Annotated in this window: 56 protein-coding genes and 5 tRNA genes (1 of these 61 running past the window's edge); 43 read left to right on the forward strand and 18 right to left on the reverse strand. The window is 40.5% G+C overall.

From position 1 onward, the window contains the following. Positions 1 to 118 precede the first annotated feature (118 nt). The 17 genes from OFN91_RS05820 (at position 119) to OFN91_RS05900 (ending at position 14,571) form a co-directional block, all read left to right on the forward strand. Entirely contained in the window at positions 119 to 268 is a 150-nt protein-coding gene (locus OFN91_RS05820; RefSeq protein ID WP_270873589.1) for a hypothetical protein, read from the forward strand. An 85-nt stretch (positions 269 to 353) separates the two neighbouring features. Continuing rightward, a tRNA-Thr gene (locus tag OFN91_RS05825) sits at positions 354 to 429 on the forward strand. A 35-nt stretch (positions 430 to 464) separates the two neighbouring features. After that, positions 465 to 549 (forward strand) — tRNA-Tyr (locus tag OFN91_RS05830). Positions 550 to 558: 9 nt separating this feature from the next. Beyond that, positions 559 to 635: transfer RNA gene (locus OFN91_RS05835), tRNA-Gly, on the forward strand. Positions 636 to 747: 112 nt separating this feature from the next. After that, positions 748 to 822: transfer RNA gene (locus tag OFN91_RS05840), tRNA-Thr, on the forward strand. Between the two features lie 57 nt (positions 823 to 879). Next, positions 880 to 2,079 carry an elongation factor Tu gene (gene tuf / locus OFN91_RS05845; protein WP_270859319.1) on the forward strand — a complete coding sequence of 400 codons (1,200 nt, stop codon included), beginning with the start codon at positions 880 to 882 and terminating at the stop codon, positions 2,077 to 2,079. Positions 2,080 to 2,135: 56 nt separating this feature from the next. Next, positions 2,136 to 2,306 carry a 50S ribosomal protein L33 gene (gene rpmG / locus OFN91_RS05850; RefSeq protein WP_270859320.1) on the forward strand — a complete coding sequence of 57 codons (171 nt, stop codon included), beginning with the start codon at positions 2,136 to 2,138 and terminating at the stop codon, positions 2,304 to 2,306. Positions 2,307 to 2,312: 6 nt separating this feature from the next. Beyond that, positions 2,313 to 2,388, forward strand: a tRNA-Trp gene (locus OFN91_RS05855). Positions 2,389 to 2,402: 14 nt separating this feature from the next. Beyond that, positions 2,403 to 2,576, forward strand: coding sequence for a preprotein translocase subunit SecE (gene secE, locus OFN91_RS05860; protein ID WP_270859321.1), 174 nt, complete (start codon positions 2,403 to 2,405; stop codon positions 2,574 to 2,576). A 12-nt stretch (positions 2,577 to 2,588) separates the two neighbouring features. Beyond that, positions 2,589 to 3,119, forward strand: coding sequence for a transcription termination/antitermination protein NusG (gene nusG, locus OFN91_RS05865; RefSeq protein ID WP_270859322.1), 531 nt, complete (start codon positions 2,589 to 2,591; stop codon positions 3,117 to 3,119). A gap of 23 nt (positions 3,120 to 3,142) precedes the next feature. After that, positions 3,143 to 3,568: a 50S ribosomal protein L11 gene (gene rplK / locus OFN91_RS05870; protein WP_270859323.1), complete on the forward strand. Its 426-nt coding sequence runs from the start codon at positions 3,143 to 3,145 to the stop codon at positions 3,566 to 3,568. Between the two features lie 59 nt (positions 3,569 to 3,627). Further along, positions 3,628 to 4,329: a 50S ribosomal protein L1 gene (gene rplA, locus OFN91_RS05875; RefSeq protein WP_270859324.1), complete on the forward strand. Its 702-nt coding sequence runs from the start codon at positions 3,628 to 3,630 to the stop codon at positions 4,327 to 4,329. A gap of 125 nt (positions 4,330 to 4,454) precedes the next feature. Continuing rightward, on the forward strand, positions 4,455 to 4,934 hold the full coding sequence (gene rplJ, locus OFN91_RS05880; RefSeq protein WP_270859325.1) for a 50S ribosomal protein L10: 480 nt from the start codon (positions 4,455 to 4,457) through the stop codon (positions 4,932 to 4,934). Between the two features lie 23 nt (positions 4,935 to 4,957). Continuing rightward, positions 4,958 to 5,335 carry a 50S ribosomal protein L7/L12 gene (gene rplL, locus OFN91_RS05885; RefSeq protein WP_270862320.1) on the forward strand — a complete coding sequence of 126 codons (378 nt, stop codon included), beginning with the start codon at positions 4,958 to 4,960 and terminating at the stop codon, positions 5,333 to 5,335. 93 nt (positions 5,336 to 5,428) lie between these two features. After that, positions 5,429 to 9,565, forward strand: a complete 4,137-nt coding sequence (gene rpoB, locus OFN91_RS05890) for a DNA-directed RNA polymerase subunit beta (protein WP_270873590.1) — start codon at positions 5,429 to 5,431, stop codon at positions 9,563 to 9,565. Next, positions 9,562 to 14,076 carry a DNA-directed RNA polymerase subunit beta' gene (gene rpoC / locus OFN91_RS05895; RefSeq protein WP_270862322.1) on the forward strand — a complete coding sequence of 1,505 codons (4,515 nt, stop codon included), beginning with the start codon at positions 9,562 to 9,564 and terminating at the stop codon, positions 14,074 to 14,076. The genes rpoB and rpoC overlap by 4 nt, the downstream gene beginning before the upstream one ends. A 105-nt stretch (positions 14,077 to 14,181) precedes the next feature. Then, positions 14,182 to 14,571, forward strand: a complete 390-nt coding sequence (locus tag OFN91_RS05900; RefSeq protein WP_270873591.1) for a DoxX family protein — start codon at positions 14,182 to 14,184, stop codon at positions 14,569 to 14,571. A 4-nt stretch (positions 14,572 to 14,575) separates the two neighbouring features. Here OFN91_RS05900 and OFN91_RS05905 read toward each other — a convergent pair whose 3' ends face one another. The 7 genes from OFN91_RS05905 to OFN91_RS05935 are packed head-to-tail and all read right to left on the reverse strand — an operon-like array spanning position 14,576 to position 19,846. Continuing rightward, positions 14,576 to 15,529, reverse strand: coding sequence for a PstS family phosphate ABC transporter substrate-binding protein (locus tag OFN91_RS05905; RefSeq protein ID WP_270873592.1), 954 nt, complete (start codon positions 15,527 to 15,529; stop codon positions 14,576 to 14,578). Positions 15,530 to 15,532: 3 nt separating this feature from the next. After that, on the reverse strand, positions 15,533 to 15,670 hold the full coding sequence (locus OFN91_RS05910) for a hypothetical protein (RefSeq protein ID WP_270873593.1): 138 nt from the start codon (positions 15,668 to 15,670) through the stop codon (positions 15,533 to 15,535). A gap of 9 nt (positions 15,671 to 15,679) precedes the next feature. After that, a complete protein-coding gene (locus OFN91_RS05915; protein ID WP_270873594.1) occupies positions 15,680 to 15,910 on the reverse strand; it encodes a hypothetical protein in 231 nt (76 codons plus the stop codon). Positions 15,911 to 15,928: 18 nt separating this feature from the next. After that, positions 15,929 to 16,192, reverse strand: coding sequence for a hypothetical protein (locus OFN91_RS05920; RefSeq protein WP_270859333.1), 264 nt, complete (start codon positions 16,190 to 16,192; stop codon positions 15,929 to 15,931). 2 nt (positions 16,193 to 16,194) lie between these two features. Next, positions 16,195 to 16,767 (reverse strand): imidazoleglycerol-phosphate dehydratase HisB, encoded by a 573-nt coding sequence (gene hisB, locus OFN91_RS05925; protein WP_270873595.1) that lies wholly within the window; start codon positions 16,765 to 16,767, stop codon positions 16,195 to 16,197. Positions 16,768 to 16,791: 24 nt separating this feature from the next. Further along, positions 16,792 to 19,188, reverse strand: a complete 2,397-nt coding sequence (gene lon / locus OFN91_RS05930; RefSeq protein WP_270873596.1) for an endopeptidase La — start codon at positions 19,186 to 19,188, stop codon at positions 16,792 to 16,794. 10 nt (positions 19,189 to 19,198) lie between these two features. Continuing rightward, entirely contained in the window at positions 19,199 to 19,846 is a 648-nt protein-coding gene (locus OFN91_RS05935) for an outer membrane protein assembly factor BamD (protein WP_270859336.1), read from the reverse strand. Between the two features lie 190 nt (positions 19,847 to 20,036). On the opposite strand from OFN91_RS05935, the gene OFN91_RS05940 reads away from it, so the two are divergent. From OFN91_RS05940 to OFN91_RS05965, 6 genes are all read left to right on the forward strand, one after another. After that, positions 20,037 to 20,735, forward strand: coding sequence for a type II secretion system protein (locus tag OFN91_RS05940; protein WP_270873597.1), 699 nt, complete (start codon positions 20,037 to 20,039; stop codon positions 20,733 to 20,735). Position 20,736: 1 nt separating this feature from the next. Next, on the forward strand, positions 20,737 to 21,711 hold the full coding sequence (locus tag OFN91_RS05945) for a type II secretion system protein (RefSeq protein ID WP_270873598.1): 975 nt from the start codon (positions 20,737 to 20,739) through the stop codon (positions 21,709 to 21,711). 8 nt (positions 21,712 to 21,719) lie between these two features. Beyond that, complete coding sequence (locus OFN91_RS05950) at positions 21,720 to 22,157, forward strand: type II secretion system protein (protein WP_270873599.1); 438 nt, start codon at positions 21,720 to 21,722, stop codon at positions 22,155 to 22,157. Positions 22,158 to 22,174: 17 nt separating this feature from the next. Continuing rightward, positions 22,175 to 22,717: a ribosome hibernation-promoting factor, HPF/YfiA family gene (gene hpf / locus OFN91_RS05955; RefSeq protein ID WP_270873600.1), complete on the forward strand. Its 543-nt coding sequence runs from the start codon at positions 22,175 to 22,177 to the stop codon at positions 22,715 to 22,717. 236 nt (positions 22,718 to 22,953) lie between these two features. Next, positions 22,954 to 23,778, forward strand: a complete 825-nt coding sequence (locus OFN91_RS05960; protein WP_270873601.1) for a YihY family inner membrane protein — start codon at positions 22,954 to 22,956, stop codon at positions 23,776 to 23,778. A gap of 76 nt (positions 23,779 to 23,854) precedes the next feature. Further along, on the forward strand, positions 23,855 to 25,936 hold the full coding sequence (locus OFN91_RS05965; RefSeq protein ID WP_270861962.1) for an RNA degradosome polyphosphate kinase: 2,082 nt from the start codon (positions 23,855 to 23,857) through the stop codon (positions 25,934 to 25,936). Between the two features lie 60 nt (positions 25,937 to 25,996). Here the strand turns inward: OFN91_RS05965 and OFN91_RS05970 are convergent, their stop codons facing one another. Continuing rightward, on the reverse strand, positions 25,997 to 27,100 hold the full coding sequence (locus tag OFN91_RS05970) for an FtsW/RodA/SpoVE family cell cycle protein (protein WP_270861961.1): 1,104 nt from the start codon (positions 27,098 to 27,100) through the stop codon (positions 25,997 to 25,999). 49 nt (positions 27,101 to 27,149) lie between these two features. Here OFN91_RS05970 and OFN91_RS05975 point away from each other — a divergent pair, with 49 nt between their 5' ends. Genes OFN91_RS05975 through OFN91_RS06000 form a run of 6 tightly spaced genes read left to right on the forward strand, consistent with a single transcriptional unit; the run spans position 27,150 to position 32,814 of the window. Further along, entirely contained in the window at positions 27,150 to 28,172 is a 1,023-nt protein-coding gene (locus OFN91_RS05975) for an RluA family pseudouridine synthase (RefSeq protein WP_270873602.1), read from the forward strand. Further along, positions 28,102 to 28,767: a hypothetical protein gene (locus OFN91_RS05980; protein ID WP_270859344.1), complete on the forward strand. Its 666-nt coding sequence runs from the start codon at positions 28,102 to 28,104 to the stop codon at positions 28,765 to 28,767. Before OFN91_RS05975 ends, OFN91_RS05980 begins: the two co-directional genes overlap by 71 nt. Before the next feature lies 1 nt (position 28,768). Then, positions 28,769 to 29,953: a tRNA (guanosine(46)-N7)-methyltransferase TrmB gene (trmB, locus tag OFN91_RS05985; protein WP_270873603.1), complete on the forward strand. Its 1,185-nt coding sequence runs from the start codon at positions 28,769 to 28,771 to the stop codon at positions 29,951 to 29,953. Further along, positions 29,941 to 30,627, forward strand: a complete 687-nt coding sequence (locus OFN91_RS05990) for a cell division ATP-binding protein FtsE (protein WP_270864617.1) — start codon at positions 29,941 to 29,943, stop codon at positions 30,625 to 30,627. The genes trmB and OFN91_RS05990 overlap by 13 nt, the downstream gene beginning before the upstream one ends. After that, positions 30,608 to 31,432, forward strand: a complete 825-nt coding sequence (locus OFN91_RS05995; RefSeq protein ID WP_270864616.1) for a cell division protein FtsX — start codon at positions 30,608 to 30,610, stop codon at positions 31,430 to 31,432. Before OFN91_RS05990 ends, OFN91_RS05995 begins: the two co-directional genes overlap by 20 nt. Further along, positions 31,429 to 32,814, forward strand: coding sequence for a murein hydrolase activator EnvC family protein (locus OFN91_RS06000; RefSeq protein ID WP_270861956.1), 1,386 nt, complete (start codon positions 31,429 to 31,431; stop codon positions 32,812 to 32,814). Before OFN91_RS05995 ends, OFN91_RS06000 begins: the two co-directional genes overlap by 4 nt. A gap of 112 nt (positions 32,815 to 32,926) precedes the next feature. On the opposite strand, the gene OFN91_RS06005 is transcribed toward OFN91_RS06000, so the two are convergent. From OFN91_RS06005 to mraY, 3 genes are all read right to left on the reverse strand, one after another. Next, entirely contained in the window at positions 32,927 to 33,697 is a 771-nt protein-coding gene (locus OFN91_RS06005) for a hypothetical protein (RefSeq protein WP_270873604.1), read from the reverse strand. A 435-nt stretch (positions 33,698 to 34,132) separates the two neighbouring features. After that, on the reverse strand, positions 34,133 to 35,353 hold the full coding sequence (gene murD / locus OFN91_RS06010) for a UDP-N-acetylmuramoyl-L-alanine--D-glutamate ligase (RefSeq protein ID WP_270873605.1): 1,221 nt from the start codon (positions 35,351 to 35,353) through the stop codon (positions 34,133 to 34,135). Between the two features lie 9 nt (positions 35,354 to 35,362). Continuing rightward, positions 35,363 to 36,424 carry a phospho-N-acetylmuramoyl-pentapeptide-transferase gene (gene mraY / locus OFN91_RS06015; RefSeq protein ID WP_270873606.1) on the reverse strand — a complete coding sequence of 354 codons (1,062 nt, stop codon included), beginning with the start codon at positions 36,422 to 36,424 and terminating at the stop codon, positions 35,363 to 35,365. Positions 36,425 to 36,571: 147 nt separating this feature from the next. Between mraY and gpmI the strand changes: the two genes are divergently transcribed. From gpmI to OFN91_RS06030, 3 genes are all read left to right on the forward strand, one after another. Continuing rightward, positions 36,572 to 38,038: a 2,3-bisphosphoglycerate-independent phosphoglycerate mutase gene (gene gpmI, locus OFN91_RS06020; RefSeq protein ID WP_270873607.1), complete on the forward strand. Its 1,467-nt coding sequence runs from the start codon at positions 36,572 to 36,574 to the stop codon at positions 38,036 to 38,038. A 28-nt stretch (positions 38,039 to 38,066) separates the two neighbouring features. Further along, positions 38,067 to 38,810: a 3-oxoacyl-ACP reductase FabG gene (fabG, locus tag OFN91_RS06025; RefSeq protein ID WP_270864612.1), complete on the forward strand. Its 744-nt coding sequence runs from the start codon at positions 38,067 to 38,069 to the stop codon at positions 38,808 to 38,810. 127 nt (positions 38,811 to 38,937) lie between these two features. Further along, positions 38,938 to 39,552, forward strand: coding sequence for a hypothetical protein (locus OFN91_RS06030; protein ID WP_270873608.1), 615 nt, complete (start codon positions 38,938 to 38,940; stop codon positions 39,550 to 39,552). Between the two features lie 471 nt (positions 39,553 to 40,023). On the opposite strand, the gene OFN91_RS06035 is transcribed toward OFN91_RS06030, so the two are convergent. Next, positions 40,024 to 41,004, reverse strand: a complete 981-nt coding sequence (locus tag OFN91_RS06035; RefSeq protein ID WP_270873609.1) for a helix-turn-helix transcriptional regulator — start codon at positions 41,002 to 41,004, stop codon at positions 40,024 to 40,026. Between the two features lie 117 nt (positions 41,005 to 41,121). Here OFN91_RS06035 and acpP point away from each other — a divergent pair, with 117 nt between their 5' ends. The 4 genes from acpP to rho all read left to right on the forward strand — a co-directional run bounded on the left by acpP (position 41,122) and on the right by rho (position 44,954). Beyond that, complete coding sequence (gene acpP / locus OFN91_RS06040; RefSeq protein WP_270859356.1) at positions 41,122 to 41,355, forward strand: acyl carrier protein; 234 nt, start codon at positions 41,122 to 41,124, stop codon at positions 41,353 to 41,355. Positions 41,356 to 41,384: 29 nt separating this feature from the next. Continuing rightward, positions 41,385 to 42,599 carry a beta-ketoacyl-ACP synthase II gene (locus tag OFN91_RS06045; protein ID WP_270873610.1) on the forward strand — a complete coding sequence of 405 codons (1,215 nt, stop codon included), beginning with the start codon at positions 41,385 to 41,387 and terminating at the stop codon, positions 42,597 to 42,599. Further along, positions 42,599 to 43,534 (forward strand): acetyl-CoA carboxylase carboxyl transferase subunit alpha, encoded by a 936-nt coding sequence (gene accA / locus OFN91_RS06050; protein WP_270870577.1) that lies wholly within the window; start codon positions 42,599 to 42,601, stop codon positions 43,532 to 43,534. The genes OFN91_RS06045 and accA overlap by 1 nt, the downstream gene beginning before the upstream one ends. A 64-nt stretch (positions 43,535 to 43,598) precedes the next feature. After that, positions 43,599 to 44,954: a transcription termination factor Rho gene (rho, locus tag OFN91_RS06055; protein WP_270859359.1), complete on the forward strand. Its 1,356-nt coding sequence runs from the start codon at positions 43,599 to 43,601 to the stop codon at positions 44,952 to 44,954. A gap of 13 nt (positions 44,955 to 44,967) precedes the next feature. Here rho and OFN91_RS06060 read toward each other — a convergent pair whose 3' ends face one another. The 6 genes from OFN91_RS06060 to OFN91_RS06085 all read right to left on the reverse strand — a co-directional run bounded on the left by OFN91_RS06060 (position 44,968) and on the right by OFN91_RS06085 (position 52,517). Further along, a complete protein-coding gene (locus tag OFN91_RS06060; protein ID WP_270873611.1) occupies positions 44,968 to 47,259 on the reverse strand; it encodes a tetratricopeptide repeat protein in 2,292 nt (763 codons plus the stop codon). A 15-nt stretch (positions 47,260 to 47,274) separates the two neighbouring features. Continuing rightward, complete coding sequence (locus tag OFN91_RS06065; protein ID WP_270873612.1) at positions 47,275 to 49,224, reverse strand: tetratricopeptide repeat protein; 1,950 nt, start codon at positions 49,222 to 49,224, stop codon at positions 47,275 to 47,277. Next, the gene (locus OFN91_RS06070; RefSeq protein ID WP_270873613.1) at positions 49,221 to 50,144 is read right to left on the reverse strand and encodes an ABC transporter permease; all 924 of its coding nucleotides are present in this window, start codon (positions 50,142 to 50,144) and stop codon (positions 49,221 to 49,223) included. The genes OFN91_RS06065 and OFN91_RS06070 overlap by 4 nt, the downstream gene beginning before the upstream one ends. Continuing rightward, complete coding sequence (locus OFN91_RS06075; protein WP_270866086.1) at positions 50,144 to 50,932, reverse strand: ATP-binding cassette domain-containing protein; 789 nt, start codon at positions 50,930 to 50,932, stop codon at positions 50,144 to 50,146. Before OFN91_RS06075 ends, OFN91_RS06070 begins: the two co-directional genes overlap by 1 nt. A 140-nt stretch (positions 50,933 to 51,072) precedes the next feature. Beyond that, positions 51,073 to 51,936, reverse strand: coding sequence for a signal recognition particle-docking protein FtsY (gene ftsY / locus OFN91_RS06080; protein ID WP_270873614.1), 864 nt, complete (start codon positions 51,934 to 51,936; stop codon positions 51,073 to 51,075). Continuing rightward, positions 51,936 to 52,517: a TlpA family protein disulfide reductase gene (locus OFN91_RS06085; protein WP_270873615.1), complete on the reverse strand. Its 582-nt coding sequence runs from the start codon at positions 52,515 to 52,517 to the stop codon at positions 51,936 to 51,938. Before OFN91_RS06085 ends, ftsY begins: the two co-directional genes overlap by 1 nt. 81 nt (positions 52,518 to 52,598) lie before the next feature. On the opposite strand from OFN91_RS06085, the gene OFN91_RS06090 reads away from it, so the two are divergent. From OFN91_RS06090 to gap, 7 genes are all read left to right on the forward strand, one after another. Further along, a complete protein-coding gene (locus OFN91_RS06090) occupies positions 52,599 to 53,216 on the forward strand; it encodes a 5-formyltetrahydrofolate cyclo-ligase (protein WP_270873616.1) in 618 nt (205 codons plus the stop codon). Continuing rightward, positions 53,149 to 54,702 (forward strand): ribonuclease Y, encoded by a 1,554-nt coding sequence (gene rny / locus OFN91_RS06095; protein WP_270859364.1) that lies wholly within the window; start codon positions 53,149 to 53,151, stop codon positions 54,700 to 54,702. Before OFN91_RS06090 ends, rny begins: the two co-directional genes overlap by 68 nt. A gap of 19 nt (positions 54,703 to 54,721) precedes the next feature. Further along, complete coding sequence (locus OFN91_RS06100; RefSeq protein ID WP_270861941.1) at positions 54,722 to 55,294, forward strand: lipid-binding SYLF domain-containing protein; 573 nt, start codon at positions 54,722 to 54,724, stop codon at positions 55,292 to 55,294. 32 nt (positions 55,295 to 55,326) lie between these two features. Continuing rightward, a complete protein-coding gene (locus OFN91_RS06105; protein WP_333720469.1) occupies positions 55,327 to 55,890 on the forward strand; it encodes a DedA family protein in 564 nt (187 codons plus the stop codon). Beyond that, positions 55,883 to 56,332 (forward strand): ribonuclease domain-containing protein, encoded by a 450-nt coding sequence (locus OFN91_RS06110; protein ID WP_270873618.1) that lies wholly within the window; start codon positions 55,883 to 55,885, stop codon positions 56,330 to 56,332. The genes OFN91_RS06105 and OFN91_RS06110 overlap by 8 nt, the downstream gene beginning before the upstream one ends. Continuing rightward, complete coding sequence (locus OFN91_RS06115; RefSeq protein ID WP_270873619.1) at positions 56,332 to 56,589, forward strand: barstar family protein; 258 nt, start codon at positions 56,332 to 56,334, stop codon at positions 56,587 to 56,589. The genes OFN91_RS06110 and OFN91_RS06115 overlap by 1 nt, the downstream gene beginning before the upstream one ends. Before the next feature lie 81 nt (positions 56,590 to 56,670). Further along, positions 56,671 to 57,671: the 5' portion of a type I glyceraldehyde-3-phosphate dehydrogenase gene (gene gap / locus OFN91_RS06120; RefSeq protein WP_270859369.1), read on the forward strand. It continues 4 nt past the right edge of the window; only the first 1,001 of its 1,005 coding nucleotides appear in the window; the start codon lies at positions 56,671 to 56,673; its stop codon lies beyond the right edge, outside the window.

Here is a 57,671-nt window from a genome sequence, read left to right on the forward strand (position 1 = left end):
AAAGGCGAGCCTGCGTGAGATAAATTTGCTAAGAAGCAGAATTTTAGGCATAGGGCGAGACGGCGCGATACCTGCGCTTTTGCGAGAAAAACAAAAAATCGATTATAAAGGATAAAAAATGAAAATCAACGGCATAATTCCTGGAAAACCAAAGTTGGTAAAATGCCCAAAATGTGGAAATTTGCAAATTTTTGTATTTAGTTGCACGAAGCCGTTTGCAGTGTGTAAAAAATGCGGAAACATAATACCGCAGCAAAAAGGGGAGTAAAATTTGAAATTTTGACTTAAAATTTTCAAAAAAACCTTGACAAAGATTTTTTTTTCAGATATAATCCAAACTTCAATTTCAAAATGCTGGTGTAGCTCAGTTGGTAGAGCTACTGCCTTGTAAGCAGTGGGTCGGCGGTTCAAGTCCGTTCACCAGCTCCATTTTTTTGTAACAGTGTTTGACCAGATTTTCATTAGGTGAGATACTCAAGTGGCCAACGAGGGCAGACTGTAAATCTGCTGACTATGTCTTCCGTGGTTCGAATCCACGTCTCACCACCATGAATCTATGCGGGAGTAGCTCAGTTGGCTAGAGCATCAGCCTTCCAAGCTGAGGGTCGCGGGTTCGAGCCCCGTTTCCCGCTCCATTTGGGTTTTACTGGGAGCTGTAAAAACTTAATGCTTTTATACGCTTTTATATCCAAATTTCGTCTTACATTGTCAGATAGTAGGTAGCGATTTCTCTTGGCCAGGGGTAATGCTCATATGGCTCAGAGGTAGAGCACTTCCTTGGTAAGGAAGAGGTCGCGGGTTCAAGTCCCGCTATGAGCTCCATTTAGAAAATTGCTTAGTTTTTTATTGTGTAACCACAAATTAATAACGGAGGATATGATGGCTAAAGAAAAATTTACTCGTAACAAGCCACACGTAAACATTGGTACTATTGGTCACGTCGATCATGGTAAAACTACTTTGACAGCTGCTATTTCTGCTGTTCTTTCTAGAAGAGGTCTTGCTGAGCTTAAAGATTACGACAATATCGATAATGCTCCTGAGGAAAAAGAGCGCGGTATCACTATCGCTACATCTCACATTGAGTATGAAACAGAGTCTCGCCACTATGCTCACGTTGATTGCCCAGGCCACGCTGACTATGTTAAAAACATGATTACTGGTGCTGCTCAAATGGACGGCGCTATCCTAGTTGTTTCAGCAGCTGATGGTCCTATGCCACAAACAAGAGAGCACATCTTGCTATCTCGCCAAGTTGGTGTTCCATACATCGTTGTTTTCCTAAACAAAACTGATATGGTTGATGATCCTGAGCTCCTAGAACTAGTTGAAATGGAAGTTAGAGAGCTTCTAAATGAATACAACTTCCCAGGTGATGATACTCCAATCGTAGCTGGTTCAGCGCTTCAAGCTCTTGAAGAGGCAAAAGCTGGTAACGACGGCGAGTGGTCAGCAAAAATCATGGATCTTATGAACGCTGTTGATAGCTATATCCCAACTCCAACTCGCGACACTGATAAAGATTTCTTGATGCCAATCGAAGATATTTTCTCAATCTCAGGTCGTGGTACAGTTGTAACTGGTAGAATCGAAAAAGGTGTTGTTAAAGTAGGCGACACAATCGAAATCGTTGGTCTTAAACCAACTCAAACAACAACAGTTACTGGCGTTGAGATGTTTAGAAAAGAGATGGATCAAGGCGAAGCTGGCGATAATGTCGGTGTATTGCTAAGAGGAACTAAAAAAGAAGAAGTTGAAAGAGGTATGGTTCTATGCAAACCAAAATCAATCACTCCTCACACAAAATTCGAAGGTGAAGTTTATATTCTAACAAAAGAGGAAGGTGGACGCCACACTCCTTTCTTTAACAATTATAGACCACAATTCTATGTTAGAACAACAGATGTTACTGGCTCAATCACTCTACCTGCTGGCACAGAGATGGTTATGCCTGGTGATAATGTTAAAATCACAGTTGAGCTTATCGCTCCTGTTGCTCTTGAACAAGGAACAAGATTCGCTATCCGTGAGGGTGGTAGAACTGTTGGTTCAGGTGTTGTTTCAAACATCATTGCATAATTTTTATACAGACGGATTTTCGAATCCGTCTGTTTTTTTAAATTTAAGGAAGTAATATGGCAAAAAATTCAAGTAGAGTAAAAATTGGTCTAAAATGTTCTGAGTGCGGAGATATCAATTACAGCACTTATAAAAACAGCAAAACAACAACAGAAAAATTGGAACTTAAAAAATACTGCCCTAGATTAAAAAAACACACACTTCACAAGGAAGTTAAGCTTAAATAAGTTTATAGGGCAATAGCTCCAACGGTAGAGCGCCGGATTCCAAATCCGATGGTTGGGGGTTCGAATCCCTCTTGCCCTGCCACGAGGATAGGGATTATGGAAAAAATTAAAGAATATTATAGACAAGCAAGAATAGAATTAGATAAGGTAATTTTTCCAACAAAAGAGCAAACAAGAACTGCTTATATTTCAGTAGTTGTTGTGGTTGTGGTCATAGCGTTATTTTTGGCTTTGGTAGATTTTCTAATGTCTACTGCAATTACTGCATAGAAAGGTTTTTTTATGGCACATAAATGGTATGCAATTCAGACTTATGCTGGCAGTGAAATGGCAGTAAAAAATGCTATCGAAGCTCTAAAAGCTGATGAGATGCTTGCAGATAAAATCGGTGAGGTTTTAGTTCCCACAGAAGATGTTATCGAGGTCAAAAACACAAAACAAACTATCAAAGAGAGAAGTTTATATCCTGGATATTGTTTTGCAAATTTAGATTTAGACACTACTTTATGGCATAGAATTCAAATTTTGCCAAAAGTTAGTCGCTTTATCGGCGAGGCTAAGAAACCTTCTCCTTTATTGGAAAAAGATATCGCAATAATTCTTGAAAAAATCAATAATCGTCAAGCACCAAAACCAAAAATTAATTTTGATGAGGGCGAGACTGTTAGAATTATCGATGGACCATTTGCGAATTTTAATGGTATTGTCGAAGAGTATGATATGCTTCACGGCAAGCTTAGATTAAATGTTTCTATCTTTGGTAGAAGCACGCCGATTGAAATTTCATATTCACAAGTCGAAAAGATAATTTAAAAATTTAATAAGGAGTATAGTAAATGGCTAAGAAAGTTGTTGGTGAGATTAAATTACAAATCGCCGCTACAAAAGCAAATCCAAGTCCGCCAGTTGGTCCAGCTTTGGGTCAAAAAGGCGTAAATATTATGGAATTTTGTAAAGCATTTAACGAGCGCACAAAAGATATGGCAGGTTATAATATCCCTGTTGTTATCACTGTTTATGCTGATAAAAGCTTTACATTTATCACAAAACAACCACCTGCGACAGATTTGATTAAAAAAGCAGCTAAAATCGACAAAGGTTCAGACAATCCTTTGAAGAAAAAAGTTGCGACTTTAACAAAAGCGCAAGTTTTGGAAATCGTTGAGAAAAAAATCGCTGATTTAAATACCAACGATCGCGAACAAGCAGCTAGAATCATTGCTGGTTCTGCACGCTCTATGGGTATTACCATAGTAGATTAATCTTTTGACCGCTAAGATTTAAATAAAAGCGGTAGCACTTTAAAATTGCGGAGAAATATATGTCAAAAAATTCGAAAAGATTTAATGAACTTTTGAAAAAAGTTGATTCTAATAAACTATACAATATATCTGAGGCTATCGATACAGTAAAAGGTCTAGCATCTGCTAAATTTGACGAAACTGTTGAAATCGCTCTTAAACTAAATGTAGATCCACGCCACGCAGACCAAATGGTTCGCGGCTCTATCGTTTTACCAGCTGGCACAGGCAAGAGCGTTCGCGTTGCTGTTATCGCAAAAGATGCAAAAGCAACTGAGGCACAAGAGGCTGGTGCTGATATCGTAGGCGCAGATGATTTAATCGAGGAAATCCAAAAAGGTATTATAAATTTCGATGTTCTTATCGCTACTCCGAATTTAATGGGATTAGTCGGTAAAGTAGGTAGAATTCTTGGACCAAAAGGCGTAATGCCAAACCCTAAAACAGGCACTGTTACAATGGATGTAGCACAAGCTGTCAAAAATGCAAAAGGTGGTCAAGTAAATTTCCGCGTTGATAAACAAGGAAATATCCACGCTGGTCTTGGAAAAGTAAGTTTTAGCAAAGAACAACTTTTGGATAATGTTACAACATTTATCAAAGCCATTAACAAACACAAACCAGCTACTGCAAAAGGTAGATATGTGACTCATGCAGCACTTTCGCTAACTATGAGCCCAGCTGTTACTCTTGATAGCCAAGAAGTTATTGATTTAAAATAAAAATTTAAAATTTTTATCTTAGATTGGAGATAGTTCAAGGTCGCTTTGACTTAATTGATTTAAATTTAACTAGCTTAAATTTAAATCTCTTGGCTTGAAATCACCGATCGGAAAGGAGAAACCTAATGACGAGAGATGAAAAATCACAAATCGTAGCAGAACTAAGCGAAGCTTTCAAAAATAGCGAAGCTATTGTTATATCTGATTTCAAAGGTCTAGATGTTAAAAAACTAGAAGAACTTAGAAATAGCGCTCGTGAGCTTGATGTAAAAGTCAGAGTTATCAAAAATACATTAGCAGCTATCGCTTTGAAAAACGCCGAAAAAGATGGTATGAGTTTCAAAGATACAAATATTTTCTTATGGGGCGATCAACTTTCAGTATGTAAAGTTGCTGCTAAATTTGAAGAAAAAAACGAAGCATTTGCACTTAAAACTGCTTATGTCGATGGTGAAGTTACTAGCATCGAAAAAGTTCGCGCGCTTTCAAAAATGCCAAGCAGAGACGAGCTTATCGCAATGTTACTTCAAGTCTGGAACGCACCGATTCAAAATTTTACAATCGGCTTAAATGCGCTTAAAGAAAAAAAAGAACAAACAGCATAAAATAAAAATTTAGGAGAAAAACAATGGCAATTACAAAAGAAGATGTATTAGAATTCATTTCTAATCTTTCAGTTTTAGAGCTTAGCGAATTAGTTAAAGAATTCGAAGAGAAATTCGGCGTTAGTGCAGCTCCTGTTATGGTAGCTGGCGCAGCAGGTGCAGCAGCAGGTGCAGCAGCAGCTGAGGAAAAAACTGAATTCGATATCGTATTAGTTGATGCAGGCGACAAAAAAATCAATGTTATTAAAGTCGTTCGTGCTCTTACAGGTCTTGGTCTTAAAGAGGCAAAAGACGCTACTGAGTCTACACCATCTGTTCTTAAAGAGGGCGTTAGCAAAGAAGATGCTGAAAAAGCTAAAAAAGAGCTTGAAGAAGCAGGCGCTAAGGTCGAACTTAAATAATCTCGCAAAATTTATTAGTTTTGCAAATCATAATGTGTGTCGGTGTGCAAGCGCCGACACTTCTTTCTTAAAATACAACTACGAGGTAGTAGAATGTTAAATAGCTTATATTCAGGTAATCGTCTTAGAGTTGATTTTTCTAAGGTCCCAAAAGATATAGAGATACCAAATTTATTACAATTACAAAAAAAAAGTTTTGATCACTTTTTAAATCTTGATAACTCAAATGCAGATAGTGGTATAGAAAAAGTCTTCCGTGCTATCTTTCCTATTCATGATGCTCAAAATAGACTAAGCATCGAGTATGTAAGTAGCGAGCTTTCCAAGCCAAAATACTCGATTAGAGAGTGTATGGAGCGTGGTCTTACATATTCTGTAAATTTAAAGATGAAAATTCGCCTAATCGTGCATGAGCGAGATGATAAAACAGGCGAAAAAATCGGCGTTAAAGATATAAAAGAACAAGATATTTATATTCGCGATATTCCGCTTATCACCGATAGAATTTCATTTATCATCAACGGTGTCGAGCGTGTCGTGGTAAATCAACTACACAGAAGCCCTGGCGTTATTTTCAAAGAAGAAGAGAGCCCGACTGTATTAAACAAACTAATCTACACAGCCCAAATCATACCAGATCGTGGCAACTGGCTATATTTCGAATACGATGCGAAAGATGTATTGTATGTGCGCATTAATAAACGACGCAAGGTTCCTATTACTATACTTTTCCGCGCACTTGGATATAAAAAACAAGACATTATAAAACTATTTTATCCGATTAAAACAATCTATGTCAAAAAAGGCAAATTCTTAACAGATTTCGATCCAAAAGAGTATGCTGGCAGACTTGATTATGATATCATCAACGAAAAGGGCGAGGTTTTGCACCAAGCAAGCAAGCGTTTAACTCTAAAAAAAGCTGAAAAATTGGCAGAAGAGGGGTTGAAGCTTATAGAATACCCAGCTGAAATTTTAGCAGAGCGCCACTTAGCAGACGCGATTTTTGATAAAGATAGTGGCGAGGTTATATATGATTCGCTTGCTGCGTTAGATGAAGCCAAGCTAGTCGCTATTGCAAATTCGCAGAAAAAATTTACTATCGCAAACGATTTAGCTAGCGGTGTCGATGCCTCTATCATCAACTCATTTGCCCAAGATAGCGAAGCTCTTAAAATTTTACAACAAAGCGAAGGCGTTGATGATGAAAACGATTTAGCAGCTATTAGAATTTATAAAGTTATGCGCCCTGGCGAGCCAGTGGTTAAAGAGACTGCAAGATCGTTTGTAAATGATCTGTTTTTTAACCCTGAAAGATACGACCTTACAAAAGTCGGCCGTATGAAAATGAACCACAAACTTGGCAATGAAACACCAGAGTATGTAACGGTGCTAACTAACGAAGACATTATAAAAACAGCAAAATATTTGATAAAAGTTAAAAATGGCGAAGGCTTTATCGATGATAGAGATAATCTAGGCAATCGTAGAATTCGCTCTATCGGCGAGCTTTTGGCTAGTGAAATGCACCTTGGATTTATCAAGGTTCAAAAAGCTATAAAAGATAAATTTGCAAGCATTAGCGGAAATATCGATGAGCTTATGCCTTATGATTTTGTCAATCCAAAAATCATCACAACTACACTTATGGAATTCTTCACAGGCGGTCAGTTGAGCCAATTTATGGATCAGACAAACCCACTTAGCGAGGTTACTCACAAGCGTCGTTTATCTGCTCTTGGCGAGGGCGGTTTGGTTAAAGAGCGCGCTGGATTTGAGGTGCGCGATGTCCATCCGACTCACTATGGTAGAATTTGTCCAATCGAAACCCCAGAGGGTCAAAACATCGGTCTTATCAATACCCTTGCAACTTACGCTAAGGTAAATGATTTAGGCTTTGTCGAAGCTCCTTATAAAAAGGTTGTCGATGGTAAGGTAACAGACGAAATCGTTTATCTAACTGCTACACAAGAAGAGGGTCATGTAATCGCTCCTGCTTCTGCTAAATTAGACGAAAACGGCGCGATTATCGAGGAAATGCTAGAAGCTAGAAAAGACGGCGAAAACCTTATGGCTAGACGCGAGGATATCACTCTAATCGACCTTTGCTCTGGTATGATTGCTGGTGTGGCTGCTTCACTTATTCCATTTTTGGAGCACGATGACGCCAACCGCGCGCTAATGGGTTCAAACATGCAACGCCAAGCAGTTCCACTTCTATACGCAACTGCTCCGATTGTAGGCACAGGTATGGAAGCGACTATCGCAAGGGATTCTTGGGAAGCGATTAAGGCCAAAAGAGCCGGCGTGGTCGAAAAAGTAGATAACAAAAATATCTTTATCTTAGGCGAAGATGAAAAAGGTCCGTTTATCGATCACTACTCAATGGAGAAAAATTTACGCACTAACCAAAACACTACATTTTCTCAGCACCCAATTGTGCGCAAAGGCGATAGTGTCAAAGAGGGACAAATCATCGCAGACGGCCCTAGCATGGACGGCGGCGAGCTAGCTATCGGTAAAAATGCTCTAATCGCGTTTATGCCATGGCATGGTTATAACTACGAGGACGCCGTCGTAATGAGCGAGAAGATGATTCGCGCTGATGAATACACAAGCGTGCATATTTATGAGAAAGAGATTGAAGCCAGAGAGCTAAAAGACGGCGTAGAAGAGATCACCAGAGATATCCCAAATATCAAGGAAGAAGAGCTTTCTCACCTTGATGAGAGTGGAATTATCAAAATCGGAACCCATGTCAAACCTGGTATGATTTTGGTAGGAAAAGTAACTCCAAAAGGCGAGGTTAAACCAACCCCAGAGGAAAGACTTTTAAGAGCGATTTTTGGCGAAAAAGCAGGACATGTGGTAAATAAATCACTCTATGCGACAGCTTCTATGGAAGGCGTGGTAATCGATGTCAAAATTTTCACCAAAAAAGGCTATGAAAAAGATCCTAGAACAAACAAAGCTTATGAGGACGAAAAGACAGAGTTAGAGCGCGAGCATCACGATAGACTTTTGATGTTAGATCGCGAAGAAATGCTAAAAGTCGTAGCCTTGCTATCAAAAAGCAAGCTAGAAAGCGCACAAAGCCTAAATAAAAAAGAGTATAAAAAAGGCGATATCGTTAGCAAAGAAGAGCTTGAAAGCTCAAACCGCTTTACGCTAAATTCGTTTATCAAAGGCTACTCTAAGAAAATTCAAAAAGAGTATGAGGATCTGAAAAACCACTTCCAAAACGAAAAACGAAAGCTAAAAGAAGAGCACGATGAAAAAATCGAAATTTTGGAAAAAGATGATATCTTGCCAAGTGGCGTAGTAAAACTAGTCAAAGTCTATGTCGCAACTAAACGCAAACTAAAAGTCGGCGACAAAATGGCTGGACGCCACGGAAACAAAGGTATCGTATCAAATATCGTCCCAGAGGTCGATATGCCATACCTTCCAAATGGTCAAAGAGTAGATATCGTCCTAAATCCACTAGGCGTTCCAAGCCGTATGAATATCGGTCAAATCATGGAGAGCCACTTAGGTTTAGTAGGCTGGCGTTTGGGCGAGCAAATCGCTGAAATTTTAGAGCAAAAAACTGGCGAGTGGCTAAAAGAACTTCGTGCTAAAATGATTGATATCGCAAATGTTTCTAAGCTTATGGACGCTAAGAAAACGCTAGAAAAAATCAGCGATGAAGAGCTTTTGAAATACGCCAGAGATTGGAGCAAGGGCGTTAGATTTGCAGCTCCGATTTTTGAGGGAATCGTGCCTGAGGATTTTGCGAAACTATTTGAAATGGCGAAAATCGACGCTGATGGCAAAACCGAGCTTTATGATGGACGCACAGGCGAAAAGATTAAAGAGCGCGTAAATGTGGGTTGTATGTATTATCTCAAACTCCACCACCTTGTCGATGAAAAAGTCCATGCTAGAAGCACAGGCCCTTATAGCCTTGTTACACAGCAACCAGTCGGCGGTAAAGCGCTATTTGGTGGTCAAAGATTTGGAGAAATGGAAGTTTGGGCGCTTGAAGCTTATGGTGCGGCATATACCTTGCGCGAAATGCTAACTGTCAAATCAGATGATGTCGATGGTCGTTTGGCGGCGTATAAAGCACTTACCAGAGGCGAAAATGTTCCAACAACAGGAATTCCTGAGACATTTTTTGTTTTAACAAACGAGCTTAAATCACTTGCTTTGGATGTTGAAATTTACGGAAACGGGGAAAAGAAATGAGCGAAAACAATAGCTTAGAAAAAATTGAAATTAAAGAAGACGGTAGAGTTCAAGATTTTGATGTATTTGCCATAAGACTTGCTAGCCCTGAGCAAATCAAAAATTGGAGCCACGGCGAGGTTAAAAAGCCAGAAACTATCAACTATCGCACGCTAAAACCTGAACGAGACGGCTTGTTTTGCGCTAAAATTTTTGGTCCAGTAAGGGATTATGAGTGCATTTGCGGAAAATACAAAAAAATGCGCTACAAAGGCTGGAAATGCGAAAAATGTGGCGTAGAAATCACTAGTTCAAAGGTTCGCCGCACACGCATGGGACATATCGAGCTAGTTACCCCAGTAGCGCACATTTGGTATGTAAATTCGCTCCCTAGCCGTATCGGCACGCTTTTGAATATCAAAATGAAAGATTTAGAGCGCGTGCTTTACTACGAGGCATATATCGTAGAGAGCGCTGGTAGTGCGTATTATGATAACGAAAACACTAAAAAAGTCGAAAAATACGATGTCTTAAACGAAGAGCAATACCAAAGCTTGCGCGAGAGATTTGAGCAAACTGGTTTTGTGGCTAAAATGGGTGGTGAAGTTATCAGAGATATGCTAGCAGATCTTGATTTGGTCGAAATTCTTTCAAATTTGAAAGAGGAAATGGCTAGCACAAATTCAGAATTAAAGAAAAAAAATATAATCAAACGCCTAAAAGTCGTAGAGAGCTTTTTAAATTCTGGCAACAAACCAGAGTGGATGATGATTACAAATTTACCGGTTCTACCAGCGGATTTAAGACCGCTAGTTAGCCTTGACGGCGGTAAATTTGCGGTTTCAGATGTCAATGATTTATACCGCAGAGTTATCAATCGTAACACTCGCCTTAAAAAACTTTTGGAGCTTGACGCGCCAGAGATTATTATTCGCAACGAAAAACGCATGCTCCAAGAAGCTGTCGATGCGCTATTTGATAACGGCAGAAAGGCAAACGCTGTAAAAGGCGCAAACAAACGCCCGCTAAAATCTCTAAGTGAGATTATCAAAGGAAAACAAGGCCGTTTTAGACAAAATTTGCTTGGAAAACGCGTCGATTTCTCAGGTCGTTCAGTTATCGTCGTAGGTCCAAATTTGCGTATGGATCAATGCGGTCTGCCAAAAACAATGGCATTAGAGCTATTTAAACCACATTTGATAGCTAGACTTCAAGAAAAAGGCTATGCAACAACCGTAAAACAAGCCAAAAAAATGATTGAGGGCAAGGTAAATGAGGTTTGGGAGTGCCTAGAAGAGGTCGTTAAAGGCCACCCTGTCATGCTAAACCGTGCGCCGACACTTCATAAAATGTCAATCCAAGCCTTCCACCCAGTCCTAATCGAGGGTAAGGCTATTCGTTTGCACCCGCTTGTTTGTGCGGCTTTCAACGCTGACTTCGACGGCGATCAAATGGCTGTGCATGTCCCACTAAGCCAAGAGGCAATCGCAGAGTGCAAAATTTTAATGCTAAGTTCTATGAATATCTTGCTTCCAGCTAGCGGTAAGCCTGTGGCTGTGCCTTCGCAAGATATGGTTTTGGGAATTTATTATCTTAGCCTTGAAAAAGCTGGTGCAAAAGGCACAAACAAAATTTTTGCCAATGTCGATGAGGTTATGGTCGCTGTGGAGGCGAATTCTCTCGATATCCACGCTAAAATCAAAACTATGGTCGATGGTCGCATTATCTTTACGACAGCTGGTAGATTGGTCATCAAATCGATCTTGCCTGATTTTATCCCAGATACATTGTGGAATAAAAAATTAAAGAAAAAAGATATCGCAGAACTAGTCGATTATGTCTATAAAAATGGCGGTTTGGAAGTAAGTGCTGAATTTCTAGATAACCTTAAAAATTTAGGTTTCGAGTCGGCGACAAAAGCTGGAATTTCAATCGCTGTTTCAGATATCATCGTGCCAAATTCTAAGTCAAATTTGATCGAGGACGCGAAAAATCAAGTCCGCGAAGTCCAAAACCAATACTCTGGCGGTTTGCTAACTGAGGGCGAGAGATACAATAAAACTATTCAAATTTGGACAAGCACGACTAAAAAACTAGCCGATGAGATGATGGATTTGATGAAAAACGACAAAGACGGCTTTAACTCAATCTATATGATGGCTGATAGTGGCGCTCGTGGTAGTTCAGAGCAAATTCGCCAATTAGCTGGTATGCGTGGTTTGATGTCTAAACCAGATGGCTCGATTATCGAGACCCCGATTACATCAAATTTCCGCGAGGGACTAGATGCGAACGAATACTTCATCTCAACCCACGGTGCGAGAAAGGGTCTAGCCGATACTGCGCTTAAAACGGCAAATGCTGGTTACCTTACTCGTAAGCTAATCGATGTCGCTCAAAATGTCCGCGTTACAATCCATGATTGTGGCACACACGAGGGTATCGAAGTAACTGAAATCGTCGAAAACGGAACTTTGGTCGAGAATTTAGCCGATAGAATTTTGGGTCGCGTGCTAAGTGCAGATGTGATTGATCCAGTTTCAAATGAAATTTTATTTACCGAGGGCACACTTCTTGGCGAAAAAGAGGTTCGCACTATCGTAGATGCTGGAATTAAATCAGTCAGCATTAGAACTCCGATTACTTGCAAGGCTCACAAGGGTGTTTGCGCTAAATGCTATGGCGTGAATTTGGGCGAGGGCAAACTGGTAAAACCAGGCGAGGCTGTCGGTATCATCTCAGCTCAATCAATCGGCGAGCCAGGAACGCAACTAACGCTAAGAACTTTCCACGCAGGTGGAACGGCTGCTACTGATCAACAAGCAGATAAGGTTATCGCTAGCGATGAGGGTTATATCAGATATTACAATGTCAAAACTTATGAAAATAATGGCAAAAATATCGTAATGAACCGCCGTAATGCGGCTGTGCTTTTGGTCGAACCAAAAATCAAAGCTCCATTTAGCGGTAAGGTAAGCATAGAAGTAACTCACGATGATGTCAATATCTCTGTAAAAAGCAAAAAAGATGAGGTTAAATACAATATCCGCCGCCACGATTTGGCTAAACCAAACGAGCTAGCTGGTGTTAGTGGTAAGGTCGAGGGCAAATACTATATCGTTTGCAAAGACGGTGATAATATCGAAGAAAACGAGAGTTTGGTTGAAATCATCAAAACAGATTGGAATATCCCAGCTCGCGTGCCGTTTGCTAGTGAAATTTGCGTCCAAGACGGCGAGCCTGTAACTCAAAAAATCAAATCAGGCGCAGTTGGCGAGATCAAATATTTCATCTTAAAAGGTGATTATTTAGAGCGTCTAAAAGATATCAAAAAGGGAAATATCGTAACCGAAAAAGGTATGTATGCTGTAATCTCTGATGAAAACGGCAGAGAGGCTATCAGACACTATATCCCACGCGAATCTGTGCTTGTATTTAACGATAATAGCAAGGTTAAATTCGATGATATCATCGCAAAACCTAAAAAAGAAGAAAACACCGTAATCGCTCAATGGGATCCATATACTACCCCTGTGGTAGCTGAGTGCGCTGGTGTGGTTAGCTACGAGGATATCGAGCCAGGTTACACAGCTACTGAGCAATACGATGAAGCGACAGGACATAGTAGTTTGGTGATTAACGAGTATTTACCACAAGGCGTAAAACCAGCTATCGTAATCACACCTAGCAAGGGCGAGCCGATGAAATACAATATCGGACCAAAAACTCAAATTCTTGCAACTAGTGGAGATGAGGTAGCGATCGCTGATATCCTAGCTAGGACGCCAAAAGCCGCTGCGAAATCGAAAGATATCACAGGTGGTTTGCCACGCGTTTCTGAGCTTTTTGAAGCGCGCAAATCAAAAAATACCGCTATCATCGCTGATATCGACGGAACTGTAAGATTTGGCAAACCTATGAGCTCAAAAGAGCGCGTAATCATCGAGGGCGAGGACGGCACTGTGGCTGAGTATCTAATAGATAAATCTCGCCAAATTCAGGTCCGAAACGGCGAGTTTGTCCATGCTGGCGAAAGGCTAACTGACGGCTCTATTAGCTCACACGATGTGCTTAGAATTTTAGGCGAAAAGGCGCTTCATTACTACCTAGTTAGCGAAGTTCAACAAGTCTATCGCTCACAAGGCGTTGCGATTAACGATAAACATATCGAAATCATCGTATCTCAAATGCTTCGCCAAGTCCGCATTATAGATAGTGGCGATACTAAGCTAATCATCGGCGATTTAATCAGCCGTCGCAGGTTTAAAGAAGAAAATGAGCGCATTATGAAAATGGGTGGCGAGCCAGCGATCGCTGAGCCAGTGCTTCTTGGTATCACAAGAGCGGCTGTGGGAAGCGATAGCGTGATTTCGGCTGCTTCCTTCCAAGAGACTACCAAGGTTCTAACCGAGGCAAGTATCGCGGCGAAATTTGATAGATTAGAGGACTTGAAGGAAAATATCATTTTAGGTCACATAATCCCAGTCGGAACCGGTCTATATAAAGACAAAGAGGTCAAGCTTAAAAAATAATTTTGGGGGCGAAATTTCGCCCCTTTTTTAAATTTTAAAATTTTAGAATTCTTGAATTTTGCCAAATTTTAAAATTTTAAAATTTCGCCACAAAAGGGATTATCTATGCCTAAATCATTTCCAAATTTCGGATTATTAATGCTTCGTTTGACGCTTGGAGTCTGCCTTTTTATGCATGGCGTGGCAAAGATAATGAACGGCGTGGGCGGTATAAAGGGCATGCTGGGCGCAAAAGGGTTGCCTGAGTTTATCGCGTATGGCGTGTATTTGGGCGAAATCGTCGCACCTGTGATGATAATCATCGGATTTTTTACCCGTGTGGGCGCGCTCGTCGTGCTTGGGCTATGCGGTGTGATATTTTATCTAGCGCACCCTGATTTTTTGGCATTATCAAAACACGGCGGATTTGAGGCGGAGATTTTATACCTTTATATCGGAATTTCACTTTGCTTGCTGGCCTGCGGCGGCGGTAAATTTAGCGTGGTGAGAGATTAGCGAATTAAAATTTTACCCCCACATATCCGCTTTGCTCGATGATTTCTTGCCCTTGTTCGCTTAAAATCCACTCTAAAATTTTAGCGATATTTTCGTTTTTGTTATTTTTATCATACACGGCATAAATTTCGCCTATTATCGGATACGAGCGGTTTTTGATATTTTCTTTGTTTGGATACACGCCGTTTAGACTTAACATTTTGATTTTGCCATTTCCTACGAGAGTTTCGACATAGTAGCGAAACGAAAAGCCAATGGCTGAGCCAAAAAATCCAAGCGTGTTTCGCTTCATTTTTTCATCTTTCATAAACGCTACCATCGCACTTTGCGAACCGCTACCTTCGTTTCGTTGCACGGCATCGATATATAAATTTGCCCCGCCTACTTGCGACCATTTTGTGATTTTTCCGCTATAAATTTCCTTGATTTGAGCGGTGCTTAAATTTGATACGGGATTATCTTTATGGACGATAAAAACAAAGGCTTCAAGCCCGATTGGCACGAATTCTAAATCCACGCCATTTTCTTTGGCGTATTGTAGTTGCGAATTTGAGGGCTTTGCGACAAAAATCAAATCTGCTTTCTTATCAACCACAGCCTTATAAGCTCCACGAGTGTTTGTGTATTTTAGTCTGCTTTGCTCGGTAAAATTTGCTCCGTCAAATTTGACGCTTTCTTTTGGATAAATCGCACTCACAAAAGCTGAAAATACGGGAAACAAAGCCGCCGCTCCGTCGATGACGGGCAAGTCGCCTTGTAAATTTAAGTCCGCTTTTGTTTTGTAAATTTGCGAATTTTCATCAAATGGCAAAAATTTGCTAATTTCGATTGATTTTGCCTGCATTTCGGGGTTTGTAGAGTTTTTATATCTTTTAGTAATGCAGTGATAAAATGCCAAATCAAACGCCAAAAACGCTAAAATGAGCGAAATGATTGTTAAAATTTGAGATTTTTTCACGGCTTATTTCCCGTTTGCGATATACGAAATAATCGAGCATTTGCTTTGCAAATCAAAAGTATAAGCAACTAATCCAGCCACGCTAAATGCCCAAATAACGCAAATCGCAAGGATAATTTTATAAAATTTTTCATCACTCATAATTTTTCCTTACATTGTAGCACCGGGCAATGACATTAAAATCATAAGCGCCACAAAAGAAGAAATAAAGACAATCGCTACAATTACAAGAGATAAAATTATATAAATCAATGTGTTGGTAAGTTTTGAGCCACCTCTTGTATTAAGATAGGTTCTAATTTTTTTATCGACAATTCCAACTCCGACAAGCAATAAAATCGGAATTCCCCATAAAAGTATTGTAAAAAATAAATCGCCCATTTTAAAACTTTCCTAAATTTACATATGAAAAATTGGCTCTTGGAATATTAAATTTGTGATATATAAATCAATTGTAATAACTGCACAAATGCAGGTTATAATGGCAAATTTTAAGACTACTTTTTTTAAATTTTGATAATCCAAATTTTCTTTATCGCTTCTTTTTAGCTCAATAAAACCATATAATGAAATGATTAACAAAACTATTGTTATACTAATTGGGATAAATAAAGAATACGAAAGTATCCAAAAAAATTCAAAAAGCCAAAGTAATGTATCCATTGCTACAAAACACCTTTTGTGCTTGGCGTTCCTGTGCGTGAATTTTTGGCGACGGCTCGTCTGAAAGCCACGGCAAACGCCTTAAATGTGGCTTCTGCTATGTGATGAGTGTTATCTCCACGCAAATTTATGAGATGTAGCGTGATACCAGCGTTAAACGCGAGAGCTCTAAAAAATTCAGCGATTAACTCAGCGTCAAATTCGCCGATTTTGCCGGTTTTTAGACCTTCATAAACCAAAAATGCTCTGTTTGAGAGATCCAAAGCACAGCTAGTGGCTGCTTCGTCCATGACGACCACGCTATCGCCGTATCTCTCGACATTTTGAATCGGATAAATAGCTTCTTTTATAGCTTCACCCAGAACGATTCCGCAGTCTTCGACGCTGTGGTGAAAATCCACTTCCAAATCGCCTTTGCAAACAAGTTTTATATCCATTAGCGAGTGTTTGCAAAGTGCTGTGAGCATGTGGTCGAAAAAGCCAATTCCTGTGTTAATCTCAGCCTTGCCTGAGCCGTAAATTTCAAGCTCTAAGCTTATGTCGGTTTCTTTTGTTTTTCTAGTTTTGCTTATCATTTCATCTCCTTTAAAAGGCTAAATTCAGACCAATGCGATTTTTAGCACATCTTCTATGTGATCGACTGGCGTGATTTGCATGGCGTTTTTGACTTCATCTGGAATCTCGTCCAAATCGCGCTCGAAATTTTTGCGCGGGATTAGGGCGTGGGTGATTTTGGCCTTGTGCGCAGCGATTAATTTTTCCTTTAATCCCCCGATTGCAAGCACAGCCCCACTTAGCGTAATCTCGCCTGTCATCGCCACATCGAAGCGCACCTTTTTCTCGCTTAAAATCGATGCAATCGCCGTTGCTAGCGTGATTCCAGCACTTGGGCCGTCTTTTGGCGTAGCGCCCTCTGGGACATGGATATGCAGGTCAAATTTGTTATAAATTTGCTCATCTTTCGCCAAATTTGCGCTTTTTTCAAATTTTAATTTTCCATTGTCTATTAGGACTTTTATCACGCTAAATGCGATTTGAGCGGATTCCTTCATCACATCGCCAAGCTGACCGGTAATCGTCATCGCACCCTTGCCCTTGATTTTAATCGCTTCGATTTTTAGGACATCGCCACCTACGCTCGTCCAAGCTAGACCATTTACAATGCCGATTTGGTTCGTTTTTTTCACGGCGTCGATTTCAAAAACCTTTTTATCCAAAAATTCTTCTAAATTTTTGGTTGTTATGGCAAGTTTTTTAAATTCGCTATCTTTTAGAATTCTAACGGCGATTTTACGGCAAATCGCTGCGATTTGTCGGCGCAGGTTACGCACGCCTGACTCTCTGGTGTATTCGGCAATGATTTTTTCAAGCGCAGTAGAGTGAAAGCTGATATCGGCTGGTTTGAGCCCGTGTCGCTCTAATTCCTGCGGGATTAGATAGTTTTTTGCGATTTGAAATTTCTCTTGTGGGGTGTATGAGCTAAGCCCGATAAACTCCATTCTGTCGCGAAGTGGGGCGGGTATTTGAGAAATATCGTTCGCTGTGGCGATAAAAATAATCTTGCTTAAATCGATATCGAAATTTAGGTAATAATCCCTAAATGCTGAATTTTGCTCTGGATCTAAAATTTCGAGCAAAACAGCGGTCGGATCGCCTTTATACGAGGTGGATACCTTGTCGATTTCATCTAGCACGACGACTGGATTCATTTGTTTTGCGCTGATTAAACCCTGCACCAAACGCCCTGGCATGGCACCTACATAGGTGCGGCGATGACCTCTTAGCTCATTGACATCTTCTAATCCGCCAAGCGCAATACGGATTAATTTGCGTTTTAGCGCAGTTGCGATTGAGTTTGCAAGGCTAGTTTTACCCACGCCAGGAGGTCCGTAAAAGCACAAAATCGCGCCATTATTCACGCGTTTGCCCTCTTTATCCACGCTTCCGCGAAGCTCTAAAAGCTCTTTTAGTGCAAAATACTCTTCGATACGCTCTTTTGGCTTTTCTAGGGAATAATGGTCTTTGTTTAGCTGTTTGCTTACGCTTTGGATTGAAAGTTTTTCCTTTGCCATTTGCTCAAATGGGATTTCCAAAACCCAGTCTAGATAGCTTTGCGAAAGCCCTGCGTCTGCGCTGTCTGGGTGAAGGCGCGCAAATTTGTCGATTTGCTTTTTTATCTCTTTGTAGGCTTCATCGCTGATAAATGGCTTTTTTAGGTCTAGTTTTTTTCTGTATTCTTCGATTTCGACCTCTCTGTCGCTATCTGAGCCAAGCTCTTTTTGGATCTGTTTTAACTGCTCTTTTAAAAAATACTCTTTGTTTGTTTGGTCGATTTTGCTATGAACTTTGCTTTTAATCTCTTTTTCGAGGCGATAAGATTCGATTTCATCGGCAATGTAGGCGATGAGATCGAAAATTCTTTTTTCTAAATTTAACTGCGAAAAAAATGAATACGCTATCTCTTTTTTAACCCTGAGCGCGCTTAGTGTTAAATCGCAAATTCGCGATGCGTCTGTGTTTTCCTCGATAGTTTTAAGCAGATCGTTTGGGAAAAAATGCGTTAGGCTACTTAGGGCTTTGACTCTCTCTTTTAAAACATTGATTGATGCGTCGATTTTCGCTTCGTCGCCTCGCTCATCATGGACGATACCGATAGTGGCAAATAGCGGGTTTTGCGAAATTTCGTGCAGAATTTTGCCCTTTGCAGAGCCTTGGAATAAAATTTTAACCCTGCCATCAGGAAGTGGCACTGTGCGCATGATAGTGCCGATTACGCCGATATGATAAATCCCGCCGAAGCTTCTGTCGCCGTTAAATTCGGGCGTTGAGCTTACTACCATTATCATAGATTCGTTTTTTATGGCAAGATCGATGGCTCTTTTGTTTTTTTCATCGCTTATGAAAAGCGGAGTTATCATAAACGGGTATAAAAACAGCTCGTCCTCGACCAAAATCGGCAAATCTGTGGGAAATTTTTTATTTTGTGATAACTGCATTAGAAATTTCCTACTCAAATATCGCGCGATACCATGGGGATTGCGGTTTGATAATCTCGGTGCTGTTCATTGGCGAATTTTCGATTCTGCTTTCATAAATTTTAGCTGATTCGTCCTTGCCAGTGCGCTCGTAAAGGTCTTTTATGTCTTTATTGAGCTGGTGTTCAGCTAAGCGAAGCTTAGTCATCATAGTCTCTAATAGCGGTCTATACTGGCTTTGAGGGTATTCGATGATAAATTTGCGAATTTCATCTATGCTATTTAGCATTAATCGCTGATTGCGACCTGGGCGTGAAAATGAGTCGAAATTTGCTCTGATTTTTAGGTATCTTGCATATTCGATTTTTCTCGCGGTGCCGTATCTGCGTATGTATTCGTCTAGATATTTGTTTGCTTTTTCGTAATTTTCGTCATCGACGAAGGCTTGTGCCATAATCAGCGTCATTTCTTCCAAAAGCGGTGAAGCGATGTGTTCGCTAGCAAAGCTCGTGTAGTGCGTCTCGGCATCATCGTATGAAAGCGAGTTTAAATCGTCTAGGATTTGCGCATACCATGCTTCTTGGCTGAGGTTAAAAAGTGTGCCATCGCCCTTCGAGCTACAACCGCCGATAAATGCGACAAATAAGGCACAAAGTAGAAATTTGATTAAATTTTGCATATTTTTTTCCTTGTGAAATTTTAACCCGCAATTCTATAATATTTAGGTAAATATACACCAAAATTTCACTCAAATTTTAAAAATTTCATTTTGTATGCGTAAAAATAGCAAATTTAAGGTTTTGCGTTGTATAATTATGCGTCTAGCAGTGGATATTGAGTATCCATGAGTAAAATTTAAGGAAGGCGAGATGAAAAAGGGTTTCACTCTGATCGAGTTGGTCTTTACCATCGTAATCTTGGCTATTACTACAATGGCCATACCGCGTATAGTCGCTCAGACGGTAAATTTGAATATGTTTGCCGTGCAACAGGAGCTTGTTTATAATGCTAAATCTATGATGAGCCGTATTCAGCCGGCGAAGTGGGATAGCAATTATTGCATAGATGACGAAAACTGCATTGCCCCAGTAATCCAAAGCGTTACCATAGCAGCTGGTAATACACAAGAAATACGACTTGGCACAAATCGAGATATAAGCGCAAGGACGCCAACGCCTTATGGTAGTTTTGGCATAGGAGAAAACAATGTCTCATTTGGTGGAACCGGATTATATAAGGATATGGATGATTTTGATTTGTTTAGCAGAACTATGACTACTAGTGATTTGGTTACGGGTGATTTTGTTCTTCAAACAACTACAAATGTAGCTGTTCATTATGTAGCAGATCCGATAGCTGCTGGATCTAATTATGCTAATAGCCAAGATTTAGTGGCAAATTTTAGTGATGTTTTTGCAGATGGAGTTCCTACGGATGTTAAATTGATAAGAGTAACATCAACAAATTTGGCGGAAGATGGCGCTAGCGTGGCTTTGAACTATTATGCTTTTAATATAGGTTCTAGCAGACCAGACAAAAGATCTGTATATAGACCATTAGGAATATGATATGAAAAAGGGTTTTACTTTAATAGAATTAGTAATGGTCATAGTGATTTTAGGCATAATCTCTATGTTTGGTGCTGATTTGTATTCGCAGATTTATAGGTCTTATGTCCATACTCGTGCATTAAATCAGCTAGAATCAAGAACACAAAATGCGATTACTTTGATATCAAATAGATTAGAATATCGAATTTATGGTAGCACGATTGGTAGAATAGCGGCTGATAATAATTTTATTAATCTAGCGGGTATTACGCCAGCTTATGACATTATAGAATGGATTGGACAAAGCGTAGAGACTAAGGATATAAATAATTTAAATCCTGGTTGGAGTGGCTTTGCTGATTATAATTCTTTACCTGATCCGTTGCCTCGACCTGGTACCGATTATAATATCACAACGCAAGGAAGTGCTTTAACAAATATATCAGACATTTTGAAAAACATAGACAGAAATCATGCTGATGGTGCTTTTGTCGTGGTGTTTTCAACACTTGCTAATGACTACGATGGAACAAATATCAATACAGCGTATGGGTATAGTGGCACTGGCAATAATGCAGATAGGGTCTATGTGGCTAGCGTAAGAGAACCTAGAAATGATGAGGAATTGGTTATTAGCAATTATCCAGAGCATTTAGATGATACTGGTGGTCAGGTAAGGGAATTTTCAGATCAATACTATGTAGCACACTCTGCGTATGCAATTTATCCTGTTGGGACACAGGTCGTTAATTATGGTGGCCAACCTAGTAGAAATTTTGACTTGATGTTATCATATAATTACAGACCTTGGGATGGCGAAACATACAATGGCGAAAATACCCCTAGTTCTTTAATTGCAGAAGATGTTTCTATGTTTTTGTTTAGAGATGATGGTGGTGCTGTCGCTATGAAACTATGTATGCGAGATAATGGTAGAAATTTTGACCCTAATCAATTAGATATGATTATGTGTAAATCTCAGGTGGTGTACTAATGAAAAAGATGAGAAGAGCTTTTGGCTTGATAGCCGCAATATTTTTTATCGTTTTAGTTGCCACTACGGCTATTACTGCACTTTCTATCGCTACGATGACAGCCCGCGATACAAACAACGCTCACAACCGCGAACAAGCTGTGCTTTTAGCGCAAAGCGCGACAGAGTATGCTGTTTTGGCTATGCAAAAGCACGACTATGGAACAAACTGCTTAAATAGTATAGCAATCACATATCCAAATGCAGCCGATCCATTATTTATAGCAAATGTTAGAATATATTATTTGGATTCAAAATTAGGTTGTGGCGCAGGTAATACCATAGGTGTAATTCCGCTACCTGGCCGTCCAAGTAATGCGGCACTAGTAGATGTTACTGTTACATCAACCGCTGCTCTTGATTCGCCGCGAATCAGATACCATAGAAGAACAATACAAAAACCTTAATTTCAATGGAGGAAAGAATGAATTTAAGTATAGTAGGAAAACAGTTTGAACTAACAGACGCTATTAAGGATTATATCACACAAGCGTTTGATAGTCTAAAAAAATACAACCTTGACATTATATCAGGTCGCGCTGTCGTATCAGCAGATGAAAAACAAGGTCGCAAGGGCTTCGTCGTGGATTTTTCGCTAAATTTAGCTCACCAAGACACAATCGTAGTGCGCGAAAAAGACAAAGACTTATACGCAGCGGTAGATAACGCAACAAATCGCCTTGCAAAAGTGCTTCGTCGCTACCACGACAAGGTAAATTCGCACAAAAACCGCGATGATATGAAACAAAGCGCAGTAGATGAAATCATCAAGGCTAGTGAGCCGAATTTAGACGATAATGTCGATGAAATCGTCCCAACAGAGCTAGATCTTTACAAACCGCTAGAAATTGACGAGGCGCTAAATAAATTAAAAGAAAGCACCGATCAATTCCTAGTTTTCAACGATATGGACGCTAAAATGCGCGTTTTATACAAACGCAAAGACGGCAAATTTGGATTATTCTAGGATTTGATTTTCTAAATTTTGCCAAATTTCACGGACAGGTTTGCCTGTCCGTTTTTTTATGCCAAATTTTTGCAAAATTTGCCATCGCAAACCATTAAATAAACGCGGAAAACCACAAATTTAAAAATCAAAATTTATAAATTCCATAAATTTAAAGAATTCCAAATTTTGCCAAATTTAACCTTTCCAAATTTCATTTTTACCCAAATTTTTAAAATTTTAGCTAAAATTGCGAAATGAAAAATTTAAAGATATTTTTGGACGAATTTAAAATTTTTATCAAATCCTGGCGCAAGATTTACGACCCGCACCTCATGCATTACGCCTCATCGCTAAGTTTTCACACTATTTTGGCATTGCTTCCTGTGCTTATGGTTTCACTTAGCGTATTTATGCAGCTGCCTAGTTTCCATGATTATTACGCCAAAATCAAGGCATTTATCTTCTCAAACCTGCTTCCAGCCAACCAAGAAAGCCTGATTCCGTATTTGGAAGAGTTTATGGCAAATGGCCTAAGCCTTGGCGCGCTGGGATTTTTGGCGGTGCTTGTAACTTCGATTTTGTTTTTTGATGATTTTGAGGAGATTATCGCGCAGATTTCGCACTCGCCAAAGCGCGGATTTTTCAAAGGCCTTAGCACATACTGGACGCTGATGACGCTGGCTCCCGTGGGGCTTGGCGCGTCGTTTTTCATCAGCTCAGAACTTCAAAATTTACTCGATAAAACCGAATTTTCTAGGTGGATAAATTTGCTCTCGGTTTTGCCATTTGTTATCATTTGGGCTATTTTTGCTATCACTTACGCTACGGCGATAAACCGCGAAATTCGCCCCAAAGCCGTGCTTATATCCTCTCTCGCAGCCTCCACATTATGGTGGATTTCTAAGATTATTTTCGCGCAGTATGTGTTTTATAACAAAACCTATCTTAGCATTTACGGCTCGTTTTCGGTAGCGTTATTTTTCTTTTTGTGGATTTACATAAGCTGGATTTTTTATCTAAATGGCGTGAAATTTTGCGTTTATTTGGATAATTGCTTTAAAAATTTAAAGCGCAATTAAATTCCATTAAAAAACACATTTTAATCTTTTTTGAGTTATAATCCTAAAATTTTTAATCCAAAAAAAAGGAAATAAAATGGAGCAACAAAGCAAATTTTTAAATAGAGAGTTGAGTTGGCTTCGCTTTAATTCGCGCGTTTTAACTCAGTGTCAAAAGCAAATTCCACCGATTGAAAAATTGAAATTTGTAGCGATTTATAGCACAAATTTAGATGAGTTTTATATGATACGTGTGGCTGGGCTTAAACAGCTTTTCACAGCCGGTGTAACAGCTAGCGGCGATGATGAGATGACGCCATTGGAGCAGTTGCGCGAGATCCGCTCATATCTCAAACACGAGCAAAACGAGCTAGAAGCGCACTATATCGCTATCAAAGAGGAGCTTAGCAAAAACGGCCTTTTTATCAAAAACTACGACGAGCTAACCCCTGATTTAAAGCTAAGTGCCGATGAGTTTTTCTTCAACCAAATCATGCCGGTGATTATCCCGATTGCCGTAGATGCGACGCACCCGTTTCCGCACCTAAACAACCTTAGCTTTTCGATTGCAGTCAAACTCTGCGATGCAAATGCGCCAGAGGCGATTCATTTTGGTATGATTAGGATCCCGCGTGTGCTTCCTAGATTTGTGCAGGTCGCAAAAAATACCTATGTAACGATTGATTCAATCGTAAATCGCCACGCCGAGGAGATTTTCCCGGGCTATAAGCTAATCAGCTCGGCTGCGTTTAGGGTTACAAGAAACGCTGATATCGTAATCGAAGAAGAGGAAGCAGATGATTTTATGATGATACTCGAAGCCGGTCTTAAACTGCGCCGTAAAGGGGCTTTCGTGCGCCTTCAAATCGCCAAAAACGCAGACCCTGATTTGCTAAATTTCTTAAACGAACATCTTAAAATTTTCTACAAAGACATTTTCGAGTGCTCGATCCCGCTCACGCTTGACGGGCTTTGGGAGATAGCTGGCAACAAGGATTTTTCCTATCTAGCCCACCCGCAATACCTTCCAAAAACATTGCCTCCCTTTAATGAAAACACCTCAGTAATGAGTGCAATGGAAAAAGATGATATTTTGATTTTTCACCCTTATGAGAGCTTCGATCCAGTCCAAAAACTCATAAAAGAAGCTAGCAAAGACCCCAAAGTCATCTCAATCCGTATGACGCTATACCGCGTGGAGAAAAACTCTCCAATCGTCCAAAGCCTAATCGAGGCTGCAAGCGATGGCAAACAAGTAACCGTAATGGTCGAGCTAAAAGCTAGGTTTGATGAGGAAAACAACCTGCACTGGGCAAAGGCGCTAGAAGACGCTGGCGCGCATGTGATTTATGGAATCGCAGGTTTTAAGGTCCATGCCAAAGTTACTCAAATAATCAAAAAAGAAGACGGCAAGCTCAAATTTTATATCCACTTAGGCACGGGCAATTACAACGGAAGCAGTGCGAAAATCTACACCGATGTGAGCTTTTTTACTTGCGGGGATACTTTCGATAAGGATACGACTAATTTTTTCCACATACTCTCAGGTTATAACAAAAACCGCAAATTAGGCAATCTCTCAATGTCGCCAATGCAGATAAAAGAGAGAATTTTAAAGATGATTAAGGTCGAAGAGAGCAAGGGAAGTGACGGCAGAATCATCGCTAAAATGAACGCTCTCGTCGATAGCGATATGATAAAGGCGCTTTATAAAGCGAGCCAAGCCGGGGTTAAGATCGATCTCATAATCCGTGGAATTTGCTGTTTGCGCCCAGGTGTGGCGGGACTTAGCGAAAATATCAAAGTCCGCTCAATCATCGGCAAATACCTAGAACACGCTAGAATTTTTTATTTCAAACACGCTGAGCCTTGCCTATATATCGCAAGTGCTGATTGGATGCCACGAAATTTAGAGCGAAGACTTGAACTTATGACGCCGATTTATAGCGAGGCTTTGCAAAATAAATTAAAAGAAATTTTAAAATTACAGCTTAGCGATACCCAGCTTGCTTACGAGCTTGGAAGCGACGGCGAATATAGCGCAATTAGTGTGGCAAACGAAGCAGAGCGCATTAATAACCACGAGTATTTGGAAATTTTCTTTAACAAAATTTACAAATCTGCACGCAAACACGATGACGGCGCGATTTTAGCGACGAAACTTCTAAAAGAGAGTTAAATCTATCTGGGCTAAATTTACACGCTAAATTTAGCCCAAATTTAGCCTAAATTTCCAAATTTACAGCCTGATACTTATCGTTTTGTAATTGTCTTTGTTTCTAAAAGTCAGCAAATTTTGCAAAATTCCAAACAAAATCATAAATGTGATAAAACTACTCCCCCCATAGCTAAAAAACGGCAGCGGCACGCCCACGACAGGGGCAAATCCGATGACCATGGAGATATTAACCCCAGCGTAGATAAAAATCAGCGTCGCCAGAGCCGAGGTAAAAACCCGTATGAGATAATCGCTGCCAAAGTCGTAATTTAGGCTAAGCAGGTGCATGATTAAAAGCGCGTAAAAGCCGATGAGCGCGAGTGCGCCGACAAATCCGAAGCGCTCGACCATATAGGCAAAGATAAAATCGCTCGTGGCAATTGGCAAAAATTTAAAGTGAGTTTGGGTGGCTTCTTCTAAATTTTTGCCGTAAATTCCGCCATTTCCGATAGCGATGACGGCTTGTTTGACCTGATAGTTGTGCTCTTCGCTCAAAAAATCCGTAATGCGCTTTTTTTGGTAATCGTGCAGGTTATTATAAAGCACGGGCGAGCTTACGCTAAAAGCTAGCACCAGTGCAATCCAAATTTTTTTATTCACGCCGATGATAAAAAGCGTCGCAAACCCCATTAAAAAAAGAATTAGCGCGGTTCCGAGGTCTGGTTCTTTGGCGATTAGCGCAAATGGCAAAAGTATATAAAAGCTAAATTTAGCGAAATCCTTCACGCCATAACCCTCGGGCGGTGGCGGATTTTTGTGGATTAGATACATTAGCATTAGCATGCACGCTGGCTTCATAATCTCGCTTGGTTGCAGGGTAAAATGCACAAACGGCAACTCCAACCAACGCTTCGCGCCAAGCTTGCTAATGCCGAAAAATTCCACGCTTAAAAGCAGGGCGATATTTACCCAGTAAAACAGCGGAATCAAATATAAAAATTTGCGAATCGGAAACAAAAAAAAGACCATGAAAACAACAAAACCAACCCCAAAATAAACAAGCTGTTTGTTGCCAAGTGTGGTGTTTGCCTCGCTGATTAAAAGGTATGAAAAAATAATAATCGGCAAAATCAGCAAAGGTTGAATATAATCAAAATATGATAAAATCTTTTTGTCAAATTTCAAAGTAAGTCCTAATAAATTTTGGGCGATAATAACAAAAAAAGGTATAAATTTGGATAATTTTACAGCAGATTGCGTGGCGAGAATCGATGTTTTTTTAAGCGAAAATTTGGGCATTTCGCGCAATCAAATTTCGAATTTAATCAAATCAGGCAGTGTTTTTATAAACCAAAAAATCATAACCAAATCATCGCAAAAGCTAAATTTGGGAGATGAAATTTGCGTAAATTACCCTGCGCCTACTCATAGCGATGAGGCGAAATTTAGCTTTGAGGGCGAGATTGAAATTTTATACGAAGATGATGATTTGCTAGTGCTAAATAAGCCCGCTGGCGTGGTCGTTCATCCAGCCCCAAGCGTCAAAGAAGCCACGATTGTAGAGTGGCTTAGGCAAAAGGGCTTTATGCTCTCCACGATAAATGGTCAAATCCGCGCAGGTATCGTTCATCGCCTAGATAAGGGCACTAGCGGGGCTTTGGTCGTGGCTAAAAACAACGCCACTCACCAAGCCCTAAGCGCGCAATTAAGCGACAAAAGCATGGGGCGAATTTATTTAGCTTTAACAGATTTGCCCCTAAAAGAGCCCTGCGTGATAGATCGCCCGATCGATCGCAACCCAAACAACCGCCTAAAAAAGGCGATAATTCCGGGCGGACGCGAGGCAAAAAGCGCGTTTTATACGATTTTTAGCGATGATTGGGGGCAGGCGAAATTTAGCCAGAGCGGAGGCGATAAATTTGGCAAAATCAACCTAATCGCAGCCAAGCTTTTTACTGGGCGCACGCATCAAATCCGCGTGCATTTGGGCTCGATTAATCGCCATATTATCGGCGATTATTTATACGGATTTAAGAGCGAAAAAGATAAAATAGCAAGAATTTTACTTCACGCTTATGTGCTGTATTTCACGCACCCACGAAGTGGCGAGCGTATGCAGATTACGGCGCCTTTGCCGGTGGAGTTTGAGAATTTGATACAAAATCACGATAAAAAGGATGAAATTTATGAAAAAATTTTACCAAGTAGCATTTTGCGCGAGTTTAGCGATACTAGCGGCTGGTTGCTCCTCTCATAGTGTGCCGGGCGGAAATGACGCAAGCTTGCCACGCGTCGAGGGGATTAAAAGTATCTCTGGCACGAACGAAATCGGCTTAGAGTGGCCAAATTACGGCTCATATCCTAACCTTTTAGGATTTGTGGTTTATCGCGCTGATATGGGCGGTGGCGAAGCGAAAAAAATCGCAACCCTAGCCGATCCATACACTACGCACTTTGCCGATACTCGCTTAGAGCCAAACACATCGTATAAATACACTGTGCGCGCTTATGGCATAAATGGCGTGGGCGAGAGCTCGCCTGCTGCGATTGTAAGCACGACAAAGACAATTGATTCTGTGCCGTTTGCGCAGGCTTACGCACTGCCAGATCGCGTGAAAATCATCTGGCGTCCGCACCCTGATTTGCGCGTGGCAAGCTACACTATCGAGCGCAGGGTAAAAGGCGCTGATTCGTGGAGTGGCGTTAAAGATATCGCAGGCAGACTTAGCGCAGAGTATATCGACTATGTAAATTACACCGCAGGATACGAATACCGCATAATCGCAAAATCGCAAACAGGCATGCTCTCGCTTCCAAGCGCGCCAATCCAAGTAAGTCAAATGGCGGAATAAATTGCCAAATTTTATTGCAAAAAGCGTAGAACTACCGCGCCTTCCATTTAGCAAGGAGGGCGTGGAGCTTTTGGAGTCCGCTAGCGATGAGAGTTGCACTCTCGTGCGCACAAGGTGCTTTGATAACGAATTTTTCGTTACTCTCAAATACGCCAAAGACAAAGTCGTAGTCAAAGGCGAAAAAACCACCAAACCAGCCAAAATTGGTATTTTGCAACGCGCACTTGAAATTTACGAGAAAGAATTCGCAAGAGGTGTGATTTTTAGCGCATTTGCTTTCAAAAGCAAATCCCTAACCCAAAAAACTCCGCTCGTGCTAGATGAAGATGAAATGCTAAATTTACTCAAAACCACGAAATTTAGTCAAATTTTCGTCGAAATCGGCTTTGGCTCGGGCAGACATTTGCTCTATCAGGCTCGCACAAATCCGCAAACGCTGGTAATTGGAATCGAAATTTACAAGCCTAGTATCGAGCAGGTCGCAAAACTAGCGATTAAAGAGGGTTTGGAAAATGTCGCTTTGATAAACACTGACGCGCGAATTTTGCTCTCATTAATGCCAGCAAATTTGCTCTCTCGCATATTTTTGCACTTTCCTGTTCCTTGGGACGATGCCCCGCACCGCAGAGTCATTAGCGATGAGTTTGTCCATCAATGCGTGCGAACTCTCAAAAAAGGGGCGAAATTTGAGCTTCGCACAGATAGCGATATGTATTTTGAATATGCGCTGGATAAATTTGGCGTAGCGCAAAATGCAGGGCGTGGCGCGATAGAGCATTTTAAAAACAGAGATTTAAGCGTTAGCTCGAAATACGAGGATCGCTGGCGCAAAATGGATAAAAATATCTTTGATTTGATTTTTACTAATAGCGATGAAAACGGCGAAGAACCAGCGATTTTTGATATGAATTTCTCAAATTTTAACCCGCAAAAAATAGAGGCAAATTTCAAAAATTTGACTATCAAAGGCGAGGGATATTTCGTGCATTTTGAGAGAATTTATAAATTTGATGATAGTGATGAGGTTTTGATTTTGACCTCGTTTGGGGCGTTTGACTTCCCGCAACAATGCTTTATTCGCATCGGGGCAAAGACGGAGTATTTTTTAAAAACTCCGCTAGCTACAAGTGAAAATTACAAAGCACACAAAAAAATAATGGAGATTTTTGAGTTATGGCAGGCATAGGAGCTGATAATAACATAATCACCGCCGAGGGGCTTACACTGGGATATGATAGCGGTGAGGTCATAAAAAATGCTAGCTTTGGCATAGGCGCAAGGGATTTTGTCGTAATCACCGGCAAAAGCGGAAGTGGCAAAAGCACGCTTTTGAAGTCGTTTTACGGCGATATGGATATCAAAAGTGGCGAACTTAATGTTTGCCTGTGCGATTTAAACGGCATTAGTCGCAGTGATTTGCGCGCACTGCGCCAAAGAATCGGCATAATTTTTCAAGATTACAGGCTGATTAATGAATGGACGATCGAGCGAAATATCATGTTGCCGCTGATGATTATGGGCTATAATGAGCAAGTTTGCCAAGATCAGGCTAAAAAACTGCTCCGCCATATTGAGCTTGGACACAAAATGGGCAAATATCCACTAGAACTAAGCGGTGGCGAACAGCAACGCGTTGCCCTAGCGCGCGCTATGGCGCACAATCCGCGCTTGTTACTTTGCGACGAGCCTACTGGAAACTTGGACGATTATTCAAGCGATATTATTTGGAATTTATTGCGCTCAGCCTGCGAGGCATGGAACGCTTGCGTGGTTATCGTAACGCACAAAATGCCTAGCACTTTGCGTTTTGCGCATAGACATTTCGAGATAAAGGACTCCCATGTCACTGAGATCGATTAAAACGCATTTTGGGGTTATTTTTTCGCTTGTGGCACTTTTGTTTTCGGTGCAGTTTGGAATTTTTGTAAATAATTTAGCCAAAAGTTATGAAAAATCTATCCAAAACGAATACAACATCGTCCTTGTCTCAAAAAAGGCGCTAAGCTTAGAGGAAGTGCAAGATAAGGTCAGCGATATCAGCCAAATCATCGAAATCCCAGCTGATAATATCACAGATAGATTAAAGGGTAAAATTTCAGAAGCAGCCTTTGGCGAGCTTAGCAAAAATTTGCCTAAATTTTACAGCATTAAGCTCGAAAATTTCCCAGACAGCGCGCGTTTAGAGGACATAGAGAGTGCGCTAAAAAGCATGGGTTCGCTTAGCAGGGTTGAAATTTTCAAAAAAACCCACGATGATATTTTTAAAATTTTGCTACTAATTAAAAGTTTGGTTTATGGATTTGCGCTTTTAATCGTGGTTTTGGGCCTTATGCTAATTCACCGCCAAATGCGAATTTGGGTTTATGAGCACAAAGAGCGGATTGAGATTATGGAGCTATTCGGCGCTAGTTTTATGATAAAAAGTGGCAGGCTATACCGCATGGCATTAGCCGATAGCGTGCTAGCTACGCTAATTGTGGTGGCGTTTTATCTAGCGCTTCCAAACTGGCCGATTTTCATGCAAACCGTGAGCCAAATCACAAATTTAAGTGAGACGATCGTTTTGCCGTATGAACCACTGATTTTGTTTGGTATCGCTGTGGGGCTGACATTTATCGCAGTTACATTTGTAATGCTAGAAGTAAGTGGTAAAAAATCACAATGAAGCGTTTGATGATACTGTGCGCGCTTGCGTTTTTTGCATACGGCGCGCCGACTACGAAGGAAAAAATCGCCCAAAGCAATAAAGAACTAAAAACCTCCAAACAAGAGGAGATGAGGCTGTCTAAAAAAATCGATGAAATCGCAGATTTAATCGTGCAAGAACAAAACGATTTTAAAAAGCGTGAAAACGAGATAAAAGAGCTTAGCCAAAATATCGAGGAGCTAAAAGAAAAATACGCAAACGAAGAGCAAGAGCTAGAAAATCTCAAAAAACAAAATGCAACCTTGCTTAGCGTGCAAAGCGAGCTAGAAAATAAAATCGTCCAAATCATCTCCCAAGAGCTCTCATTTGATCTCATTAGCGACACAAATTCCAGCGTTACGCCTGATTCTATCGTGGCTAGCGAGGTTTTAGGCGGATTAGAGAGTGTGATGAATAGCGAGCTAAATAAGCTAATGAAGGATTATGAAAATAACAAAAATTTCATCGACGAACAAAACAAAAAAATCGCTCAAATCAACGAAAATATGGAAAGTTACAGCCAAAAAAAGATAAATTTGAGCGAAAAGCAAAACGCACAAAAAGAAAAAGTAGCTAGCCTGCAAAAAAACAAAGATAGCTATATCGCCCAGCTCGAAAAGCTAAACGCCGAGCAAGACGCGATTGCCAAGACCTTGGCTGAGCTTAAAATCATTGATGACAAAGAGGAGCGCGAAAAGGCTGAGCGCGAGGAGAGGGAACGCATAGCCAAACTAGAAGCGCAAAAGAAAAAAGAAAAAGAAGCCAAACAAAAAGAGCTTGAAGCCAAGAAAAAAGAGTATGAAAAGCAAAAAGCCGCCGCCAAAAAAGCTGGCAAAGAAGCCCCGCCTGCGCCTAAATTTGAGCCAGAGCCAGAATCTGAGCCTAGCGAGCCAGCCGATGAGAGAGTTAGCAAAATCAACACCAAGGTCAAACAATACGGATCTAGCTATCAATCCTCTCGCGTGAAAAAATACACCGGCGCGAAAACCTCTGCACCGCTTGACGGGGCGTATGTGAAGCGTAAATTTGGTAATTACAGCGATCCTGTGTATAATATCAAGCTTTTTAACGAAAATATCGTGCTAGGCTCGAAAAGTGGCGACACGCAGGTAAAAGCGGTGCTAGCTGGCAAGGTCGTATTCGCCAAAGAAACAGCCGTGCTAGATAAGGTCGTCATCATCGAGCATGCGGGCGGAATCCACACGATTTATGCGCATTTAAATCAGATCCCAAACACTGTGCGCGTGGGCTCTTCGGTCAAAAAGGGCTACACAATCGGCAGAATTAGCTCGGATTTAACCTTTGAAGTAACGCAACAAAACTACCACATAAACCCGCTAGATTTGATTTCGCTGAAATAGATTTTCTTGCAATGTCTAAATTTGGCATTGCAAGAATTTTATAAAAAATCGAAGCTGTAACGAAAAATAAAGCTGTGTTAAAATTTTTTATTAAAAATTAAATTTCTTATACTTATCCGCCATTTTTTACAAAATCAAAATATCTTTTTGCATCTTCTTTTGCCTGTTTTTCTGCGTCGTAATCTATATTTCCACAATTATCAAATTTTATTGGTTTTGGATATATTTGTATCTCTCTGCCAAAATAGTATTGTTTTTTATACATTTCAATATTATCACCAGTTTTAATATGATTAAGCATGATAATATGTTGATGTCTATCGTAAAAAAAGTCATAGTCTAATAATATGCTTGTGTATCTTTTTTTAAATATTATTGGCTTACTAAAACCAGCAGTGTTAGTAATTTCGTCAATAATTAAATATTCTTTCGGATTTACTTTTTGTAATTTAATATTTTTAACAATATCACTAATTCTCTTACCCATTTTAAATTCTTCATAAAATATTTCATACCAATTCTCTAATGTAACATTTTCTATTTCATAATATCCTATTTCATCTTTATAGCAACCTTGACTATCTTGTTCGCAGATTAAATCGTTATATAGTATTTCTTCTTTTAAATTTTCATCTAAAAATTGCCAAATTGCTTTGTGTATATCCGAGATATTTAAATTTCTTAAATATTTTTTTTCACTCAGACAATAACCTTGTTGGTATTTTCTATAATCTTCTTTGCTTACTATTTCAAAGCCGTATTTTTTAGAATAATTCGGCACAGTTCTAATAAAACCAAGACATAAAATAATCGTTATAATTGCAACAAACCAACTTATTTTTTTAAATTTGGTATCGAACAATTTTTTAAATAAATTTTTCATTTTTATTTCCTTTTATAAAAATTTCTTTGCAAATTTAAATTCATGTCGTATCGTTTATCCACGATACGAAGTCTGTTTTTAAATTTATGATTTTGTAAATTTCGTTGTCATTGCGAGAGTTTGAAAAACTCGAAGCAATCCAGAGAAATTCCGATAAATTTTAATCCACAAATGAATTTTGTTGAATTTTAAATTTTCTCTAAATTTTACTGGATTGCCACGCTCGTTGCACTCGCTCGCAATGACAGCAAATTTGCAAAATTTAAATTTTAAAGTCGTAGATTGCCACGAATTTTGCTAACGCAAAATTCTCGCAATGACAAACCCAGTGTAAATTTTGCCTAATAATTTGTCATTGCGAGGAGCGAAGCGACGAAGCAATCTACGAGTAAGAAATTTAAAATTTCTAAATTTGCAAAAATTTCGGCGCAGTGTTTAAAGGGCTAAATTTGCCACATACTCTTTAAATAAATTTCCCCGTTGGGCGTAGCTTTTGAACTGATCTAGGCTAGCGCAGGCTGGGCTTAGAAGCGCGACTTCGCCCGCACCAGAGAAATTTTCATCGATTTTGGCGACTGCGTTTTTCAAAAATTCGCACCTAATGCACGGAATTTTAAATTTTTCGCATAAATTTACGAGTTTATCGGTGTTTGAGCCAATCGCATAAATTTGCAAATCATACGGCGCAAAGCTCGCAAAGAGTGGCTCCAAATCCACGCCCTTATCATCGCCACCCAAGATTAGGTGGATTTTTTTGTCCTTGTAGCGTTTAAGGGCTTGCGCGCAAGCATCGATATTCGTGGCTTTTGTGTCATTTACCCACATGCGATTTTTTATATCAAAAAATTCTTCTAGTTTGTTTGCCTCGATTACAAATTCGTTCAAAACCTCCACGCTAGCGCGATCTGTGAGGATTTTTTCGATACAAAGGGCTAAGATAGCGTCTAGCAAAAACGGCGTTTTAAATGAAATTTTTTCAATCTCAATCTCAAATTTGGCTGCCAAATCATTTTCATCTTCGTAGCAAATCACCCTTGCGCGCGAGTTTTTCACAGCCTCGCTATTCGCATACACGGCTGGAATTAGTGCCACCGAGCCCTCGCTCATAGCAAGAAGTGGCGAGAGTTTGACGCGCTCGTATTCAGCAAAACTGCCATGCCAGCTAAGATGATCTGGGGTGATTGGCAGCAGGGCATAAATGCCAGGGCGGGCGATTTTCGTGTAGTGAATTGTAAATGAGCTAGTCTCTAATATCCAAATTTTGGCGTTTTCATCAAGCAAGGCTAGCGGAGTGCCTACATTTCCGCCCATAAGCGAGCCATGGCGGGCTAGGAGGTGCTGTGTCATCTGCGTAGTTGTGGTTTTGCCGTTTGTCCCGCTAATCCAAATTTTAAAAGGCGCAGTATTTGCGAAATAATCATACTCGCTGATTAAATTCCTAGCGGATTTTATTAGATTATGCTCTTTGGGAAATCCTGGGCTTGGGATTTCTAGCTCGCTTTTTGCGGGGTCAAAAAGGCAAGGAGCCAAAAGCGCATTGCCAAATTCGTCAAATTTGGTCTCGCCTGCTTTGAAATTATCATCGTAAATGTCCCAACCACCGCTTTTTGCTAATGCTTTTGTAGTGGTGCCGTGTCCAAAGAGTGATTTTTTCATTTTTTTTCCTTATCTTAATTTTATCGAAGTTAGCGCGATTAAATTTGCCATTAGCGCGATTATCCAAAAGCGAATTATGATTTTGTTTTCGCTCCAACCTTTTAGCTCGAAATGGTGATGAATAGGCGCCATAAGGAAAATTCGCCTTTTAAACATTTTAAAGCTTCCGACTTGCAAAATCACGCTTAGTGTCTCCATCACAAAGACAAATCCGATTATAATTAGCAAAAATTCATTTTTTGTCACAATCGCGCAGTATCCCAAAAACGCCCCCACGCTCAGGCTTCCGCTATCGCCCATGAAAACTTCGGCTGGGTAGCAATTAAACCACAAAAACCCAAAAAGTGCGCCGATAAGGGCTGTGATGATGATACTTAGCTCGCCCACACCTGCGATTTTTGGCAAAAACAGGTATTGTGCATAAATCGCATGTCCGCACAAATAGGCAAAAATACCAAGGCTAGCTAGCGAAAACACCGAGGGAATCGTGGCTAGCCCGTCAAGGCCGTCGGTTAAATTTACGGCGTTTGAGCTCGCGCTGAAAACTATCATCCAAAATACAATGGCGAAAAATTCTAAATTTATTATGTGGTTTTTCACGAAGGGCAAATACAGCTCGCCACCAAGCGGACTGAAAATATACAGCGTAAATGAAATCCCCAAAGCTAGGGCGTTTTGGAGCAAAAGTTTGGTTTGCGGGCTAAGCCCTGCGTGGTTAGAGGCACTCAAAATTTTAGACAAATCGTCCTTGAATCCTATCGCGCAAAATCCGGCTAGCGTGATTAAACCGCAGATTGTGAAAATGCTAAATTTCACGCACAACGCACTCGCCACAATCGCTGAGAAAACAAAGACAAGTCCGCCCATTGTGGGGGTTTTGGACTTTTTTTGGTGCGTTTGCGGGGCTAGGTCGTAGATAGGCTGGGAGGCGTTTTTGGCTCTGGCCCAAGATATGAATCGTGGCATTAGATACACGCTTAAAATAAAAGCTATGAAAAATGCGATTCCAGCGCGCGCTGTGGTGTATTGAAAGAAATTTATATTTGTGATTTGGTAGATATAATATAACAAAATTTGCCTTTTAAATTTTATTTTAAAACCGATTATTTTAATACTTTCTTTGTAAAATTTAGCTTTTAAATTTTAAATTTTGTGATATTTGCTAAAAAAAAGTATAATGCGAAATTTCAATGTCCGCATTGAATTTAGGAGAAAAATATGAAACAAAAAACAATCCTTGTGATAACTGACGGCATTGGTTGCAACCAAAGTGCCGAATTTAACGCCTTTGCCGCAGCCAAAAAGCCGACTTACGATATGCTTTTCGCTTCTGTGCCAAACACGCTACTTCGCACATCTGGGCTTGCAGTGGGCTTGCCTGAGGGGCAAATGGGAAACTCTGAGGTCGGGCACATGACGATTGGAAGCGGTCGCGTGCTGTATCAAAATCTAGTCAAAATTGATAAAATGATCGAAAATGACACCCTAAAAACTGCGCCCGAAATCGTAAATTTGCTAAAAATTTGCCCTAGGGTGCATGTCATAGGGCTATATAGCGACGGTGGCGTGCATTCGCATTTGCGCCATTTCGACGCGCTTTGCCAGATAGCAAAAGACGCAGGCGCGCAGGTTTTTGCCCACGCTATCACTGATGGACGCGATGTAAGTCCCACAAGCGGGGCAGGGTTTTTGGAAGCTTTGGAGGCGAAATTTAGCGTAGGAAGCGTTTGCGGGCGGTTTTATGCTATGGATAGGGATAATCGCTGGGAAAGGGTGCAAAAGGCCTATGCTGCGCTAATGGGCGAGGGTGAGAAGCAAAAAATCTCCCCAAGCGAGTATGCTCACAAAAGCTATGAGAAGGGCATTACGGACGAATTTATCGAGCCAGCGATTTTTGGGAAATTTGACGGGATTAAAGAAAATGACGGAATTATTTTTGTAAATTTCCGCAACGACCGGGCGCGTGAGATTTGCCAAGCTTTGAGTATGGAGGATTTCACGGGCTTTGAGCGTAAATTTTGCGTGCGAAATTTAATCACCATGACAGAATACGACGCGAAATTTCCATTTCCAATCATTGTCAAAAAGGACATTTTGCAAAATACTCTTGCCGAGGTCATCGCGGATGCGGGACTTAGACAGCTTCACACTGCCGAGACCGAAAAATACGCTCATGTTACATTTTTTTTCAACGGCGGCAGCGAAGAGTGCGTACAGAACGAAACTCGCATTTTAATCGACAGCCCAAAGGTCGCGACTTATGATTTATGCCCTGCTATGAGCGCGCACGCTGTGTGCGAGGCTGTGATAAAAGGTATCGAGGGGGGCGAAGATTTTATCGTGGTAAATTTTGCTAACGGCGATATGGTCGGCCACACGGGCAACTTCGATGCTGCGGTTAAGGCAGTCGAGGCGGTAGATGAGTGTCTGGGTAAAATTTACGCTAAGGCAAAGGAATTTGATTACGCTTATGTGCAAATTTCAGATCACGGCAACTGCGAGCAAATGCGAGGGGCACAGGGCGAGCTACTCACAAACCACACGACTTTTGATGTGTTTTGCTTCGTAAGCGCGCAGGGCGTGAGTGAGTTAAAGAGGGATTTTGGGCTTAGCAATGTCGCGCCAACTATCTTAAAGCTAATGGGGCTTGAAATTCCAGCGCAAATGGACGAGGCTTTGTTTTAAAATTTGAAATTCAAAGAAAGGATAAAAAATGAAATTTAGTGGAAAAAATGTCTTAATCACAGGCGCAAGTAGAGGAATCGGTGCAGATATCGCCAGAGTGCTAGCCAGCATGGGGCTTAAAGTGTGGATTAATTACCGCTCAAAGCCTGAGCTAGCCGACGCGCTTTTAGAAGAAATTCGAGCAAATGGCGGCGAGGGCGCTGTGGTGAAATTTGACGCGACAAACGAGGCTGAGTTTATCGAAGCGATAAATGTGATAATTCAGAGCGACGGCGAGCTAAGCTACCTCGTCAATAACGCAGGTATCACAAACGACAAACTAGCCCTTCGCATGAAGCTAGAAGACTTCACCGGCGTAATCGACGCAAATCTCACTTCGGCTTTCATCGGCTCACGCGAGGCGCTAAAAGTAATGAGCAAAAAACGCTTCGGCGCAGTCGTAAATATCGCCTCAATCGTCGGCGAAATGGGCAATGCAGGGCAGGTAAATTACAGCGCGAGCAAGGGCGGTATGATAGCGATGAGCAAGAGTTTCGCCAAAGAGGGTGCGAGTCGCGGAGTGCGCTTTAACTGCGTGACACCGGGCTTTATCGCTACTGATATGACAGACGCTCTAAGCGATGAGGTCAGAGCGAACTACGAGGCAAATATCCCGCTTAAACGCTTCGGAAGCGCGCAAGATGTGGCGCACGGCGTGGCGTTTTTGCTTAGCGATTATGCTAGCTATATCACCGGCGATGTGCTTAAAATCAACGGCGGACTTTATATGTAACCAAATTTTGCCGAATTTTCGGCAAAATTTTAAATTTTCTTCTTAAAATTCTACATTTTTATTTTTTGACACAATATGACAAAAAATCCATGTAAAATTGCTCCAAATCAAAAACAAGGAGCAAAAAATGGAAATTTCAATCACAAGAGCATTGGCCCAGATTAAGTTGATTGATAAAAAGTTGCAAGGCGGGGATTACAAATTAGCCAAAGTCGCAATAAATGGCGTTTTGGTAAATGGTAGCAACCAAACTCCGCAAGATTTCTTAAAATACGCTAATGGCGTGCTGGATAGCAGGGCGGATTTGCGCAAGAAAAAACGCGCGCTAAAAGGCGCAGTTGCCAAGGCAAATGTGCAAAACACCATTAAAATCGGCAAAGAAGATCTAACTATCATCGAAGCTATCGAATATAAGGGTATTGTAAGCGCATGGATCGATGAATTATCTATGATGATTGCTTGCCTTGATGAGGCGGCGAAAATCAAGGAAAAAGAGGAAACCAAAACCGAGGAAAAGGCGCAAAAAACGCTAGAATCTATCTATGGCACAGTCAAAAACACCTTGCCAAAAGATACTATCGAACAAACTCTAAAAAGCTTCCGCGATGCCTATAAAATCGAGATTATCTCGCCACTTACTTTGGAAAAAGCGATTGCGCAAAAAGACGAGCTAGTCACGCTTTTAAGCGAGATTGATTTGAGCCTGTCTGAAATCAACGCCAAAACGATGATTGAAATCTAACCTCGCGCAGGTTTGCGAAATAGGGCGAAATTTGAGATTTGATACCGCCCTAGCGAGCATATCGAAAACGAGCGAAAAAGGAGACCAAGCAAGCGCCACTTGGCAAAAACGGCGCGCTAACAAACTATAAAGATCTGCTAAATCTTTTAGAGACCGAGTATCTCATCTGGCTCATAACCAGAATCAGGCTTGTTGCCTGAGCCGCTTAAAGTGCAAAATTTATAGTTTAAAATGCAAAGATTAAATTTCAAATTTAGTTTTCGCAAAGTTGAAATTTTATGATGCGTGCTAGTTTCGCGCGCCTTAAAGTTATTTAAAATCCTAGGTAAGGTTTTATAAGTTTTTTTCCTTGATCTTGCTTGTTTGGACTAGGCTGATATGCTCGCTAGGGCGGTAGTTTGGGGGCAGAAATGAAACAGAATTTCGCCTATTTGCGTAGGGAATTTAGCCTGAATTTGCCATTAAATTCGGCTAAAATTTCGCCTTTTGTGGCGGTAAATTTCCGTGTGTATTCTCATAAAATTCCCTAGCTATGCCCTTTACCATACCTTCTAGTTTGCGCGGGGCTAGGACTTTTATGCGCGGAAGCCACTGCTTGATGATATTTAAAATTTCGCCGAAATTTGTCACGCTAAATTCGACATTTATGCTCCCGTCATCGTTTTCGCAAATGATTTCTTGGGTGGGGTAGAATTTTTTGAGCCTGAAATACTTGGCGTGTTCTTGCGGGATTTGCAAAATTACTTTGATTAAATTCGCCCTGAAATTCGGCGAATAGCTCGCCCATGGCGAGTTTATGAAATGCAAAAAATCTAGGTAATTTTGGTCGCGCTTAAATTCGCGCCCGCTAAATTCGACCTCGCTCATCATCGCGATTCGAAAAATCACATGCGCGTGCTTGTGCGGGCGTTTTTGCAGTCCTGCGAGGTAGAAATTTTGCTCCATAAACATTATTTTATACGGCTGGATTGTAAAGTGTGAAATTTTGCCCGCGTTTGTGTATTTAAAGGAAATTTCTTTTTTATAAGTTATCGCGCGCTCTAAAATTTTAAACACTTCCCGCCTAGCAAAAATTTCTTCGTAAGGCTTGTGTTTAAAGATATATGGGCTCTCGTCTAGGTTTTTTAAAATTTTATCTTGCATGGATTTGCTTAAATTTTTCGAAATTTCTAGGCTGGATTTGTGAGAGAGTTTTATGATTTCTTTAAGCATAAAAAATTCGCTCGAATTTAGCATATTTTCAAAAATCGCTTTTTGCGAGCTTTGGTAATTTCCGCCCCCTAAATGCACGAAAATATCGCCAAAAATTTCTTTGATGACCTCCAAATCTCGCCTTAGTGTGCGCTCGCTGACGCTGTATTTATCCGCTAAATTCGCCAGATTTAGCACACTGCCTTTTTGCAAATCATATATGATTTCGATCACGCGTTTGACCGAGCTATCTTTACTCAAAATTTAACTCCAAATTTTATAATGTCAGGGCGCGTATTATAGTAAAAATGTTTAAATTTCGATACTTTAAGCAAACTTATTATAATATAACGAGTTATTTTTTTAAAGGAGTTACAAATGGCAGCATTTGAAGATGTAAGAGATGTAGTTGTGGAGCAACTTAGCGTTGCACCTGATCAAGTAAAACCAGAAGCAAAAATTATCGAAGATTTGGGCGCTGATTCATTAGATGTAGTTGAGCTAGTAATGGCTTTGGAAGAGAAATTTGGCATCGAAATTCCAGATAGCGAATCAGAGAAATTAGTAACAATCGGCGATGTCGTAAGCTATGTAGAAAGCTTAAATAAATAATTTAAATTTTAAATTTTAAGGAATTGATCTTGAAAAGAGTCGTAGTAACCGGAATTGGCATGATTACAGCCCTTGGCCTTGATAAAAAAAGTAGTTTCGAAAACATTTGCAGCGGAAAAACCGGAGTAGGCAAGATTACACTTTTTGATGCGAGCGAATTTCCAGTTAGCATAGCAGCCGAAGTTAAGGATTTCGATCCTAGCGTGGTTGTCGAAGACGGCAAAGAGATCAAGAAAATGGATAGATTTATTCAACTAGGACTAAAAGCTGCCACAGAGGCTATGAGTGATGCTAAATTTAGCGAATTTGACGCCGATGAGTTTGGTATCAGTTCAGCCGCTGGAATCGGTGGTTTGCCGAATATTGAGATCAACTCAAATGTCTGTTTGCAGCGTGGTCCTAGGAGAATTTCTCCATTTTTTATCCCGTCTGCACTAGTAAATATGCTAGGCGGATTTATTTCTATTTATCACAATCTCAAAGGTCCAAATTTAGCCAGTGTTACAGCTTGTGCGGCATCTACTCACGCTATCATCGAGGCAGCGAAAACTATCCAAGTCGGTGAAGCGAAAAAAATGTTAGTCGTTGGCGCTGAGGCTGCGATTTGCCCTGTCGGTATCGGTGGATTTGCCGCTATGAAGGCGCTTTCTACCAGAAATGACGATCCTGAGCATGCAAGCAGACCGTTTGACGGGGAGAGAAATGGCTTTGTTATGGGAGAGGGCGCAGCTGCGCTTGTTTTGGAGACTTACGAGGACGCAGTTGCAAGAGGGGCTAAAATTTATGGTGAGCTTATCGGATATGGTTCTAGCGGTGATGCGTATCATATCACTTCGCCTACGCTTGATGGTCCGCTTCGCGCTATGAAAAAGGCCTATAAAATGGCTGGCGAACCAAAGGTTGATTATATCAACGCTCACGGCACATCTACTGCGGTAAATGACAGAAACGAAACAGCAGCTCTAAAAGAGCTATTTGGCGCAAATGTCCCAGCTGTAAGCTCGACAAAGGGTCAAATCGGGCATTGTCTTGGCGCAGCTGGTGCGATCGAGGCAGCGGTTGCCCTACTAGCTATGGAAAGTGGAATTATCCCTCCTACAATCAATCAAATTTCAAAAGATCCAGAGTGTGATTTGGACTATGTCCCAAATACTGCGCGCAAAGCACAGATTGATTGCGTTATGAGCAACAATTTCGGCTTTGGTGGCACAAACGGATCTGTAATCTTCAAAAGAGTGAAATAATGGCAAGTTATCTTGATTTTGAAAAATCTATTAAACAAATAGATGATGATATCGCCAACGCAAAAATTCGTGGCGATGAGGACGCGGTTGAGATTTTAAACAAAAATTTAGAAAAAGAGGTCGCTAAAATTTACAAAAATCTTAGCGAATACCAACGCTTGCAACTAGCCCGCCACCCAGATCGTCCTTATGCGATTGATTATATCAGAGCACTTTTAAAAGACGCTCACGAAATCCACGGCGATCGCGCGTATCGCGATGACGCGTCGATTGTGTGCTACCTAGGTATCATCGGCACACGCAAAATCGTCGTAATCGCAGAACAAAAGGGTCGTGGCACAAAAAATAAATTAAAGCGAAATTTCGGTATGCCTCACCCAGAAGGTTACCGCAAGGCTCTAAGAGTGGCGAAATTAGCCGAAAAATTTAATCTGCCTATTTTATTTTTAATCGACACTCCGGGTGCATATCCTGGAATCGGCGCCGAAGAGCGCGGACAAAGCGAGGCAATCGCGCGAAATTTATACGAACTTAGTAATCTACGCACTCCAACAATCGCCGTAGTTATCGGCGAGGGCGGAAGCGGTGGCGCGCTAGCTATCGGCGTAGCTGATAAATTAGCAATGCTACAAAACTCAATCTTTTCAGTTATTTCGCCAGAGGGCTGTGCGGCGATTTTGTGGAACGATCCAGAAAAAAGCGAAGCAGCGACAAAAGCGTTAAAGATTACCGCTGAGGAGTTAAAAGAGCTTGATCTAATCGACGATGTCATTGAAGAGCCTAAAATGGGCGCTCATAGGGACAGAGACGGTACAGCAAAATTGCTAGGAAACTATGTTTTAGCCGAGCTTGACAAGCTAGCAAATCTCTCAATCGATGAGATTATCACTCGCAGACAACAAAAAATTCTAAAATTTGGTGCGTTTAAGGAATAAAATTTTATAATTACAGCTACCTTTTACCGCCAAATTTTAAATCTTCAAATTTCAAAGAGGAACAATGGAAAACACTAAGGAAAATTCAACCCAACAAACCCAAACCGCCCCACAAGCACCAAATCACACGAAAAAAGTTCATGCTAAAACTCATGTCCCAGTAGAGGGATATCAAATCGAAGAGCTTCGCGCTATGGATTTAGAAAACCTTGTCGCAATCGCTGATGAGCTAGGTGTGGAAAATTCTCGCGAATTTCGCCGCCAAGAGCTCGTGTTTGAGATACTTCGCATGCAGACAAAACAGGGCGGATTTATTTTATTTACTGGAATTTTAGAGGTTACGCCTGAGGGATACGGCTTTTTGCGAGGAATCGACTCAAACCTTAGCGACAGCGCAAATGACGCCTATGTCAGCCTAAGCCAAATTCGCAAATTTGCCCTTCGTGTAGGCGATATCGTAACTGGTCAAGTAAGAGAGCCAAAAGATCAAGAGAAATATTACGCACTTTTAAAAATCGAAGCGATTAATTACAAATCAATCCAAGAAGCCAGAGAAAGACCGCTTTTTGACAACCTTACTCCGCTTTTTCCGACTGAAAAATTACAGCTCGAATACGATCCGATGAAGCTAACTGGTCGCGTGCTAGACCTTTTTACGCCGATTGGCAAGGGTCAAAGAGCGCTTATCACAGCTCCGCCTCGCACAGGTAAAACCGAGCTTATGAAGGAGCTGGCAAACGGAATTACGAGAAATCACCCAGAGGTCGAGCTTTTGGTGCTTTTGGTAGATGAAAGACCAGAAGAGGTTACCGATATGGAGCGCAGTGTGCGTGGCGAGGTGTTTAGCTCGACTTTCGATCAGCCTGCGTTTAACCATGTGCGCGTGGCTGAGCTCGTGATCGAAAAGGCAAAACGCGCCGTCGAAATCGGCAAAGATGTGGTGATTTTGCTCGATAGCATTACTCGCCTTGCGCGTGCTTACAACACCGTAACCCCAGCTAGTGGTAAGGTGCTAAGCGGTGGTGTCGATGCCAACGCACTTCACAAGCCAAAACGCTTTTTTGGAGCGGCGCGAAATATCGAAAACGGCGGATCGCTTACTATCGTGGCGACTGCGCTAATCGAGACAGGATCTCGTATGGACGATGTGATTTTCGAGGAGTTTAAAGGCACTGGAAATAGCGAGATTATCTTAGATAGAAATATCAGCGATCGCCGAATTTACCCAGCGATTAATATCACAAAATCAGGCACGAGAAAAGAAGAGTTGCTCCAAGGTGCGCAAAATTTGCAGAAAATTTGGGCTATTCGCTCTGTGGTTTCTACGATGGACGATGTCGAGGCACTGAAATTTTTATACCCAAAAATCCTAAAAACCAAAAACAACGCAGAACTTTTATCGATTATGAACGAGCAATAGCTCGTTCATAAGGTTAGTTTGAAATTTTCATTAGTTTATAAGTTTCGCATGCTCTGTAATCTTCTAAATCGCAGGCTTTTCCGTAATATTCGGTAGATTTAGCCCAATTTTTATCTATTCCCAATTTCCCTTGTTTGTAAATTTCGCCTAGATTCTTGCAGTGGTCTGCGTTTCCATTTTTACATAATTCTAGTGAAATGTCGTGGGATTTTTTGTAATATAGAATAGCTAAGTTATAATCTTGCCTTACTATATACCCTTGTTCATATATAGAAGCTAAATAGTCGCACCCTCTTGTGCTATTTAAGTCACAAGATTTTTTAATTAATTCTAGTGCTATTTTTTTATCTGGTTGCTGTATATATGATGGAAATATAGAGTGAACCTCAAAGCCTTTAAAATAAAGTTCTCCGGCCTCAATGCAATCGGCTGAGTTATTACTATCGCAACCTTTAATAGATTTCATCAAATCTGCTTTTTTACCTAATTTTTCACAAGCTTTTTGTATGTTTTCTTCACAAGCTTTGATTAAAGGAGTGAAAACTTTATTTTTGTCATAATTTGTATTGTTGTTTGTATTTTCTCTGTATATGTGGGTTTCATATAAGTAGCAACCATAATTATTTTGCAAATCACAAGCTTTTTTACTAAATTTTTGTCCATTTTCTCTATCTGGTGCTTGTATATAATCATAAACACCACCGTGTAGGCTATCTATTTCAAAGCCTTTATAGTAAAGTTCCGCAGCTCTCACACAATCATCTGAGTTATTGTTATTACAGCTTTGGATGTATTTCATTAAATCTGCTTTTTTGCCTATTTTATGACATGCCTTTTCAATTTTATTATCACATGCCTTAAATATTGGGTTAAATACTTTATCAAAGTTATAGTTATCTCCAAAAGGATATCCTAAATTAAGTTCAGTCAGCCCTTGTAGATAACAACCTTGATAATTGTCTAAGTTACACGCTCTCGTAAATAATTCAAGAGATTCTTGATAGTGCCTATGCATTTGTCCTGCTTTCACGCAAGCATCACTATCGTTTTTATCAAAACATAAAATTTCATTATTTATTAAATCGTAAGTAGAGCCTAAGTTATCACAACTTCTTTTTATGCCTCCATTGCATGCTTTAAAATTTGCTGTATCTTTTAGTTTAGTATCTTGATAGATATTGGACACTTTATAACAACTAGTATTTAGGTCTAAATTACAGGCTTTTTCATACAAATTTAATACGCTGTTTGGTTCCATATTTTCGGAGTTAAAGAAATCGGCTACCATTTCGCAACTAAATGCATTATCGAGGTCATTTTTTGCCTCGCATTTTTTTTGATGTTGATTTACTAGAATATTGATTTTTTTGCGCAAATTATCGGTATTGATTTCTTCGTTTTGATTTTTTAGTTGTTCAAATTTAGAATTTTTATTTTCTATTATTTTTGTGTTGATTTCTTTATTTTTTGTATGTTTTGCCATATTATACAATTGTTTACAACCCATAATCACATTGCCCTCACAAGCTTTTTTAGCATATTCTTTCATTGCTTTCATATTATTTTCATTATTTGGTCGGTTTTGTATATAAACTGCTTTAATTTCTTTATTATCTAATTTATCGTTAGCAAAATAAGCATTTTTAAATCCTAGATAATGAGCGATATGCATAGCAGCCATATTACAACTCAAAGCCATACCACATTTGCAAGATTTTTCAAAAAGAGTAATTATTTCGTATGATTTTTTTTCATCGTAATGAGAATCCAAATAACTCATAGCTTCAAAATATTTTTCTAATCCCTCATTTGGCTCACAATTAACAATCTCTTTTTTAATTATAATTTCTGTGCCTAAACACTTTTCGCTTTTAATCAAATTATCAAATTTATCGCTAGCTGGTTTATATTTTTTATTTTTAAATGTATCTTTATAAATTTCGCTTGCTTTATCACAATCGCCCTCATTTTCAAACATTTCACCATAACTTAAACAACTTTCGTGATGATTTAGCTCACATGATTTTAGGAAAAATTTTTTTGCGTTTTGAGTATCGTCTTTTTGCGCATAGTCTTGTGCTATTTTATCGCAACCTAGCGCGTAATTTAATTCGCATGATTTAGCATAAAATTGTAAAGCTTTCACGCTTTCATTATTATCATCGTAAAATTTTCCACTTACAAAGCATGCTTTTTCATCTCCTTTTTCGCATAATTCATCGTTTGAAATTTTTCCGCATGAATTAAGTGAAAATAGAAGCAAAATATAAAAAAATGATAAAAAAATATTACTCAAATTTTTCATTATCTCTCCTAAATTTTATTTCGCATTTTTTGCTTTTTTATACATTTCGCATGAGTTGTATCGTTCTGAATTATCGCCCAGATCGCAACCCTCGCCATAATACTCGGCAGCTTTTGCCATATTTTTCTCTACGCCTACGCCATCATAATACATAGCACCCAAACTTCTGCAAGCCAAAGCAAATTCGCCATCGCAAGCTTTTTTGTAAAATTCCATTGCTATATCATAATCCTGTCTTGCGACATCGCCTTTGTAATAAATATTTCCAGCGTAATAACAAGCACTCGTATTTTCTAACTCGCAAGCTTTTTTGTAGGTTTTTGTCGCTTTTCTGTTATCAGGTTTAATTCTAGTCATATATGAGTTGCGTCCATATCCATTCCAGTATAAATTAGCAAGTTTCAAACAGTCCTCGACATTATTTTTTTCGCAAGAATTCTCCAAATCTCGAAGCTCAATCCATTTTTCTAAATTTGCGCAGGCTTTTTCGATACCATTATCGCACGCCTTAAAAAGCGCGTTTTTGGCTTCATCGTATTTGTAGCTTTCTTTTTTGTATTCGATTTCTGCTGCGTTCATACCCCAGATATTGCACGCTTCGTAGTTGTTTAGCTCGCAGGCTTTTTTGTAAAATTCCTGCGCTTTGGTTAAATTTGGCGCGATATATTGGAAATATCTCTCGCTCTCGTTTCCTCGCGCGTGCATTTTGCCTGCTTGCAAGCACGCATCAGAGCTGTTTGCGTCGCAGTCTTTCTCAAATTCGCTAAGTGTGTATAGCGCGCCTAAATTTTTGCATGCGATTTTGACATCTGCATCGCAAGCCTTGCGGTAAAAGGCCCTTGCTTTACCAAAATCCACATTTATCGTATCGTCTGGGTTGGTGCGACTGTTGTGGCCGTCTAGGTAGATTTTGCCCACCATGTAGCAGCTGCCGTTGATATCTAGCCCGCACGCTCTATCATATAGCCTTGCGGCTTCGGCTACTTCGTGATCTCTGCCGGTTGAGAGATAAAAATCAGCCAACCAATGGCAATTTAGCGCGTTTTCTAGCCCACTTCCAGCCTTGCAAAGCTTTTCGTGATTTGCGGTTAAAACTACGATTTTTTCTTTTAGCTCGTCGATTTTACGCTCTTTTTCTTGTCTGTCTTTGATATCGAAAATCCCCATAGATCGCTCGGTTGCGACGATTTGTTTTTGGCAGCCTGTTACGATATTTCCGTCGCAGGCGCGTTTGGTAGCATTTAGCGCGATTTCTCTATCTTTGCTCGATAAATTGTTGTAGTTTTTCATATAGATATTTGCCACTTCGTCGCAAGATTTCGCCTCGCCACAATCGCAGGATTTTTGAAATACTTTTAGCATTACAGCTTCGCTTACGGTTTGGTTGTTTTCGTAGTTTATGCCTTGTAGGTAGTATTTCCTGCCGTCCCCTGGCTCGCATGCTTTATCTTCCAAGGCTTCGAGCGGTTTTAGGGCTTTGATTTTAGCGTCGATCTCTTTTTGGGCCTCTTCTTTTTGCCTTTTTATCTCATCGCTCATACATTTTTCGTTGCCAACAAGGGCTTCAAATTTTGCTTGGGCTGGCTTAAATTTTTTGTTTTCAAAGGTATCTTTGTAAATTTCGCTTGCTTTGTTGCAGTTGCCTTCGTTTTCGTAAATTTCGCCCAAATTTACACAACTTTCGTGGTGGTTTAGATCGCAAGCTTTGAGATATAGCGTTTTTGCGTTTTCGTTTTCTTGCTTTGAGGCAAAAATCGCGCCAGCCTTGTTGCAACCCACAGCATAGTTTAGCTCGCAGGCTTTTTGGTAAAATTCCTGCGCCTTTGCGTTATCTCCACTTTGCTCGTAGGCTTTCGCGCTTGCAAAGCACTCTTTGGCGTCCCCGCCTAGGCACTCAGCGTCGTTAGCGTTCGCAAAGCCAAACGCAAAGCCACAAACAAATAAAAATTTGGCAAAATTTTTCATATTTGTCCTTTATTAAATTTCAAATTTGATTTTTTAAATTTCGGTGTGTTTAAAAAGATAAAAATTTTCTGCGCTAAGATGAAGTAAAACGCGCATAAAATCGTTATTAACAGCAGGTCGTATATCCACATACTCACGCCAAATGCGCTTTTGTGTGAGCGGAAAAACCCGGTCTTGTCTTCATCTTCAACGATATATATGTTTTTTAATGTTTTATTCATATTTTGGTAGTTGCCGTTTTCGTCGATTAGCATTTTATAATTTGCCGTTACAAGTGCTTCAAACCCCACAGGTATGGGCATGATGATAGCAGGTGGCGGCATACGCTCATAGTCACTTTGCCACAAAAATATCGCCTTGTGAAGTTTGTCGTAAGGCACAAGCCCGCTTAGCATGATTTGAGGCACGAGCAAAATTGCAAGGCTGATTGATGCCATTTTGTCGTTATGCACGAGGCATGAGGCTACAAGTGCCATAGCATAAGAGCAGATGAAAATAAACGAACAAATCAGCCAGTTTGTGCTAATTAGCACGCCTTCTGGGATTTGGAGCATGGATTTGGCTGAGATTGTGAGCAAATAGCACTGAAAAATGCCAATTATCAGCGCGACGCTAAATTTAGCGACGAAAAATTTATACAAACTAAGCCCGCTACGGCTAAATTTACGCATAAGCTCTTTGTCTCCGTAAATGTCGTAAATACCCTTTAAAATCCCCAAAAACGCCGCTGAAATGGCGATAAAAAAGAGATAATCCACATAATGGTCGTTGTCTATGAAACTATCGCTATGTGAGAAAATCCACGCGATAAAATATCCCAAAAACCACGCCACGCCAACCACGCCAAAGATGAAGTATTTGGCGTTGCGTAGGGTATTTCTAAGAAACTCAATCTGGGTAAAATTTAAAATATCTTTCATCATATACTCTTTAAAAATTCATTGTATTTTTTGTGAAGTTCGAGCGTATCAGCTCCCGCATAATCGCAACCTAAATGCTCGCTAAAAAACTCTGCCAAGCTCATAAATTTCGTCGTTGCTAGGCTAGTTGGTTTTTTGCCATTTTCCTTTTTGATTTCCTCAAAAAGCAAAATTTTATCAAACATCTTTATCATCTCTAAATTTGGCTGGTGAATTATCACCATGACGATTTTTGGGGCGTTCATGCTTTTGCCGTCGGCTATGTCGCGAAGGCTCTGCAAAACCTGAATACTGCCTGCGGTGCTAAGCCCGCTGGTTGGCTCATCGGCAAAGAAAATTTCATTACGCGATAAAAGCATTTCCATTGCGATATTTACTCTTTTGCGCTGACCGCCACTAATCGCCCATTTACCGCCTTTATATACTGGGCTGTTTCGCACCTTGCCCAAATTTAGGCTACTAATCACTTCGTCAATGCGCGAAAATGCCACACCGTGCAATCTGGCGTAGTGTTTGAGATTTTCATAAACGCTAAATTCTTTTATCAAAATATCATCTTGCGTAATCAGCGAGATTATATTTTGGTCTAAATTTGGCGCACCATTTATGCCAAACTCGCCATTTTCGCATTTTGCTTCGCCAAAAAACAGACCCAAAGTCGTGGATTTGCCTACGCCACTTGGCCCCATTACAGCTACCATTTCGCCACTATTAGCGCGAAAGCTTAGTTTTGATACAATAGGATTTTTCCCGTATGAGAGGGTGCAATTATCCGCATAAATTTGCATTTTTCGACCTAAATTTTGAAATTTTAACAAAGTCAGATTATATTCTTAACGCACTTATATTGGGGTTAAATTTGGCTAAATTTAAAAAGAATTTGCAAATTTAGTTTTTTATAAATTTGCAAATTTAAAGTGAAATTTATCTATTCAAAAAGTCCATCGACTAGGGTATCGACAAACTCATCTGGGTTAAATTTGATCAAATCGTCCATACTCTCGCCCACGCCGACATACAAAATCGGGATTTCTAGCTCGCGCGCAATCCCAAAAAGCGCGCCACCTTTTGGCGTGCCGTCAAGTTTGGTGATGATTATGCCATCAAGCTTGGTGATTTCATTAAAAGCTTTGGCTTGGATTACGCTGTTGTTTCCTTGTGTCGCGTCAAGCACGATGATTTTGCGATGTGGCGCGCCCTCACAGGCTCTGGCTGAGATACGCACGATTTTTTCTAGCTCGTTTGCTAGGTTTTTTTGGTTTTGAAGTCTGCCGGCTGTATCGATTAGCACGCGATCTAGCCCTTTGGCGACGGCTGAGTTAATGGTATCGTAAGCCACAGCCGCAGGGTCGTGGCCTTGCGCGGTAGCGATGATAGGGACATTTATGATTTGCGACCAGCGTTTTATCTGCTCGACTGCGCCCGCTCTAAATGTATCGCACGCGCCCAAAATCACGCTATTTCCAGCCTTTTTGTATAAATTTGCCAGCTTTGCGACAGAGGTTGTCTTGCCTGCGCCATTTACGCCAAGGATTAGCTCGACATAAGGCTTAGCAGGGGTGAAATTTTCGTGTTCATACATAAAATATGTCTTCATTACACGCTTCAAATCGGCCTTTTCGACGAATTCGTTAGGTGGGAGATAAAATATAATTTCCTCGATGATTTCATAATCCACATCGGCTTCTAAAAGCATTTCTTCAAGCACATCTTTTGAAATTTTGCTTTTGCCGCGGGCCTCCTTCATAGCCTCGATCGTCTTGCTAAGACCTTTTTTAAAAAAATTAAACATTATAAAATTTTCTCCATTTCGAGTGTTAAAATTTCTTCGGGAATCAAGCCGAAATATTGAGCGCTAAACTCGCCTTTTTTGTCATAAACCACCAAATACGGGATTTCTGAAATCCCTCCAAGCGTGCCCATGAAAAAATCATTTGCCTCGCCGTAGGCTATTTTAAATTTGGCTTTTACCTTTTTTTCATACTCTTTTAGCTCGTCTAATGAAATCTCATCAGCTATCAAAACAGCCACTACATCGAGCTTATCGCCGTATTTTTCCACGAGTGCATTAAGCGCGCTTGCCTGAATCGTGCAGGCATCGCACCACGAGGCAAAAAATGCAAAAAGTGTGGTTTTGCCGCCATTTTCTATGCTAAAACCATTTTTGTTTTTTTGCATATTTAAAATTTGATTATTTGTAAATGTAAGCGAAAACGGCGCAGTGTAATTGGTACCAATACTGCTTTCTGCGGGGATATTTTCGGCGCTTTGGGTTGTCTCTGGCTCGCTATTTGCGCTTTGCTCGTCCTTTTTCTCGCACCCAGCAAGGACGAAAAAACCCATAAGCAGAGCTAGTAAAATTTTAAATTTCATTTGTTACCTTGTAAATTTTGATGTGGAATTATACTTAAACTTGCTAAAATAGCCGTTAAAATTTAATACAAAGTTAAAATCGTGGAAAAAAATGAATTTAGGAAAATTTGCAAATCTAGGCTGAAATTTCGTGCCAAAATTTCAGCCAAATGCACTTCGTATATCATTTCTAGGCGCATTGCGAATTTAATCCGCGCTCTTGGTGCGCGCAAAATTTTGATTTTTTTGCCACTAAAATACGAGCCCGAAATTTTGTTTTTGAAAAATTTAATGGGTAAAAAATGCGAATTTTATCTTCCACTTATAACGGATATTAATTTAAAAATGGTAAAATTGCGACTTCCTTTTGTCAAATCGCATTTTGGGTTGCGTGAAACACTGCCCCAAAACGGCTATTTTGGCAAGGTGGATCTAGCGGTTATTCCAGTGGTTGGAGTAGATGGAAGGCTCGCTAGAATAGGACATGGTAAAGGATATTATGATATGTTTTTTTCAGGTCTAAAACACAAACCTACTGTGGTTTTTGTGAGCTTAGAGGATTGTTTCACAAATGAAATTTTATCTTTGAGCCACGATGTGGTAGGTGATTTTTACATTACTCCGAGCAAAAATTACTTTAAAAGAGGAAAATATGATAGAGATCTTAATCGCCTTGTGCGCTCTTGCGGTGGGCGCTGGCATAGGGTATGGGGTAGCTAGAAAAATCAATAACGCAAATTACGATGTATTGATTGAACAAGCAAAAGCAAAGGCAAAAGCCATAGAATTCGAAGCCGAGGGCGTGCTTAGGGATTCTAAAATTTCAGTCCAAGAGGCTGAATTAGAGGCTAAAAAGAAATACGAGGAAAAGTCAAATCATCTCCAAAAAGATTACAACCAAAAATTCAACGAACTGAACAAAAAAGAACAGGCTCTTTTAACCGAACAAGAGGTGCTTAAAAACAGCAAAGCAGATGTAGAAAATGCGAGAAATGAAGCTAAATTTCTCTACGATGAGGGCGTAAATTTAAAGAAAAATTATGAGGAAAAACTAGCCGAATCGCTGAAAGTTTTAGAGCGTGTGGCTGGATTTACGCAAAGTGAGGCAAGAGATGAAATTTTGCGCAAGGTCGAGGAACAATCACGCATAGATATCGCTCATATCGTGCGCAAACACGAGGAAGAGGCGAAAAAAGAGGCTAGAAAAAAGGCAAATTATATCATCGCTCAGGCGACTTCGCGTTTTGCTGGCGAGTTTGCGGCTGAACGCTTAATAAATGTCGTAAATATCAAAAACGATGAGCTAAAAGGCAGAATTATCGGTAAAGAGGGTCGCAATATCAAAAGCTTGGAAATGACGCTGGGCGTAGATGTCATCATCGATGATACGCCAAATGCGATTATCGTTAGCTCGCACAATCTTTACCGCAGGGCTATCGCTGTGCGCGTAATCGAGCTTTTGATTGAAGATGGCAGAATTCAGCCAGCTAGAATCGAGGATATTTATAAAAGAGTTTGCGATGAGTTCGAATCGAGCATTTTGGAAGAGGGCGAAAATATCGTTATGGATCTAGGCATTGGCAAACTGCACCCAGAAATTTTAAAACTTATTGGAAAGTTAAAATTCCGTGCAAGCTATGGTCAAAACGCCCTTGCGCACTCGCTTGAAGTGGCACATTTAGCAGGAATTATCGCAGCTGAGACAGGTGGCGATCCAAAACTAGCCAAAAGGGCCGGACTTTTGCACGATATCGGCAAGGCTCTTACACACGAATACGAGGGCTCGCATGTGGATTTGGGCGCAGAGGTTTGTCGCAGATACAAAGAGCACCCAGTCGTGATTAATGCGATTTTCGCTCACCACGGACACGAGGAGGCTACAAGCGTAGAAAGTGCCGCTGTGTGCGCAGCTGACGCGCTAAGCGCGGCTAGACCTGGGGCAAGGCGCGAAGTATTGGAGAGCTTCCTAAAAAGAGTTAATGATATAGAGACAATCGCACTTGGTAAAAACGGCGTAAAACAAGCTTATGCAATCAACGCTGGACGCGAAATTCGCGTCATTGCTAATGCAAAATTAATCAACGATGATGAGGCTGTGCTGATCGCAAAAGAGATCGCCGAAGAAATCCAAGACAAGGTGCAATTCCCGGGCGAAATCAAGGTAAATGTCATACGCGAACTGCGCGCAGTCGAAATCGCTAAATAAATTTAACTAAGGATAAAAAATGAAAAAAATCATACTTTCACTTTTGCTTTTTGTGGGCGCACTTTTTGGAGAGGACGAGCTTTTGATAAATAGCGCGGGCGCGTATTCGTCTGTGATGAAAAGCAACTCTGCGTATAAATACCTAGCTAATGAGGCCGAGGCTGTGCTGATTTTCCCAAGTGTGAAAAAGCTAGGCTTTATCATAGGCGGAATGTATGGCGAGGGCGTCATCGTCTATAAGGGCGGTCAGGTAAGCGCTGTGGATATTTCAAACGCTAGTATCGGGCTACAAATAGGCTATGAGGATAATTATTTGGTAATTTTCGTGATGAGTGAGGCTATGATAAATAAAATGCGCAAATCCCAAATCACCCTCTCAGGCGACGCGACAGCCGTGGTTGGCAATTACAGCGCGGATTCTGGCAGACTTGATATGATAAATAAAGATATGTATGTTTTCACTAGCAAGGGTGGATTTTTCGCTGGTGTTAGCCTAGGTGGCTCTGTCATAGAGACCAAAAATAGCGTGGCTTTCGATACTTCCACACAAGAATACAGGCTTTTAATGCAGGTTTTAGGGCGAAATTTTTAGGCTAGATTAAGTGGGTAAATTTCATGGATTCTATGTTTGAAAACCTCCATACTTGGGGATATTTACTGCTTTTTTTATATACTTTGGGCGGTGGATTTATCGCCTTGGTGGCTGCTGGAATTTTAAGCTTTACAGGCGAACTTAATATTTGGGTTTGTATAGCCGTAGCCTGCGTGTCGAATTTCTTGGGCGATACGGGGCTGTTTTGGGTCAGTCGCTACAACAAAAAAGATATCATGCCATACCTAAAAAAACAGCGTCGAAATTTGGCTTTGTCGCAAATTTTATTCAAACGATACGGCGATAGGATAATTTTATTCCAAAAATTCATCTATGGGCTAAAAACCTTAGTTCCAATCGCCATTGGTATCACAAAATACTCGTTTTTGAAATTTAGCATTTTAAACGCGGTTAGTTCGCTTGTGTGGGCACTTATAATCGGACTTTTGAGCTTTTATGCTGGGGATTTCGTCCAAGAAATCTACTCTCATATCAAAGAAAAACCTTATATCGCGCCACTAATCCTCGCTTTGGTTGTAGCAGCGATAATTTGCTATTTTAAATTTGCGACCAAAAAAAGAATCAAAAGTGAGTAAAAAATTTCTAAATTTTGCCCTGATTTTCGGGGTTTTAGCATTAGCTTTATTTTTATTTTATGGCAAAAATTCTATTTCGCAAAGTGCGCAAGATAATGGCGCGCAAACGCCAGCAAGCGAGCTTTGCATTAGCAAAGAGTGCGTGAGCGAGCATATCAAAGCGCACGGAAAACTGCCTTCAAATTTCATTACTAAAAAGCAGGCAAACGCCCTTGGTTGGAGCGGTGGCGATCTGCACGCATACGCGAAGGATAAATCGATCGGCGGCGATAGATTTGGAAATTACGAGCGCGCACTTCCTGCAAAAAAGGGCAGAATTTACACAGAGGCTGATATTGATTACAGGGGTGGTGCTAGGGGTAAAAAACGGCTAGTGTTTTCAAACGACGGCTTGATTTTTTATACAAAAGACCATTACAAGAGCTTTGAGAGGGTGCAATAATGAAAATAATCACAATCGACGCAACCAAAGTAAAAAGCAAAGCCGGGCTTTATAAATTTATTGCCAAACGCCTAAAATTCGAGCCTGATTACATTACAAATCTAGATGCACTTTACGACGCGCTAACCGAGAGAAACGACGCTGAATTTATCATAGAAAACAGCCAAATTTTAAAAGATAAATTTGGCGAATTTTATGAAATTTTGCTAAGCGTTTTTATTGATAGTGGCGTGAAATTTAGCGTCAAAAACAGCTAAAATTTAATCCATTTTACCGTTAATTAACCCAAATTTTTGTAATATTATAAGATTTTTAAAATTTCATTTTAAGGAAAAATTATGGCAACAAAAATTGCAATTAACGGCTTTGGACGCATCGGCAGATGTGCAGCCAGAATCGCGCTAAATCGCGATGATGTAGAGCTAGTGGCTATCAACGATACCGCTAAACGCGACCTTACTAGATACTTGCTTCAATACGACACAGTTCATGGGGAATTTAATAAAAAAGTTGAAATCATAAACGATGATTACATCGCAGTAGATGGCAAAAAAATCAGAGTTTATAGCACCAGAGACGCTAGCGAGCTCGATTTCGCGGGGCTTGGTGCAGAAGTTGTGTTAGAATGCACGGGAGCATTTTTAACCACAGAAAAATGCAAACCATTTTTGGATAACGGCATTAAACTTGTCGTTATGAGTGCCCCTGCTAAGGACGACACTCCGACTTATGTAATCGGCGTAAATCACGAAAGCTACGCGGGCGAGAGCGTGATTTCAAACGCTAGCTGCACCACAAACGGACTTGGCCCTGTTGCTAAAATTTTAGACGATGAGCTAGGTATCGAAAAGGGCTTGATGACTACAATCCACGCTTATACAAACGGCCAAAGCCTAGTCGATGTCAAAAGCCGTGATTTCCGCAGAAGTCGTGCGGCAGCGTGCAATATCATACCGACTACGACAGGCGCAGCCAAGGCGATTAGCCTGATTTTGCCTCATCTTAAAGGCAAAATGCACGGACAAGCTGTGCGCGTGCCAGTAGCAAATGTCTCAATGGTAGATTTAACCGTATCGACCAAAAAAGAGACCACAGCTGATGAGCTAAATGAAATTTTTAGAAAATACGCTAATGGCGCAATGAAGGGAATTTTGGTCGTCGATGATGACAAACGCGTATCAAGCGATTTTTGCACTTCGACATTTTCGACAGCTGTGGCGAGCGATTGCACGCAGGTGATTGGCGGAAATTTAATCAAAGTGCTAAGCTGGTATGATAACGAGTGGGGTTATAGTAACAGATTGGTTGATTTAGCGGTTTTCGCAGCGTCAAAAAGGGG

This window comes from Campylobacter sp. JMF_08 NE1 (assembly GCF_027737875.1).
Lineage (GTDB): Bacteria > Campylobacterota > Campylobacteria > Campylobacterales > Campylobacteraceae > Campylobacter_B.

Coding starts and splice junctions, on each gene's coding strand:
- rpoB (WP_270873590.1), top strand. CDS start 5,429: ATGTTAAATAGCTTATATTCAGGTAATCGTCTTAGAGTTGATTTTTCT.
- OFN91_RS05915 (WP_270873594.1), bottom strand. CDS start 15,910: ATGGGCGATTTATTTTTTACAATACTTTTATGGGGAATTCCGATTTTA.
- rplK (WP_270859323.1), top strand. CDS start 3,143: ATGGCTAAGAAAGTTGTTGGTGAGATTAAATTACAAATCGCCGCTACA.
- OFN91_RS06060 (WP_270873611.1), bottom strand. CDS start 47,259: ATGAAAAATTTGAGTAATATTTTTTTATCATTTTTTTATATTTTGCTT.
- rpoC (WP_270862322.1), top strand. CDS start 9,562: ATGAGCGAAAACAATAGCTTAGAAAAAATTGAAATTAAAGAAGACGGT.
- fabG (WP_270864612.1), top strand. CDS start 38,067: ATGAAATTTAGTGGAAAAAATGTCTTAATCACAGGCGCAAGTAGAGGA.
- OFN91_RS06105 (WP_333720469.1), top strand. CDS start 55,327: ATGTTTGAAAACCTCCATACTTGGGGATATTTACTGCTTTTTTTATAT.
- OFN91_RS05940 (WP_270873597.1), top strand. CDS start 20,037: ATGAAAAAGGGTTTCACTCTGATCGAGTTGGTCTTTACCATCGTAATC.
- rplA (WP_270859324.1), top strand. CDS start 3,628: ATGTCAAAAAATTCGAAAAGATTTAATGAACTTTTGAAAAAAGTTGAT.
- ftsY (WP_270873614.1), bottom strand. CDS start 51,936: ATGTTTAATTTTTTTAAAAAAGGTCTTAGCAAGACGATCGAGGCTATG.
- OFN91_RS05990 (WP_270864617.1), top strand. CDS start 29,941: ATGGCAGGCATAGGAGCTGATAATAACATAATCACCGCCGAGGGGCTT.
- lon (WP_270873596.1), bottom strand. CDS start 19,188: ATGCAGTTATCACAAAATAAAAAATTTCCCACAGATTTGCCGATTTTG.
- OFN91_RS05960 (WP_270873601.1), top strand. CDS start 22,954: ATGAAAAATTTAAAGATATTTTTGGACGAATTTAAAATTTTTATCAAA.
- OFN91_RS05995 (WP_270864616.1), top strand. CDS start 30,608: ATGTCACTGAGATCGATTAAAACGCATTTTGGGGTTATTTTTTCGCTT.
- murD (WP_270873605.1), bottom strand. CDS start 35,353: ATGAAAAAATCACTCTTTGGACACGGCACCACTACAAAAGCATTAGCA.
- tuf (WP_270859319.1), top strand. CDS start 880: ATGGCTAAAGAAAAATTTACTCGTAACAAGCCACACGTAAACATTGGT.
- OFN91_RS06075 (WP_270866086.1), bottom strand. CDS start 50,932: ATGCAAATTTATGCGGATAATTGCACCCTCTCATACGGGAAAAATCCT.
- OFN91_RS06065 (WP_270873612.1), bottom strand. CDS start 49,224: ATGAAAAATTTTGCCAAATTTTTATTTGTTTGTGGCTTTGCGTTTGGC.
- OFN91_RS05820 (WP_270873589.1), top strand. CDS start 119: ATGAAAATCAACGGCATAATTCCTGGAAAACCAAAGTTGGTAAAATGC.
- hisB (WP_270873595.1), bottom strand. CDS start 16,767: ATGATAAGCAAAACTAGAAAAACAAAAGAAACCGACATAAGCTTAGAG.
- OFN91_RS06005 (WP_270873604.1), bottom strand. CDS start 33,697: ATGAAAAATTTATTTAAAAAATTGTTCGATACCAAATTTAAAAAAATA.
- OFN91_RS05910 (WP_270873593.1), bottom strand. CDS start 15,670: ATGAGTGATGAAAAATTTTATAAAATTATCCTTGCGATTTGCGTTATT.
- secE (WP_270859321.1), top strand. CDS start 2,403: ATGGAAAAAATTAAAGAATATTATAGACAAGCAAGAATAGAATTAGAT.
- OFN91_RS06070 (WP_270873613.1), bottom strand. CDS start 50,144: ATGAAAGATATTTTAAATTTTACCCAGATTGAGTTTCTTAGAAATACC.
- OFN91_RS05920 (WP_270859333.1), bottom strand. CDS start 16,192: ATGGATACATTACTTTGGCTTTTTGAATTTTTTTGGATACTTTCGTAT.
- OFN91_RS05950 (WP_270873599.1), top strand. CDS start 21,720: ATGAGAAGAGCTTTTGGCTTGATAGCCGCAATATTTTTTATCGTTTTA.
- nusG (WP_270859322.1), top strand. CDS start 2,589: ATGGCACATAAATGGTATGCAATTCAGACTTATGCTGGCAGTGAAATG.
- rho (WP_270859359.1), top strand. CDS start 43,599: ATGGAAAACACTAAGGAAAATTCAACCCAACAAACCCAAACCGCCCCA.
- rplJ (WP_270859325.1), top strand. CDS start 4,455: ATGACGAGAGATGAAAAATCACAAATCGTAGCAGAACTAAGCGAAGCT.
- rny (WP_270859364.1), top strand. CDS start 53,149: ATGATAGAGATCTTAATCGCCTTGTGCGCTCTTGCGGTGGGCGCTGGC.
- OFN91_RS05900 (WP_270873591.1), top strand. CDS start 14,182: ATGCCTAAATCATTTCCAAATTTCGGATTATTAATGCTTCGTTTGACG.
- gpmI (WP_270873607.1), top strand. CDS start 36,572: ATGAAACAAAAAACAATCCTTGTGATAACTGACGGCATTGGTTGCAAC.
- accA (WP_270870577.1), top strand. CDS start 42,599: ATGGCAAGTTATCTTGATTTTGAAAAATCTATTAAACAAATAGATGAT.
- OFN91_RS06085 (WP_270873615.1), bottom strand. CDS start 52,517: ATGAAATTTAAAATTTTACTAGCTCTGCTTATGGGTTTTTTCGTCCTT.
- OFN91_RS06115 (WP_270873619.1), top strand. CDS start 56,332: ATGAAAATAATCACAATCGACGCAACCAAAGTAAAAAGCAAAGCCGGG.
- OFN91_RS06000 (WP_270861956.1), top strand. CDS start 31,429: ATGAAGCGTTTGATGATACTGTGCGCGCTTGCGTTTTTTGCATACGGC.
- acpP (WP_270859356.1), top strand. CDS start 41,122: ATGGCAGCATTTGAAGATGTAAGAGATGTAGTTGTGGAGCAACTTAGC.
- OFN91_RS05935 (WP_270859336.1), bottom strand. CDS start 19,846: ATGCAAAATTTAATCAAATTTCTACTTTGTGCCTTATTTGTCGCATTT.
- rplL (WP_270862320.1), top strand. CDS start 4,958: ATGGCAATTACAAAAGAAGATGTATTAGAATTCATTTCTAATCTTTCA.
- OFN91_RS06100 (WP_270861941.1), top strand. CDS start 54,722: ATGAAAAAAATCATACTTTCACTTTTGCTTTTTGTGGGCGCACTTTTT.
- hpf (WP_270873600.1), top strand. CDS start 22,175: ATGAATTTAAGTATAGTAGGAAAACAGTTTGAACTAACAGACGCTATT.
- OFN91_RS05965 (WP_270861962.1), top strand. CDS start 23,855: ATGGAGCAACAAAGCAAATTTTTAAATAGAGAGTTGAGTTGGCTTCGC.
- OFN91_RS05945 (WP_270873598.1), top strand. CDS start 20,737: ATGAAAAAGGGTTTTACTTTAATAGAATTAGTAATGGTCATAGTGATT.
- rpmG (WP_270859320.1), top strand. CDS start 2,136: ATGGCAAAAAATTCAAGTAGAGTAAAAATTGGTCTAAAATGTTCTGAG.
- OFN91_RS05980 (WP_270859344.1), top strand. CDS start 28,102: ATGAAAAAATTTTACCAAGTAGCATTTTGCGCGAGTTTAGCGATACTA.
- OFN91_RS06030 (WP_270873608.1), top strand. CDS start 38,938: ATGGAAATTTCAATCACAAGAGCATTGGCCCAGATTAAGTTGATTGAT.